At 30.1% G+C, this 47230-nt stretch carries 36 protein-coding genes, 2 tRNA genes, 1 rRNA gene and 1 pseudogene; 10 read left to right on the plus strand and 30 right to left on the minus strand.

The genetic code is table 11. From position 1 onward, the window contains the following. The 14 genes and pseudogenes from BR82_RS15270 to BR82_RS0106160 all read right to left on the minus strand — a co-directional run. A pseudogene (locus BR82_RS15270) lies at positions 1-249 on the minus strand (hypothetical protein); the annotation flags it as partial. Positions 250-1079: 830 nt separating this feature from the next. Continuing rightward, positions 1080-3224 (minus strand): ATP-dependent helicase, encoded by a 2145-nt coding sequence (locus tag BR82_RS0106100; RefSeq protein ID WP_027089464.1) that lies wholly within the window; start codon positions 3222-3224, stop codon positions 1080-1082. Between the two features lie 554 nt (positions 3225-3778). Continuing rightward, complete coding sequence (locus tag BR82_RS0106105) at positions 3779-8683, minus strand: GDSL-type esterase/lipase family protein (RefSeq protein ID WP_027089465.1); 4905 nt, start codon at positions 8681-8683, stop codon at positions 3779-3781. A 219-nt stretch (positions 8684-8902) separates the two neighbouring features. Continuing rightward, complete coding sequence (locus BR82_RS0106110) at positions 8903-9820, minus strand: dihydroorotate dehydrogenase (RefSeq protein ID WP_027089466.1); 918 nt, start codon at positions 9818-9820, stop codon at positions 8903-8905. Next, positions 9813-10568, minus strand: a complete 756-nt coding sequence (locus BR82_RS0106115; RefSeq protein WP_027089467.1) for a dihydroorotate dehydrogenase electron transfer subunit — start codon at positions 10566-10568, stop codon at positions 9813-9815. Before BR82_RS0106115 ends, BR82_RS0106110 begins: the two co-directional genes overlap by 8 nt. Positions 10569-10576: 8 nt before the next feature. Further along, a complete protein-coding gene (locus tag BR82_RS0106120; protein WP_027089468.1) occupies positions 10577-11845 on the minus strand; it encodes a dihydroorotase in 1269 nt (422 codons plus the stop codon). Beyond that, the gene (locus BR82_RS0106125) at positions 11838-12710 is read right to left on the minus strand and encodes an aspartate carbamoyltransferase catalytic subunit (protein WP_027089469.1); all 873 of its coding nucleotides are present in this window, start codon (positions 12708-12710) and stop codon (positions 11838-11840) included. Before BR82_RS0106125 ends, BR82_RS0106120 begins: the two co-directional genes overlap by 8 nt. A gap of 144 nt (positions 12711-12854) precedes the next feature. Further along, positions 12855-13340 (minus strand): pantetheine-phosphate adenylyltransferase, encoded by a 486-nt coding sequence (gene coaD, locus BR82_RS0106130; protein ID WP_027089470.1) that lies wholly within the window; start codon positions 13338-13340, stop codon positions 12855-12857. A 4-nt stretch (positions 13341-13344) separates the two neighbouring features. Continuing rightward, positions 13345-13893: a 16S rRNA (guanine(966)-N(2))-methyltransferase RsmD gene (gene rsmD, locus BR82_RS0106135; RefSeq protein ID WP_027089471.1), complete on the minus strand. Its 549-nt coding sequence runs from the start codon at positions 13891-13893 to the stop codon at positions 13345-13347. An 8-nt stretch (positions 13894-13901) separates the two neighbouring features. Further along, the gene (locus tag BR82_RS0106140; RefSeq protein WP_027089472.1) at positions 13902-14249 is read right to left on the minus strand and encodes a YlbF/YmcA family competence regulator; all 348 of its coding nucleotides are present in this window, start codon (positions 14247-14249) and stop codon (positions 13902-13904) included. 6 nt (positions 14250-14255) lie between these two features. Beyond that, positions 14256-14435 carry a YlbE-like family protein gene (locus BR82_RS0106145; protein ID WP_227053662.1) on the minus strand — a complete coding sequence of 60 codons (180 nt, stop codon included), beginning with the start codon at positions 14433-14435 and terminating at the stop codon, positions 14256-14258. Beyond that, positions 14428-14730, minus strand: a complete 303-nt coding sequence (ylbD, locus tag BR82_RS0106150; protein WP_027089473.1) for a spore coat protein YlbD — start codon at positions 14728-14730, stop codon at positions 14428-14430. Before ylbD ends, BR82_RS0106145 begins: the two co-directional genes overlap by 8 nt. 32 nt (positions 14731-14762) lie before the next feature. Further along, complete coding sequence (locus BR82_RS0106155) at positions 14763-16025, minus strand: FtsW/RodA/SpoVE family cell cycle protein (protein ID WP_240474520.1); 1263 nt, start codon at positions 16023-16025, stop codon at positions 14763-14765. Beyond that, entirely contained in the window at positions 16018-16284 is a 267-nt protein-coding gene (locus tag BR82_RS0106160; protein WP_024722554.1) for a UPF0223 family protein, read from the minus strand. The genes BR82_RS0106155 and BR82_RS0106160 overlap by 8 nt, the downstream gene beginning before the upstream one ends. A gap of 112 nt (positions 16285-16396) precedes the next feature. Here BR82_RS0106160 and BR82_RS16710 point away from each other — a divergent pair, with 112 nt between their 5' ends. Both BR82_RS16710 and def read left to right on the plus strand, forming a co-directional pair. Next, complete coding sequence (locus BR82_RS16710; RefSeq protein WP_084300728.1) at positions 16397-16633, plus strand: hypothetical protein; 237 nt, start codon at positions 16397-16399, stop codon at positions 16631-16633. A 60-nt stretch (positions 16634-16693) separates the two neighbouring features. Further along, on the plus strand, positions 16694-17263 hold the full coding sequence (def, locus tag BR82_RS0106170) for a peptide deformylase (RefSeq protein ID WP_024722555.1): 570 nt from the start codon (positions 16694-16696) through the stop codon (positions 17261-17263). A gap of 36 nt (positions 17264-17299) precedes the next feature. On the opposite strand, the gene BR82_RS0106175 is transcribed toward def, so the two are convergent. Continuing rightward, positions 17300-17752, minus strand: a complete 453-nt coding sequence (locus BR82_RS0106175; protein ID WP_027089475.1) for a hypothetical protein — start codon at positions 17750-17752, stop codon at positions 17300-17302. Between the two features lie 703 nt (positions 17753-18455). Here BR82_RS0106175 and BR82_RS0106185 point away from each other — a divergent pair. Further along, on the plus strand, positions 18456-19736 hold the full coding sequence (locus tag BR82_RS0106185; protein ID WP_027089476.1) for an O-acetylhomoserine aminocarboxypropyltransferase/cysteine synthase family protein: 1281 nt from the start codon (positions 18456-18458) through the stop codon (positions 19734-19736). A gap of 46 nt (positions 19737-19782) precedes the next feature. On the opposite strand, the gene BR82_RS0106190 is transcribed toward BR82_RS0106185, so the two are convergent. The 4 genes from BR82_RS0106190 to BR82_RS0106205 form a co-directional block, all read right to left on the minus strand. Further along, a complete protein-coding gene (locus BR82_RS0106190; protein ID WP_027089477.1) occupies positions 19783-21351 on the minus strand; it encodes an AAA family ATPase in 1569 nt (522 codons plus the stop codon). A gap of 1443 nt (positions 21352-22794) precedes the next feature. After that, entirely contained in the window at positions 22795-24036 is a 1242-nt protein-coding gene (locus BR82_RS0106195) for an ammonium transporter (protein ID WP_027089478.1), read from the minus strand. 18 nt (positions 24037-24054) lie between these two features. Beyond that, positions 24055-24393: a P-II family nitrogen regulator gene (locus BR82_RS0106200; protein ID WP_027089479.1), complete on the minus strand. Its 339-nt coding sequence runs from the start codon at positions 24391-24393 to the stop codon at positions 24055-24057. A 179-nt stretch (positions 24394-24572) separates the two neighbouring features. Then, on the minus strand, positions 24573-24995 hold the full coding sequence (locus BR82_RS0106205) for a hypothetical protein (protein ID WP_027089480.1): 423 nt from the start codon (positions 24993-24995) through the stop codon (positions 24573-24575). Positions 24996-25112: 117 nt separating this feature from the next. On the opposite strand from BR82_RS0106205, the gene BR82_RS0106210 reads away from it, so the two are divergent. Continuing rightward, the gene (locus BR82_RS0106210; protein ID WP_034864290.1) at positions 25113-25778 is read left to right on the plus strand and encodes a hypothetical protein; all 666 of its coding nucleotides are present in this window, start codon (positions 25113-25115) and stop codon (positions 25776-25778) included. A gap of 56 nt (positions 25779-25834) precedes the next feature. After that, positions 25835-27073: a 6-phosphofructokinase gene (locus BR82_RS0106215; protein WP_027089482.1), complete on the plus strand. Its 1239-nt coding sequence runs from the start codon at positions 25835-25837 to the stop codon at positions 27071-27073. 28 nt (positions 27074-27101) lie between these two features. Here the strand turns inward: BR82_RS0106215 and pdxR are convergent, their stop codons facing one another. Further along, positions 27102-28418, minus strand: a complete 1317-nt coding sequence (pdxR, locus tag BR82_RS0106220) for a MocR-like pyridoxine biosynthesis transcription factor PdxR (protein WP_027089483.1) — start codon at positions 28416-28418, stop codon at positions 27102-27104. Between the two features lie 120 nt (positions 28419-28538). Between pdxR and cysK (BR82_RS0106225) the strand changes: the two genes are divergently transcribed. Continuing rightward, on the plus strand, positions 28539-29453 hold the full coding sequence (cysK, locus tag BR82_RS0106225; protein ID WP_027089484.1) for a cysteine synthase A: 915 nt from the start codon (positions 28539-28541) through the stop codon (positions 29451-29453). A gap of 37 nt (positions 29454-29490) precedes the next feature. On the opposite strand, the gene cysK (BR82_RS0106230) is transcribed toward cysK (BR82_RS0106225), so the two are convergent. From cysK (BR82_RS0106230) to BR82_RS0106255, 6 genes are all read right to left on the minus strand, one after another. Further along, positions 29491-30423: a cysteine synthase A gene (gene cysK, locus BR82_RS0106230; protein WP_027089485.1), complete on the minus strand. Its 933-nt coding sequence runs from the start codon at positions 30421-30423 to the stop codon at positions 29491-29493. Positions 30424-30549: 126 nt separating this feature from the next. After that, entirely contained in the window at positions 30550-30984 is a 435-nt protein-coding gene (locus BR82_RS0106235) for an RrF2 family transcriptional regulator (protein ID WP_027089486.1), read from the minus strand. Positions 30985-31038: 54 nt separating this feature from the next. Next, positions 31039-31776 carry a YiiX/YebB-like N1pC/P60 family cysteine hydrolase gene (locus BR82_RS0106240; RefSeq protein WP_027089487.1) on the minus strand — a complete coding sequence of 246 codons (738 nt, stop codon included), beginning with the start codon at positions 31774-31776 and terminating at the stop codon, positions 31039-31041. Positions 31777-31787: 11 nt separating this feature from the next. Then, on the minus strand, positions 31788-33932 hold the full coding sequence (locus tag BR82_RS0106245) for a Tex family protein (RefSeq protein ID WP_027089488.1): 2145 nt from the start codon (positions 33930-33932) through the stop codon (positions 31788-31790). 115 nt (positions 33933-34047) lie between these two features. Further along, entirely contained in the window at positions 34048-38658 is a 4611-nt protein-coding gene (locus tag BR82_RS0106250) for a discoidin domain-containing protein (protein WP_027089489.1), read from the minus strand. A 430-nt stretch (positions 38659-39088) separates the two neighbouring features. Further along, entirely contained in the window at positions 39089-39523 is a 435-nt protein-coding gene (locus BR82_RS0106255) for an NUDIX hydrolase (protein WP_027089490.1), read from the minus strand. A gap of 101 nt (positions 39524-39624) precedes the next feature. Between BR82_RS0106255 and pepV the strand changes: the two genes are divergently transcribed. The 3 genes from pepV to BR82_RS0106270 all read left to right on the plus strand — a co-directional run bounded on the left by pepV (position 39625) and on the right by BR82_RS0106270 (position 41213). Beyond that, positions 39625-40992, plus strand: coding sequence for a dipeptidase PepV (gene pepV / locus BR82_RS0106260; RefSeq protein WP_027089491.1), 1368 nt, complete (start codon positions 39625-39627; stop codon positions 40990-40992). A 48-nt stretch (positions 40993-41040) separates the two neighbouring features. Continuing rightward, positions 41041-41127, plus strand: a tRNA-Leu gene (locus tag BR82_RS0106265). A 12-nt stretch (positions 41128-41139) separates the two neighbouring features. Continuing rightward, positions 41140-41213 (plus strand) — tRNA-Thr (locus BR82_RS0106270). A 32-nt stretch (positions 41214-41245) separates the two neighbouring features. Here the strand turns inward: BR82_RS0106270 and metA are convergent. The 3 genes from metA to nagB form a co-directional block, all read right to left on the minus strand. After that, positions 41246-42190, minus strand: a complete 945-nt coding sequence (gene metA / locus BR82_RS0106275; protein WP_027089492.1) for a homoserine O-acetyltransferase MetA — start codon at positions 42188-42190, stop codon at positions 41246-41248. 60 nt (positions 42191-42250) lie between these two features. Next, entirely contained in the window at positions 42251-43495 is a 1245-nt protein-coding gene (locus BR82_RS0106280; protein WP_027089493.1) for a deoxyguanosinetriphosphate triphosphohydrolase family protein, read from the minus strand. Positions 43496-43772: 277 nt separating this feature from the next. Continuing rightward, positions 43773-44504: a glucosamine-6-phosphate deaminase gene (nagB, locus tag BR82_RS0106285; protein ID WP_027089494.1), complete on the minus strand. Its 732-nt coding sequence runs from the start codon at positions 44502-44504 to the stop codon at positions 43773-43775. Positions 44505-44701: 197 nt separating this feature from the next. On the opposite strand from nagB, the gene ptsP reads away from it, so the two are divergent. After that, complete coding sequence (gene ptsP, locus BR82_RS0106290; RefSeq protein WP_027089495.1) at positions 44702-46411, plus strand: phosphoenolpyruvate--protein phosphotransferase; 1710 nt, start codon at positions 44702-44704, stop codon at positions 46409-46411. A gap of 584 nt (positions 46412-46995) precedes the next feature. Here the strand turns inward: ptsP and rrf are convergent. Then, positions 46996-47104, minus strand: a 5S ribosomal RNA gene (gene rrf / locus BR82_RS0106295). Between the last annotated feature and the right edge of the window lie 126 nt (positions 47105-47230).

The following is a 47230-nucleotide window of genomic DNA, read 5'->3' on the forward strand; positions in this document are numbered from 1 at the left end:
GATATCAATGATTCGACCTTTTTCATCAACCGCACAGATATCGAGGATGATGTTTTTAGCGAGGACCGTATTTTGATTGATTTCGGGATTTTTAACGATCATCTGCTGACAGTCAAGACCAGTGACAGATTTAACGATAAACTTTCTTATTTTTTGGGATTCAAAAGTATCTCTAGAGAGCAGATATTTAAAGAACAGGTCATTACTAAAGCTGACATTATTTTGGATAATATTTTTTTCATGAATCATATTTTTTTCCTCCTCATTATCTTTTACAATCTAAAAAGGAAAATTACTTCTTTTTAATTATGATTTCATTCTCATTATTTTTTTGAAATCCATTTTTATATAAACTAATAGCTTTTTTATTTTCATTTTTATGTAGTCTAAGGAAAAAAGTACCCATCATTTATTTTATATTTTTAAATAATATTCTATTAATAACTAGTAATGCTTTATTACCAAACTTTCATCAGTATATTTATTTAGAAATAGGGACATTTTTAATTACTTTGAAATCGTTGTTTCATGATGATTATCAATAATAATATCTACTCTCCTGTTTTTACCAAAGCAGTGTAAATCAGTTAAATAAACTTTATCATAATAATTTAGTTTTTATTAATCGTTTCTTAAATCTGCTTTGATAGAACTCATAGAAAATTATGGTTCTCTCATCCATTTTATATGTTGGATATCCTTGCGTCATCCCTTTATAAATAAAATTAGTTGTACAAATATTTCCAATCCTATTATTTTTTCACAATTAGAATCAATTACATATCCATTAGTATCATTAATGATTACAGTTAACCCTAAATCTTTTACAAAATTATATAATTCTGGTAAATACTAGTCTGTGTTAGCTAATATAACCTTTTCTAACTACTGTTCATTCATTTTTTAGTTTTAATAAAATATTGAAATACAGATGGTAAATCATCATGATTTATTATAAACAAATAATTCATCATTACTATTTAATAACTTGTTCATGGTAATATCCTTAAATACTTTCATATCTATAATATAACTTTACTGTACATTCTCATTAAAAATAAAAAAGCACCCTAAGAGTGCTAATTTGCCAGCTTCTTTAAAGCCTTATGTCCTGCCATCAAAGTTTTTAACCCCGCTGGTAATTCAAACGCAATATCAAGAGTGTTTCCATTAACTTTAACTACAACTCCTTTACCAAAAGTATCATGCATAACAAAATCACCAACAGTCCAATCTTTAACTTGATTATTGCCAATTAAATCAGCTTTATTAAGTGATGTATTTATATAGTTAGCTGTTTTAAAACGAGGCTTTGCTCCAATATGTTTGATTCCTTCTTTACCAACTTCATCAATAAAACGACTTGCTATTTTAGGGGAATCAGTAACAAAACTAAATCCTTCACTATCAGTTAAAAACAACTGCTTCTTCGCTCTAGTAAAAGCAACATAGGCTAATCTTCTCTCTTCTTCCAAGCCTTCATCCGATTCACTGATCGATCTAAAACTTGGGAAAATTCCTTCCGATAAACCTAAAACAAAAACATAATCAAATTCCAGACCTTTGGCCATATGAATTGTCATTAAACTTACATATTGTTTTTCATCAATATCATCATTGTCAGTATATAACGAAATTTCTTGTAAATAATTTTCAATTGTTGCCAAATCAGGATTTTGATTCTCAAATTCGTAAATTGAACGCTGTAACTCATGAATGTTATCAATTCTATTTTCTTCAAGATCCTTTTTCAGCATTTCAATATAACCAGTATTATTCATCAACTCTTCAAACATTTGATGCATCGGTAAACTTGAATGTTTTGCTGTTTCGATTGCCTCAACTAAGATCTTAACTTCTTTTTTAGCCTTCGTAGACAATCTAATTTGATCACTAAATAAAGTTAATGCTTCATACAAACTAACTTGATTATTCAAAGCAACCTGTTGAATATTTTCTAATGTCTTTTTCCCAATTCCTCGACTAGGAACATTAATAATTCGTTCAAAAGCTAAATCTTCATTATTACAAACCAGCTGTAAATAACTTAAAGCATCTTTTACTTCTTTACGACTAAAGAATTTAAGTCCCCCAAAAATTCGATAATCGATTCCATGAGAAATTAAGCTTTGTTCAATTACTCGTGATAAATAATTAGCACGATATAATATAGCAAAATTCCGATAATTGACACCCTCCACATCATTAATGATTTTTTCTATTTGACCACAAATATAATCGGCTTCTTCTTGTTCACTTTTACCAGTAAAATGAATGACTTCAGCACCTCCAGTGGCTTCAGTATATAAATTTTTTTCTAAACGATTTTGATTCTTACGAATCAAACAATTGGAAATATTTAAAATATTACCAGTTGAACGATAGTTTTGATCTAAAATAATTGTCTTACATGGTTTAAAGTCTTTATCAAAATCTAAAATATAATTAACATCAGCACCTCTAAATGAATAAATTGTCTGATCAGGGTCGCCAACTACACAAGTAATCGCTTTTTTTGCCATTAACTTTACTAAACGATATTCAATATTACCTACATCTTGAAACTCATCAACATGAATATATTGAAAACGGTACTGCCATTTTTCTAGTACATCAGGATAATTTTCAAAAATATAAACTGCTTTTAATAATAAATCATCAAAATCAAGCATAAAGTGATTTTCCTGATATTCTAAATATTCTTTATAAACCATGGCTTTTTTTATTTCACCTTGAAATTGTCCAGCTAATTCTAAAGCTCGTTGAGGTGTAATATTAGCCATTTTATAATTTGAAATAGAAGCAATCATGCTTTTGATACTGATTGTTTTTGCATCAATATCTAAATTGTTATAAATTTTTTTAATCAATGCTTTTTGATCTTCTTCATCCATGATCATAAAAGTACTAGGATAATTAATAACGTTGATATGCTGTCTTAAAATTCTTACACATAATGAATGAATTGTACAAATTAAAGAACCCATACCATATGGTCCTAATATATTAGTAACTCTTTCTTTCATTTCATTTGCAGCTTTATTCGTAAAGGTAATCGCAAGAATCTTACGAGGATCAACACCAACTTCATCAATTAAATAGGCAATTCGATATGTAACAACTCTCGTCTTTCCAGAACCAGCACCAGCAATTATTCTTAAATGACTATCAAGATAAGTAGCTGCTTCTTTTTGATTTTTATTTAATAATTTATCTAAATCCATCTCATCACCACCACCGCTTTATTATAGCTTATATCTTTTATAAAAGATACTTATTTCTAAGTATTTTTAAATATTAGATATAAAATCATTAAAATTTAAATTCTCATCATACACTTTATATTAATAATCATTTATGGTCTCAACTTTAGGGAGATAAATTTACAAAACAGCCATAAAAAACACCAGCTAGAATTAACCGTTATTGTTTCTTTTTTTCATTCTTTTACCATTGATATTGTTTTAATACTATAAAAAGAACTATATGAATATATGATATCATGATTTTTTAACATTGAAGATAAAGATATAATGATTACCAAAGTTTTAGCTGATGGGAACATTAAAGAGATTCAAAAGTAAAAAAGTATCTGGTCAAAACAAAAGGAATAACTTAAATTTTTAGTTATTCCTTTAGATTTATCTATACATTTTCTTTAATTACCCTAAATTTCATCGGTTTTTTAAACCTCTTAAAGTTGATTTTAAATAATTTAGCTTTTCTCTAAATTATTTATTTACCTAAAACTTTGATAATTATCTCAATTTTTGACTTATTAATTTATATGCTTTCTTTTTTTATTTTCATATAACACAGTTAAAGAAAGCATTAAACTAGCAAATAGATTTAATAGATCAGTAGTATCTCCAGTATTTACTGTAACAGTTTCATCTTCTGATTTAACCATCTCCAATCCTTTGATACCTGCCATTAAATTTTCATACACTATTTCTACACCTGCATCATCGATATTTTCATTGACTAATGCTGCTTGGGCTTTATTTAAAGCACTTTGCATTACATTCCATGATTTAATGGTATAATTTGTTACATTTAATCCGTTTGCTTTATTGATCAATTCTTGTAATAAACTTTTATCAGGAATTAATCTTAAATCCACATATACTTTTACCAAAGCATTATATGCATTATCAACTTCTTCTTGAGTTACACTTCCATTAGCTAATACATCTTGTGCCTCTTGAAATACTGGTACTAGGTTATTCCATGTTTCACTTGTATATTTGCTTCCATCTAATCTTAATACTTTGTTTACCATTGCTTCTAAGATTGTTTTATCTACTTCTTTTACTTCGACTAAATTATTAATAGCTGCTTGTAGATTACTATATGCCTTATCTACATCCTCCTGCATTGCATTTTCATCATTCATGACTTCAGTTGCTGCTTCGATTGCCTCTTGTAATGCTGTCCATGAATCAGCTGTATAATTTTCTTCTTGTAATTCATTTGTTGAAGTGATCAATGTTTCTAATTCGGTTTTATCTCCTTTATAGAACTCTAACATTTGCATAGCACTTGCTAATCTTGCAAATGATGTATCTACTTGTTCTTGAGTTGCCTTATCATTAGCTAAGATATCTTGAGCCTCAATTAATGCTGTACTGAATTCAGTAACAACAGCTAGTACTACTTTATCTAATTGTTCTTGAGTTATATTATTTGCCATAGATATGGCAATTGATAAACCTAATTTATTTACATTAATTTTAACTAGATCTTTAATTGCTGTATCAATAAATTTTACTGCTTCATCTAATTCATTTTGGCTTTGAGCTGTCTCCAATAATTGTTCTGCATTTTTAATTGCTAGTGAAAGATTATTATAACTCTCAAATGTATACTCTTCTTTTGTAAAGTTTTTAGCTTGATTTATTTTATCAATCAACGAATCTTTATTAAGGTTATTTAAAATTTCTTGATTCTTAAAAGTTATTTCTTTATTAGTAGTATCAAGTGAAGCTTTTACCAAAATATTGATCGTACCACCTTTAGGTATATTAGTTAGTATTAATTCCTTGATTGGTTCTAAAGAATCTTTATAAACTGTTTTACTATATACAGTTCCATTAATGCTTGCCTCAATAGTAACACTGCCAAATGATTGATTATACTCTGTAGCCAATTTTTCTATATCTACAACTAAATTAGTATCATTCAAAGTTATTTTAGGAGCAATTTCACTTATTTCTTTTATTGTATTTGTTTCATAATCTAAATTACAAATTATACTTTCACTATTCCATAAACCTATTTCTGTAATCAGCTTTTGTGTCATTTTTAATTGACCCAGATGATTAGGATGAATATAATCTGTATTCATCCAATCCCCATTAGCTTTTCCGATACTATCATTTATATAAGAGGCATCTTCCCATTGGTTATAATGATCAACTATAATACAGTTTTCTTCTTTAGCTACTTCTCTAATAACTGAGACATATTTAGATAGTCTATTTCCTCTATTATCATTACTAAATAGTTTATTTGGAGTCCTAAGTACTGGAATGGAATTATTTTCTTTAATTTCTGAAATCATCGCTTTTAAATTTTCACGGTAAGATGTAGTATCATCGCTATAATTGGCATCATTTGTACCAAACATCAAAACAACTACATCAGCATCTTTATATCTTTCATAGCGTGCTTCTTTATTATTCATTAATTCTTGAAGCGTAGCACTTGATACACCTGTATTAATTACTACATCATCTTCTCGATTTAATTCGTTTCTTAGATATTTTTCAAAAAGTTGTGGCAATGAATCATATCCATTAGTATGTAAAGCTCCATGGGTAATACTATCACCTAAAAATAACCATTTCATTTTCTTACTTTGTTGTACTTTCGTATATATTTCTTTTTGTAAATCTGATAAATTACTACTATCTGTTTTAACTGATACTTCACTATCTTTATTAGTTGTTCCAATTAATGTTTTTAACTGAATCATGCCGTTATTTCCCTGCACAATCAAGTTAAAATTTTTATTTGCTGGAAGATTTTTTATCTCTGCTTTATTACCAATAAAATTACCACTGATTGTAATACCATCAATATCTAATTTATAACTATAATTATAAACATTAGCATTATCAGGTACTTCAATATTCAACTGATTATTAGAAACTAATACAGTCGGTACATCAGAAATAAAGGTAGGAATTTGTTTTATATTTTTAGAAATATTATTTTCTGTTATTGTTGTTGTACGATTTACAGTTTTCAATGATAATTGATTAGCAATCGCCAAATGTCCTTTAGCATTCAATGAACCATCAGAATTAAACTTATCGCTTAAAATCTCATTATCCTTTTTAAATAACTCATCATGATTTATAACTAATATATTTTTTAATAACAAACTATCAACTTTTGATAAAGCACTGTTTACAATATCATTAAGTCTTATTGAAGAATCATCTTGAACAGGCGGAATTTGAACAACACTATATATATCATTATTATTATTTTTATCAATAATTGATAATAAATGTTCTTCAATCTCGCTATCAGACAATGTATCATTATTATCAAGCATTAGTGCTAAAGCCTTAGGTTGATATGCTTTTATCAAGCTATCATAATTAGTATCAATATCCTTGATATTTTGATTTCTTTTGGCAGTATTGATTACAAAGCGCTGCCTTTTTTGCATTGAGGCAGTAGCAAGATTCCAACGAATAACTTCTTCAAACAATCCCGTATAATTTCTAACCCCGCCTATGTCTTGTAAACTTCCTTGAGCTAATGAACCCCCAGTGAAAACCCAAGTATTAAATGCACCCTCATCAAATAAATCATCTATTTTATTTTTTGTTTCACTTGTAAGATCGATAGCCTCTTGATCAGAAATAACCTCATCTAAAATTGCAAAATAACTAATCTCACCATCTAGACCATATAAAACTGAACCATCATTTTCTAATATGCCACCTAGAGTCATTTGATTGATTGTTGGTGTTTTATCAAATAAACCAACATTAGCACTATTACCATGGAATTCTAATATTTCTTTTCCATCAATTGTTACTCTTAACTGTTTACCATTTACACTATCTTTAGAATTAGAAAAAACAAGTGTATGCCAATTTTCATCACTCAAAGCATGCCCCATTGCAGTTGCTCTTGTTTGTTTTAAATCAGATCTTAATTCATTATTTTCTTTTAAATACAAGGTAATCAAATCTTTACCACTATTTGATCCATTACTTGCATAATTTGGAGTTTCAAGAATTTTGTTCTTTGCAGAAAATAAAACTTTTGGTGTATTAGAATCATTAAAACGAAATTTCATTACAATGCTTCCTTCACTCATAGTTTTTATTTTATTCAATAATTCTTGATTGCCATTTAAAATATCAATACAGCTATTGCCATCAAGGATTCCTTCATTATCATTAAAAGTTTTATAAATAATTCCACTTTGAAGACCATTTTTTGCTGTTAAAATTTCACTTTCCTGGCTACCTGCAACTATTTTATATTCACGATTATTTGTTGTTAAAGAATTATCAACATATTTTAATCCACCAGTAATTGTTAAAAAATTAAAATCATCAGCTGGATCATCTCTTACTAAAATAGTATAAGCGTCAGCTCCTTTTACAGCGTTCCATGTTAATATATTACTACTATATTTAGAAACTATAGAAGCTGTTAATGTATCACTTGCTTCAATATTCATAGCAGGTGCATCACTTGAAATAGCATTGATTTCATTTTGTGAAAGCACCTCATCTGTAACAATGATATAGTCAATTGTTCCATACCAGGGATTAGTAATGTTCCCATTTTCATCTCTGTTTCCGCCAATTGATAAAGTCTTAATTTCACTAAATCTTGTAAAAAATCCTTTTAAAGCATCATTATTATCAAACGATACTGTAGTATTTCCATCAAATGAAGCAATTATTTTACCACTATTATTACTAGCGGGATTACTATAAACAGCCATATGTGTGGTATTTAAAAAATTAGTATTAGCATAGGTTGCTCTTAATCCACCTGAAAGGTCAATTCCAAATGATTCAATAGACTGATTATTGTTATTTGGATGTCTAACACCAAAAATACCACTATTATTAATTCCTAACATTGACGCATTTTGTTTCCAGCCATCAGTACTATCAAAGCTCCCTTTTACAATAACAGTACCTCCTGTTAACGTATTAATTTTACTAATTTGATCATCTAAATCAATAATATTAGTTCCATCAAAAATATGGCGTTGCTTTAAATCATCACTCCATGTTAACTTAGCCTGATCAACAATAGTCCTAAATCCAGTATATTCATCATTACTAAAAACCGCTGTCATATTACCTGTAGTTTGATCTATAATATGATAATATTTCTTCTGTCCAATTCCTACATTTTCATGAATATATTCTGATGAATTTAAATTTTCTGCAATTAATGTAAACGGACCATCTAATGAATCACCTGCTTCAATCTTATATACATGATCTTCTTCTCCATGCCAACTGATTCTGATTGAATTATAACGAGCTATACATTTTTCATCTAAAGAAATATTTTCTGCGCGCTCAATTACAGATGCACTTAATTCGTTTGCCCTTACAGGAAAAATATTAAAAGCATTTTGAAAAAGCACTGTTGAAAGTATCACTATTAAAATTTTACTCTTTTTTTTCATAATCTCTTTTCCCTTCTTTAAATTTTAACTATTTTTCATTTATTAGTTTCATCCCCCTTTTTTACAAATATTATCTATTTATATTTTATATTAATAATTCAAAGTCGTATTTACAATTTTAAACACTCATTATGTAATTTTCTATTATCTATTTTCTTATTAAAAATAAAAAAACAATGCTTAAGTAAAGAATTTTACTAATACATTGTTTTTATTATCTTAAAATTTATGTGAGCGCCCAACTAAATTATTTATATCATCAATTCTTAATTGAGTAAGTAAAGAATCTAAATCTTCAATGATTTTTTTACACGCATATGGATCAATTAAATTTTGACATCCAATTGCCACTGCACTGGCACCTGCTGACATCATCTCAATAACATCACGGGCACTTTGAATCCCCCCCATACCAATTACGGGAATATCAACAGCCTGACTTACTTGGTAAACCATTCTAAGCGCGACAGGAAAAATTGCTGGACCTGAATATCCTCCTGTTTTATTAGCAATGATCGGCTTCCCTGTTTTCAAGTCAAAACGCATTCCTACAAGCGTATTGATCATTGTAATACCATCAGCTCCAGCATCCTCTACAGCTTTTGCCATTTCAACAATATCAGTTACATTTGGTGATAATTTTACATATACAGGTACTTTAGAAACGGCTTTAACACGACGCGTTAGATCTGCTGCCATTTGCGGATTAGTTCCAAATTGAATGCCACCACTATGAACATTTGGACAAGAAATATTTAATTCTAAAGCTCCCACCATATCATGAGTTGATAAACGCTTAGCTGTTTCGACATAGTCTTCTGGCGCACTACCACCGATATTAGCAATAACTTTATCAGTATATAATGGTCTTAGTTTCTCCAGCTCCTCATTCATTACCGCTTCAACTCCAGGATTTTGAAGTCCAATGGCGTTAAGCATCCCGCTTGGTCCTTCAGCAATTCGGGGTAAAGGATTTCCATAACGTGGTTCTAATGTTGTGCCCTTTAACATCATTGAGCCTAAAATATTTAAATCATAAAATTTTGCAAATTCATATCCAAATCCAAATGTTCCACTAGCAGGAATAATGGGATTTTTCATTTCCAGCCCAGGTAATGATACTTTTAAATTAGCCATTTACGATCACCTCATTACTTTCTAATATCGGTCCTTCAACACAAATTCTTTTATATGGCTTAGTTTTAACTTTGCATGAACATCCCATACAAGCCCCAAAACCACATCCCATACGAGCTTCAAATGATAATTGCCCGTTTTCAGGATAATTTAGCGCTAAAGCATCTAACATTGGTTCTGGTCCACAAGTATAGTAATTATCAAAAATTAAACCTTCATTTTTAATTACATCTATAACCGTTCCTTTAGTCCCTACACTCCCATCCATAGTTGCAACATAGACTTTAGAAAATTCGGCAAACTTTTCTTGATAAAAAACATCTTTAGCACTATTGAAACCTAGAACTGTTGTAACTTCAATTCCCTGAGCTTTTAATTTTTTACCTAAATTATATAAAGGTGGTGTTCCTAATCCGCCACCAATGAGTAATGCTTTACCATTTTTGATCGTAAAGCCATTTCCTAAACCAATCAAACAATCTAAATAACTACCGATTTCTTTATTCTTTAAAAGTTCAGTACCTTCACCAACAACTTTAAAAACGATGACAATATGATTTTCATCATAATCACTAATTGACATCGGTCTTCTTAAATAAGGCTGTAAACTATTATTGATCTTGATATTAATAAACTGCCCACTAGCACTAATATATTTAGCTCCTGCACCTTCTAAAACCATTTCGTATACTTCATCAGCAATATTTTCAATACTAACGATTTTCATCATCCCTTGTAAATTAGCCATAATACCTCCTATATTCTAGTAATTACACCATCTAAAACATGATATTTTAATACACCATAACATTTTGTATCCAAAAATGGGGTATTAATTGATTTAGATTTAATATTATCTTTAGTTATTGTATATTCTTCTTCAAGATCGAAAACAGCTAAATTTGCTTTATAGCCAATTTCTAAATCATGATCGATCTCAATTACTTTGGCGGGATTTAATGACATACAAGTCAATACTTTTTCTAGAGGAATAAGCCCTTTTTTTACAATATATGTATACATTAAACTAAAGGCATGCTGATTCCCAATTATTCCAAATGGGGCTTTATCGATCGGTTTATTCTTTTCAGCAATTGCATGTGGTGCATGATCAGTTGAGATTACTGTTACAGTACCATCATTGATGCCAGCAATCAAAGCCTCTAGGTCCTCTTTACTTCTTAATGGCGGATTCATTTTATAATTAGGATTAAGATTTTTAATATTATCATCCGTTAAAATCAGATGATGCGGACATGCTTCACCACTAACAAGGCTATTTGTCTTACGCGCTTCTTTTAAAGCCGCCACAGTTTCTTTAGTAGAAATATGACAAATATGATAGCGATTTCCTATTTCATCAGCAAGTTTTAGATCACGGACTACATGATTATATTCAGAAGCATTATTAATTCCTACTAAATCATGATCTTTAGCATAATTTCCCTCATTGATACATGCTCCCGGCTTTAATTCACCTTCATCCTCACAATGGGCTACAATAATTGAATCATTTGTCTTGGCAGCTTTCATTGCTGCTTCCATCATATCTTTTGACTGAACTCCTTTACCATCATCCGAAAAACCGACAACGATCGTTTCTTTACTATTTGCATCGAAATCCACTAGTTCCTGTCCTTTTAGCTCTTTAGTAATTGCGCTATATGTATAAGTATGTACTTTCGCATCTTTTTCAACCCGTCTTTTAAAATCTCTGATCGTCTCGACATCATCCATGCAGGGAATCGTATTAGCCATTGCTACTAAATGCGTATAGCCACCATATTTTGCTGAATTAGTCCCTGTTGCAATTGTTTCTTTATGCTCAAAACCAGGTTCTCTTAAATGTACATGGATATCGACAAATCCAGGAGTTAACAATTTATCAGCAATATCAATTATTTCATCAGCTTGATCAATATTTTGTTTAATATCAATGATTTTATCATTTTCAATCAGAACATCTAACTTCTGGATTTTACCATGATAAAAAACATTACCATTTTTAAATAATACTTTAGTCATCACTTAACACCCGATTCAATAATGCCATTCTCACAAAAACTCCATTAGCCATCTGTTTAAAAATTCGACTTTGTTTACATTCAACGATTTCATCAGCAATTTCAACATTACGGTTAAATGGAGCTGGATGCATTATGATTGCCCTTTCTTTCATTTTATTAACTCTTTCACGATTTAATCCGTATAATTCATGATATTGATCAGTAGTTAATTTCATTAAACTATGATGTCGTTCATGTTGAACTCTAAGCAGCATAACAATATCAACCTCTGGTAAAATCGTATCAAAGTCAACATAATTATACCCTGGTTCTTCAAATTCACGCGGACCGCTAGTATAAACTTCCATTCCTAAACGTTTCATAATTTCATAGTTACTATGAGCTACTCTTGAATGAACGATATCTCCAACAATTACTATTTTTAAACCCTCAAAATGTCCAAATTCTTCACGAATCGTCATTAAATCCAATAAAGATTGGCTAGGATGATTTCCTGTTCCATCACCACCACTAACGATAGGAATCGTAATTCGATCAACCAGATCTTCATAATAATTTTCTTTAGGATGTCTGATAACGACTGCATCACAACCGATCGACTCAAAAAATTTTACAGTATCATATAGAGTTTCTCCTTTTTGAACACTTGAGTTAGCTGTTTCAAAATTTTGTGTTCGACAGCCTAAATTATAAGCCGCTTTATCAAAGCTATAATGCGTTCTTGTTGATGGTTCAAAAAATAAATTTGCGACAACTTTTTTGCCATTATAATCTACTTTTTTCCCTTTTTTAAATTCTTCTGCCTCATCTAAAATCAAATTAATATCAGTTGTTGAAAAATCTTTTAATGTAAATATATTCATCGTTTTCCTCCATAAAAAATACCTCTAACGAGGTATAATTGGGAAATAATATTCATTATACCCAGTTGATGTATCTTTTTTCTTTATTCATCATATCAAATATCATTGATTTTGACAATTATTTTAAACAAAACCACTTTGATTTCATCCATTTAATTTCTTTTGTAAAGCTTCTTCTACACAAGCTGGTACTAAGCCAGCAACATGCCGCTTATGACTAACCATTTCTTTTACTGCTGAAGAAGAAATAAATGAGTGTGATGGTTTAGTCATTAAAAATACCATATCTACATCTTTGTCCAAATACTGATTAGAAAAAGCTAACTGTAATTCATATTCAAAATCCATCGTTGCTCTAATTCCGCGTACTAAGATTTTTGATCCAACATCTTTAGCATACTCTACTGAAAGTTTATCCGATGAATCAACGATTACATTATCAAATTGTTGGCATACTTTTTTTAATAATTCTTTTCTTTCAGCAACTGTAAAAAGCCCCTGTTTATTAGGATTAATACAAATCGTCACATACAAAATATCAAACATTCTGCTGGCCCGTTCAATAATATCCAAATGTCCATTAGTTACAGGATCAAATGTTCCTGCATATACTGCAATATTTTTCTTCATACTCTTACCCCTGATATTTAAATACATTCAATGCTGTAATACCATAGTCATTTTTTTTAAGCAAATTTATTTGCTCAAAAGTTTTAAAAACAACTTCTTTTAATTCTTCTACCATAATAATACAGCCCTCATTCAACATTTCATTCTCGATTAAAAATTCTAATATTCCATCAACCAATCCTCTGCCATAAGGCGGATCTAATAAAACCAAATCAAACTTAATTCCTTCTTCACTAAATTTTTTTAATGCTTTTCGATAATCAAGTTTATACACTTTAGCATTTTCAATCTTTAAAGATCTAATATTTTCTCTAATTATTTGAAAAGCAGCGTATTGATGATCAACACTATAAAGAAAATCACAGCCCCTCGATAAAGCTTCTATTCCTAATCCACCGCTGCCTGCAAATAGATCTAATACATTTCCCCCTTGAAAATAAGGTCCGATAATATTAAACATATTTTCTTTATTGCGATCTGTTGTGGGACGAGTTAGATTTGATTTTACCGTTTTTAACTGTCTACTTTTATATTTACCTGCTATTACTCTCATAAACCCTCTTATAACTTATATGGAGATAAATCCAGTTCTTTTGATATATTTCCAAACACGATTTTAGTTATTTCTTCCAAAAAATCATTCAAACGATGATATTTTTGATAATAATCAATAATATCCTCATTACAACTAATCTGACGTTTTAAATCTTTGATTTCTTCTTTAATTTGCGTATTATCAATATACGGTTCATATTTTCTTATTTCTTCATATTGATCAAGTTTATTTTGATAATCCCGCAATAACTCTTCGATATCTTTTGTATGAAGCTTTTTTTCAGCTTCAAGATAATCAAGATAACGTTGATCCTTTTTTATTTCATTTATTAATTTATCTAATATTTCTTGCATATTCACCTACATCATCATTTCCAACATATTTATCAGCATTGAAACTTGATCTATTTTATCAATAAATTGTTGATTTTTTTCATCCTTATATTCTTGTACTAAACGACCATATTCTTGAGGATACCTAGATAAAACAATATACCAATGGGGATGATAACGAAGATAATATCTTATTTCTTCATTCATCATACCATTTTCTTTCTCTTTCTGGTTCTTTTTTATCTAAAAAAGAACTAACAACATTCAAAACTTTTTCAATTGAACTCAAACTATTTGATAATGCATTCAAATCAATATTTTTAATAATTTCAATTATTGCATTTAAATCAACATTACTATTAGTCTTATATGGCTGCCAAAATTTATCATCTTTACCATACATTACATAAATCTCATACAATTGCTGCCAAGTATAACGACCATTTAAAACATCCTGCTTTACACTAGGGACAGTTTTCAAAAACTCTTTAAATTCGTCCATAATATCACCTAGTATATTATATGTTTTGATCTTTAATCGGTGTCAAATTTTTGCCGATTATGCTTAGCAATTATTGCCTGAGCGATTCCAATAGCTACAAAGGCACTAACAGTTGACGAACCACCAGCCGAAATAAGCAGCAACGGTACTCCGGTCATCGGAATTAATCCCGAAACTCCTCCTAGATTAATTATTAAATGTAAAAAGAAATATGATGACACTCCGAGCAAAATAATTCTTGACTTATTTTCTTTTACTTCATTTGAATATTTTAATAATTTAAAAATAATAACACACGTCGGTATAATTACTAACCCTAAGCCAATTATTCCCAGCTCTTCATAAATTATAGCCCCAATGAAATCATTGTGAGCTTCTGGTATATAGCCATATTTTTGGGTAGAATTTCCAAACCCTAAGCCAAATAATCCTCCATCACTAAAAGCAATTAGTGCATTTACCAACTGGTAACTGTTATTATAAGGATCTGACATCGGATCGAGCCATGAATAGATCCGACCTAATTGATAAGGCTGTAAGACAGTGGTTCCAATAATTGTCAATATCACTGCACACCCCCCTATAAAGATCCACACCATTTTTTTATACTTCTTAAAATACTGTCTTGGGGTTCCAATAAAACAAACAAAACAAATTCCTACCAGAATCACAGTAGTCCCAAAATCCTTTTGAATAAACACTCCAACAACAGCAGCAATAAAAACCAAGAGCATTGGTAAAAATACGCATTTTAAAAACTTTTCTTTATAAAATGCCGCTTTCAATGCCGCTGTTTTAAATCGTCCCTTAACAACAAAAGCTTTATCACTTTCGGTTAAAAAATAACTCATGATCAAAATCATTGCAATTTTCATAAATTCAGCCGGCTGAATACTAAATGCTCCACCAAATTTGATCCAGGCATGAGAACCATGAGAATCAGACCAAAATCTACATATCGTCATCAAAATAATTCCTAATAAATATAACTTCATTGACGTTGTATAATCAATATAGCGTGTTTTAAAAACTCTAGCGATAAAAATCATTACAACCGCTCCAGCGATAACATAAACTGTTTGCGTACTCATATTTTTTATCGCTAAAGTAACTGTTTTCTCTGATGAAGTTACACTTCCAATTGAAGCTGAACCAATCATAATAATTCCAAAAACAGCAAGAATAAAAACACTTATATAGATTCCTTTATCTACACCTCGACTTGTAAAAAGCTGTTTTAGTCGATCAATTATTCTTTTTATCTTCGTAAACCTTTTTTTTACCAAATTACTCACCTACTTGAATCCAGTCATTTTCTTTAGCTGCTTTTACTACCTGATAAATTGAATAGTGGGAAATCTCATAAAATTGTTTATCTAACTGTTTTTCCGCACTTTTACTATCAACAATAACTTTAAACTTGCGATAAGCATTCATAAACTCCTCTTTACTAATACCTTTTTCATATGCCTTTTCTACGGCATTATATAAAGCAATTACATCAATTATCTCTTCTGTTGACCAATTATAGTCTAACGGATAATTATAATCCATATTTAATCACTCCTTAATTTTTTTCTATTATAACGTAAAATTTAATTATTATCTACAATAACCCAGGCAAAAGATAAATATTAGAATAGGATATACTAAAGGAGGTGATAATATGAACTGTGGATTTAACTATTCTGGATGTGGATGCAATTCATACAGTCCTTTCATCACAAATCCATTTGGATGCTGTGGATGCAATAGTGGTTTTTCAATGTCCAACTGTGGTTGTGGATGCAGCAACAGCTGTGGATGTAACAACGGTTTTGGATCAACAAACTGGTTTGCAATCGTTTTAGTAGTATTCTTATTATTGATCATTTGTGGAAATTCAAGAATTAGAGTCGGATAAAGTCTTTATTTCACCTCATTTTATGATATAATACTATCAGAATTTAAATGAGGTGAAACTATGTTAACAATGAAAGATATAATCGATGACCATAACAAAAAAATTCGTGAAGTTTCAAAAGAAGTATCACTGCCTCTAAATGAGGAAGATCGTAATCTCTTATTAAAAATGCATGAATTTCTTGTCAACTCTCAAGACCCAGAAATTTCTGAAAAATATGATTTACGTCCTGCTGTTGGGATTGCTGCGATTCAACTAGGGATTCCTAAAAGAATGTGTGCTATTCATGTTTTAGATTATGATAAAGACGGAAATATTACTAAGAGTAATGACTATGCTTTAGTTAATCCTAAAATCATTTCTTATACTGAAAAGAAATCTTATTTAAAAGATGGTGAAGGATGTTTATCAGTAAATGAAGAAGTTCAAGGTTATGTACCACGCTACGCTAAAGTGACAGTTAAGGGATATGATATATTGACTGATCAAGAAGTGAAAATTGTTGCTCGAGGTTTTTTATCAATTTGTTTACAGCATGAATTAGATCATTTTGAAGGAACACTTTTCTATGATCGAATCAATAAAGATAATCCTTTTGCACCGATAGAAAATGCTATGATTATTGAATAAAAGTTTAAAGACTGCAAGTTTTGCAGTCTTTTAAAATTATTTAATTCTTCTGCTTTTTACAAACTTTGATCCTACTAATATTATTACTGCTATTATAGCACAACCGCCATATAGTCTTAAATGAAGTAATTCATCTAGCATATAACAATGACAAACAAAATATTTAGCAAATACTACCACTGCAAATATCAATGCAAGTAAACCAATATTTATAAGACTATATTTTAAATCCTCATCTTTCCAATAATTAATAATTAAAATCAATAAATAAGCTATTACCAATATTAATATTACATAATATAATTTATTGATTACGTTAGAAATAGTATCTACTCTAAGCTTTTCACTTTCAGTATATCCATTTGGAAATACTTCTTCATAAACAAGTGCGCTTAAATAATTATTTAAAGTAACGAACTCATAAAAGCTCCAAAAAGCCAAAATCAAGTATCTAATTACTACAATTATAATATTCTTTAACCTAAACATAATTATTCCCCATGAATCGTTTGTGTATAATAAGGTGATCTATACGTAGAAGTGCCAGCTTTGATTCTTTTATAGCCATATTTATAAATAAAATCAATAAGCAGATGATTCCCATGCATATGAAGTTCGTATAAACGTTCACTAACAACTCCTCCAGCAAAATCTTTTAATGATACTTTTAGTCCGCTAAAAGATCTAATTACTGCAATATTTTCATTTATCCTTATTATATACTATCGTTTTTTTTAATTGTTATTAATACATACTAAAACTATTATTTTGAAAACTTATATTTTTAAATATAATTTATTAATCATACAACTTACTTTTCCTCCTCTCCCTGTCAAATTAATTAATAAAATATATTTTAAAGCTTTTCTTATTTTTACTATAACACAAAAAAAAGAAAATTTTCAATTTCACAATTTAACGGTTAAAAATACCATTAAACGGTAAAGATCAATTCATTTGATACAACAATTTATATTTTTAAATTCAAATTATTATCAAACAGCCTTTAAAATAGACTATTTAATTTTATAATCTTTTTTAATTCAGCTGCTATAGATACATCTAACATACAAAATAAATAAAATTAAATCCTGCTTTAAAATAATAGATAAAGGTGGCTATTTACAGCATTTATTATAGAAATATTATTATAGTTGTGATACAATTTTATCAATTTGAGGAGGAGATATTAATGGATAATAAAAATTATGGTTTTGAAACATTACAAATACATGCCGGTCAAAAACCTGACCCTGTAACCAAAGCAACCGGTATGCCGTTATATTTATCAAATGCTTTTACCTTTGAAGATGCCGACCAGGCCGCAAGAATTTTCGCATTAGAAGAAGGTGGTTATTTTTATTCGCGTTTATCTAACCCTACTGTTGATGCTTTACAAACAAGAATGGCAGCTCTTGATGGCGGGTTTGGAGCTGTTGCCTTTGCTTCAGGAACAGCAGCTATTATGGGATTGATAATGACAGTTTGTCAAAGTGGTGATGAAATCGTAGCGGCTAATAATCTTTATGGTGGAACGATTGGTTCTTTATCAGGAACGATGGAAACAATGGGATTTAAATCTCATTTTGTTGATCCTAAAGATTTAAAAGCTTTAGAAGCTGCAATAACTGATAAAACAAAATTAATTTTTGTAGAATCTGTAGGAAATCCTAATGGTGATATGCTGGATTTTGATGCTATAAATAAAATTGCTAAAAAATACGGTATTTTATTTGTTGTTGATAATACGACCCCAACACCATATTTATTTAAACCAATTGAACATGGTGCTGATTTAGTAGTTTATTCAACGACTAAATATTTAGCTGGACATGGTAATGTCATGGGTGGAATCATTGTCGATAGTGGTAACTTTAATTGGAAAGACAATCCTCGTTATCCTTTATTTAATACCCCTGATAAAGCCTATCATGATATTATTTATGCAAATTTAGGTCAAGCTGCATTTTGTACAAAAGCTGTTGCCAAAACATTACGTGATTTAGGTGGTTGTATGGCACCATTTAATGCCTATATGACTCTACTTGGATTAGAAACACTATCTCTAAGAATGAAAAAACATGTTGAAAATGCTCGGATATTAGCTAAGTTTTTAAATGAATGTGAAGATGTTGAATGGGTAAGTTATGCCGAACTACCAGATAATCCTAATTATGACTTAGCAAAAAAATATTTCCCTAATGGTTTTGGCGGTCTTTATACATTTGGTGTAAAAGGCGGTGTCGCTGGTGGTAAAACAGTCATCGATAACATCAAATTATTTATTCATGTTACTAATTTTGCTGATTCTCGTTCTTTATTAACACATCCAGCCAGCACTACTCATGCTCAAATGTCAGAAGAAGAACGTTTAGCAGGAGGAGTAAAACAAGAAACAATTAGAATGTCTGTTGGTTTAGAAGATGTCGAAGATTTGATTGCCGATTTAAAACAAGCTTTTAAAAAAATTTAAAATTATTAGCATCTCAAATTGAGATGCTATTTTATTACTATCTTATTTAATTATCATGAATTGCCTTTTCTATCTTACAACTATGTTTCTTTGTCTTCTTATCATAACTGATTCCTACTATCAGTAAATTATCTCTATACTTTTCTAATCCAAAATAATATTTCTTCGCTTTGATCTGATCTATCGCTGTCTCTACTTCCTGATCCCATTTTAATTCTACTATCATTGCTGGTTTATCATCTTTAGGTATAAACACCATATCTGCATATCCTTTACCACTTGGCATCTCTCTTATTATCGTATAATGATTTCTGGCATATATATACGCGATCGAAATCGTATAGGATAACGCATTTTCATTATTATATGTTAGTATCGCTGTATCCAAATGCGCTTCTTCGATATACTTGGCTACTAATTCTTCTTCTTTATTCCATGTCGCTTCTAATAAGGCACGGCTGTTTAATAATGCTTTCGTCGTTTCATTCCATGATGAATCTTCAATCGATGCTACAAACGAACTTGTTACTTCCTTATTTGGGATATAACATGTCTGATCAGAACTGTTATATCCTAGATATCCTAAATGAATCAGCAGTGTTAAAACATCATCTTTTGATTTAAACGTCGTCATATCATTTTGAAACTTGTCTGTATTCAAATATACCTCTTCTCCAGCCAATAACTTGACAACATCATCTTTCAAGCCATCATAATTCATATCGATATAGACTCTTAAGGCTTCATACGTCTCGGTTGCACTCCAGTAGTTTTCGTATTTTCTGTCCATCAAAGCATAAACAACAGAACGATGGTTATAAACTGATAAATCATCTGTCATCCTGTATCCATCATACCAGTCCTTCATTTTTTCATAATCCATATCATATTTTAAACATAAATCTTCAACTTCTTTTTCTGTAAAACCCATAAACTCTTCCAGTGGTGTTGGATTGAGTATCGATATTTCCTTGAACATATTCAAGGCACTATGAGTTCCGTATTTTTTGATTGGCAGGATTCCCGTCATATAGGCAAGCTCTACATAGGGCTTATCTTTTAATAAGTTTCTTAAAAAATCCAAATACTGACTCTGGGCTTCTTTATTATTTTTGTATTCTCTAAAGATACAGTCCCATTCATCGATAACAAAAATAAATCGTTCATTTACCTCAGCATAAACATCTTCTAAAACTTGTATAAGATCATTAATATCAAAATATTCTATATTTTGATAAACTTTTTTTATATCTCTAAAAATTAATTTCGTTAGAAGAATAAGCATTTTATCAATATCATGTGTTTTACTTAAAAAATCCTGCATATTGAGATGGATCACATTATGCTGATTTAAATGCTTTTGATATAACTCTGTTTGACTGATTTTTAAACGATTGAATATCTGTGATGAATCACAGCCTTTGGAATAATAAGCTACTAACATATTGGCATCGGTACTCTTTCCAAATCTTCTTGGTCGTGATATACAAAGATATTTATTCACTTTTTCTTTCAAATGCTCAATTCTTTCAATCAATAAAGATTTGTCAACATATATTTCTTTATTAACCGCTTCATAAAAATTCTGATTTGTTGGATTTAAATAAATGCCCATACTTATCATTCCTTTCGTAGAATTATTGTAACATTTTTTTGTTGATTATTCATCACATTTTGATACTAATCATAGCTCGACTTCATTACTTAAACAAATTACATAAATATTAGTTTTAATCTATGATTTCCATGTTTTCTAAATAAAAAAGATGTTAACTCTAAACCCTAAGTTTCAAAGCAATATTTACAAGCTTATGTCTATACTTTGAACTCTATGCCTAATATTTCTCAACTCTTGATTTAAAACCATATCACTTCTAATCCTTTTTCAATTAAATATATTTTAAACATTCTCCTTTATTAACATATAATAGTTTAAGTGTTATAACTCTAATTTATTTCCTCTATCTTACATATATGTTTTTATCATAACTTTGAAAGACGCTGAAAATCACTCACTAATACATGTATTTTCATTGCTGATAATGTATCTATTCCTTTGAAACATGAAGTTTTAGATACAAAATTCCTGTATTCTTCCCCCTATGAAAATTCTTCTATTCTTTCATTGAATCTTTCAATTCGTTCATTTAAATTTAAATAATCATCCCCTTTTAGAAATTCATTCAATCTTTCTCTTACGATTTCAGGCAGTTCTATCGTTTCAAGCTATTTGATATGGGCAACTATTCTACTGCTTTTCCCCTGATGTCTTAATCCTCTTCTTAATACAAGTGCACTGATTGGTTGTTTGATTCTCTTTTTTGACTAAATGACATCTTCTCTTAAGACTATATATTCCTTAATTTCATTGTCATGTCCGTTGGCACATGAATTGCTTTATATGAACCATGTGTTGATAATGCCAGTGTTGCCAGTATGACACATAAAATATCATGATATGCAAGTTCGTGATACAAATAAAATCCTAGCCAGCCTGATACATATCCTGTTAAAATATCTGTCTCATTTTCATCACATGCTTTTCTTTTAGCTGACTTAATAAATTTAAGAACATTTTTTACCTCTTATCTTTATATTATAATTGTACTAAAATACTGCATGTTAGTCCATTTCTAACTATATTTATACTCGTCATCTTCAAAATAATGGTTTTTTCAAGAATTGATCAAATATGGATATAAAACCTATAAATGACAAAATCATTCAATATCCCATACTTAAAAAATGAAAATGATAGTATCTTGAAAAACTCTTTATAACATTACTGTTACCAATTATATGGATTTTATTGTTTGTTTTCTTGACGTCATTCATTTCAACAATAAATTTGATTTACTAAAGATCTTTTTAAAAATTATCATATTTCACTTCATATATTTCTCTATTTTCGTCTATCTTTATTAATTTGATTAAAATTGAAATTTAATATTATTATAAGTAATTCCTACAATAGTTTTGTTTACACACTTATAATTTTTACTCATCAGTGCTAATATTCTTTCCATAATAAAAGACTGGAATCCCAGTCTTTTAATTATTATTTTTTTAAGAAATCTGGATATGCTTCTGAACCATGTTCTCCAATATCAAGTCCTTCTAATTCTTCTTTTGGAGTAACCCGTAATCCAATTGTCTTTTTAATAATTGTAAACATCAAGAAAGAAGTAATACAAACCCAAAGAGCAACTACTACAACTCCAGTTAACTGTGTGATCAATAAATCGAAACCACCACCATAGAATAATCCTAAAATGCCTTCACTTGCCGGTGTATTGCAGGCAAATAAACCGACAGCAATGGTACCCCAAACACCATTTAAGCAATGTACACCTACTGCACCAACTGGATCATCAATATGGAATTTTTGATCTAAGATCTCACATCCATATACAACTAACACACCACCTATTGCTCCAATTATAAGTGCACCATATGCAGAAACGATATGACAACCAGCTGTAATGCCTACTAAGCCAGCTAAAATACCATTTAAAGTCATTGAAATATCAGGTTTCCCATATTTTTTCCAAGTTAAAAACATTGCTACCAATGCACCTGCGCAAGCTGATAAATTAGTAGTTAAAGCAATATGTCCTACATATCCTGCTGCTTCCAATGATGATCCGGGATTAAATCCAAACCAGCAGAACCATAAAATAAATACCCCTAAAGTAGCCATCATGATACTATGACCAGGAATAGCTTTTGCCTTTCCATCTTTATCATATTTACCAATTCTTGGTCCAAGAGTAATCGCACCCATCAAAGCAGCCCAGCCACCTACTGAATGAACTGCGGTAGATCCGGCATAATCAATAAATCCTAACTTAGATAGAAATCCACCACCCCAGATCCAATGACCAGAAATTGGATAAATAACTAAACTAATTACGAATGTATAAACTAGATAAGATACAAACTTTGTTCTTTCTGCCATAGCTCCCGAAACGATCGTTGCTGCAGTTGCACAGAAAACCGTTTGAAAGAAAATAAATACTGATGGCGATAAAGCTTCAAATTGTGGCAAATCAAGCTTAGTTGGATCAAAAAATCCACTGCTTCCAATAAATCCCCCAATCGAATCACCAAACATTAATCCGAATCCAATCATAAAAAAGATAATTGAACCAATCGCAAAATCCATAATATTTTTCATTAATACATTATTACAATTCTTTTGTCTAGTAAGACCTGCCTCTAAAATTGCAAATCCAGCCTGCATCAGCATAACCATTACAGCAGCCAAAAATACCCAAACGATATTAATTAATTGTTCCATAAAACTACCCCCTAAATTTTATAATGCTTTTTCACCAGTTTCACCAGTACGAATTCTAACCGCCTCTTCTACAGGATATACAAACACTTTACCATCCCCAACATTTCCTGAAGAAAGTCTTTCAGTAACTTTATCAATTACTTTTTTTACGACATCATCTTTTACTACTGTTTCAACTCTTAGTTTGGAAACTAAGTTTACAGCATATTTGGTTCCCCGATATTGCTGAGTATAACCCATCTGATTACCAAACCCCATAATATTGGAAACCATCATACCAGTAATATCACATTCAGTTAAAATATCTTTTAAATCTTCTAACTTTTCTGGTCTAATAATGATCTCTAATTTTTTCATCTTTTATTAACCCCCTTTATTTTTTTAGATTTTAAGCTCATGCGCTTGAAATCTTGATAAAATAATATCAAGATAATAATTTATTGTCAATAATAAATTTTATTTTTATCTTTAACAATAAAAAAAGTGGCTTAATAACCACTAAAAATTTAATAAAACTTATTACCAAAATAATCTTATTAATAATAATCTCTTACCAAATTTACCATATCTTCAACATACAAGCGGGCGCCATCAATTACATTTTGATCAATTTCTTTTAGTTGTTTAAAAGTTAATTTAAATGAATACTGCTCTCTCATTAATGGTAAATCGGTTTCTTGGCATAATTTAATCATTTCTTTCATTTTATGATCATTTATATAAAAAGCATTGAACAAAGCGACATTACGAACTTTTTGGCGATTTAAATTTTTTATAAAAGATTCAAGCTGATAATCTTTCCAGGATGAATCATCAAAGCCAATTATCATTAAATCGACACAACCACAATAATCAAAATCGTCTATTGTTTTAGCGGATGTCTTGACCCATCTTGCCATAGCTTCGGCTACAGGCTTAATATGTCTTGACTTATTTGTGTACAAAACTTCTACTTTCATTAGTATCACCTATTGTAATTCTAAATCGTTTTTGTGAACTGTATATAAACTGAATAAAATATATTTTTTAATATTAGAAATTTAAGATTGTGGCACACTAAATATGGAGGTGAATTGATGAAATTTATAAAATCTACTAGTTTAATTACATGTTTACTTATTTTACTAACTGGTTGTGTTAAGGGGGATGTAAATATTGCTTTTAAAGATAACACAGATGCTAATATTGAAATTAAATTATTTTTTCCCGAAAGCCTTTTAAATGAATATAATACATCAATTGATGAGTTAACGAATAAATTAAAAGAAAATGGTTTACAAGACTGGACTAGTGAAAAATCTAAGGAATCAATCAACGGTGTAACATATTTGGTTTTAAATTTAAAAGCTCCTGAAAACATTAATAAGGGTTTAATGTCTTTTTTTGAATATCATGAAAAAGATAAAAGCTATCAAGTTAAGATAGATTTAAATTTAATTAATGATATTTATAATATTAGTGAATTAAAAGATATAGATAATTATTCTCTATCTAATTTAAAAACGATGGGTTTAGAATTTAATTTAAATATTGAAATGCCTGGTACAATCAAAGAAACTAATGTTGGTAAGATCGTCAATAATCAAGTGCAAATAGATCTTGTTGATTTATTGACTCAAGATGAAATTACTACGATTTCTATTAATTCCATAACTACCCATAAAAACAATTTTCCTATTAATCTTTTAATTATTGCTGGTTTATCGATCATTCTCTATTTGATCATAAGAAAAAGTAAATAACTACTTTTTTTTACTATCTAAAAATGTTAGAATTAGGCCGTAAAAAGGAGAATAAGATGAAAAAAAGAAATTGTATTATTGGACAGTCTGGAGGACCCACAATCGCCATCAATGCAAGTCTTGCAGGAATCATTCATAAAGCTAAATATAGTAATGAATATCAAAATGTTTATGGGATGATCAATGGTATAAAGGGTCTGTTGGAAGGTCGCTATATGGATCTTCTTAAAGAATTTGATACTGGTGAAAAGATCAATGCCTTAAAACAAACACCAGCTATGTATTTAGGCTCTTGTCGTTTTAAATTACCAACTCATATAGAAAATGTTGATACCTATGTTAAATTGTTTGAAATCTTAACAAAATTAGAAATCACTGATTTTTATTACATCGGTGGTAATGATTCAATGGATACAGTAATGAAATTAGACGATTATGCTAAAAGTATTAATAGCCCAATTAAGTTTATTGGTATACCTAAAACCATTGATAATGATTTAATGGGGACTGATCATACACCAGGATTTGGCTCAGCTGCAAAATATGTAGCTTCATCGATTTTAGAAGTAGTGCATGATAGTTTGATTTATCAATTGCAATCAGTAACAATTATTGAAATCATGGGTAGAAATGCCGGCTGGTTAACCGCTGCTGCTGCTTTAGCTCGTAATGAATACAACGAAGCTCCCGATCTAATTTATTTACCTGAGGTTATTTTTGATACAGAACGTTTTCTAAATGATATTCGTGAGATTTTCAAAAGAAAACGCTGTGTCGTTATTGCCGTCAGTGAGGGAATCAAGGATAAAAATGGTAATTTCTTAGATGATAATTCCAAATATGTTCAACGCGATGCTTTTGGTCATGTTTTACATTCTGGTACTGGAAAAATGTTAGAATCATTGGTATTTGAGGAATTTCAATGTAAAGTTAGAAGTATTGAACTAAATGTTTTACAACGTTGTGCAATGCATATTGGTAGTAAAACTGATTTAAATGAATCTTTTGTAATTGGTCAAAAGGCTGTTGAAACTGCTATTGCTGGTAAATCTGGTCAAGTAATGGGATTTAAGCGTGTTTCTAATAATCCTTATACAATTGAATATATTTCTACTGATGTGCATGAAGTTGCAAATTTAGAACAAAAAATACCTATTGAATGGATCAATGAGGCTGGTAATGATATTTCTCAAAAATTATATGAATATTTGTTTCCGTTAATTCAAGGAGAAGTCCATATCAACTATCAAAATGGTATTCCTGCTTATTATAGCTGTAAACATCTTAATAAATAAGGATTAGATGATTTATCTAATCCTTTTATTATTGCCATATATCTTTTAGAATATTTGTGGCTTGATCAATATCTTGATCAAGAATTCCTGAAAATGATAAAGTTATTTGATTATTTCTATTTTTATTTACTAAAATATCATTTTTTTTAGCTATCTCAATAAATTTATCAATTAAATCAATTTCAACAGACATAGTGATTTTTAATGCTGTTTCATATAAATCAAAAGTATAATCAGGAAAAGCTTGTTGTAAATTTTTTAAAAGATGTTCGCTTTTATCACGATAATGCTTTCTTAATCTTCTTAAATGTCTAGATAACTGCCCATCTTCAATATACATTGCTAAAGCCAATTGTTCTAATTTTGAGGCAGTTTGATGATATCCATCTGATTTTTGTTTGAATAATGATAATAATTGATCAGGTAAAGCCATATAACTAATTCTAATTGATGGTAATAGTAATTTAGAAAAAGAACCAATATAAATAATATGATCATTATCTAATTTTGCCATTGCATCAATTGGTTTAGTATTGAATTTTAGTTCGCCATTATGATCATCTTCAATTATATAAACACCATTTTCCCGAGCATATTCGATTATTTCCAAACGTCGCTGCTGTTTAAGTGGATGCCCATGATAACCTCCAGATGAACTATTTAAATAAAGTAATTTCAAATTTGCTTTTTTTAATCCTTCAATTGTAATTCCTTTATCATCAACCGGTAATTTTACAACCTGCATATGACAATCATGGAACACTGCTTCAGCCTGCTTAAACCCGCCTTCTTCAATTCCCACAATATTATCCCTTTCAAACAAACTACAGACATAATAAAGTAAGATTTGAAATCCGGCTCCAATTACATAATTATTGACAGGCCTTCTTACCCCACGGTATTCATGACTGTATTTTTGTAATGCTTTTTTTAATACTAATTCCCCTTGTGGTTCTCCATAACTCATTAAATCATCACTTTGATTGAGAGCTTTTTTAATATATTTTTTCCAGATATCTAAATTAAAACTCTCACTGTCAACTAATCTTCCACTAAAATCATAACGATATTTATGATTATCAAATTGTTCATTAATTTGATTGAGATTTTCATTTATTGCATGTTTATTGTATTGTACATCTACAAAATAACCCACCTTCTCTTTTGTATAAACATATCCCTCTACTAATAACTGCAAATATGCACTTTCAACAGTAGTCTTACTAACATCTAATTGTTTGGCCATTTTTCTGATTGACGGTATTTTATCATTATACTTTAAATACCCTTTTTCAATATCATCAACAATTGTTTCATATACTTCTAAATACTTATATTCTTTCATAAACAGTCCCCTTTAAAACTATTATAAATCATCATCTTGATAATGACAATTAAATATAATTAAATTTTTTATACCATAATCATCCATTTTATGATATAACAAAAAAGAGGGAGTGAAGATATGAGCGTAAAAAAAAGTGTTTTAGAGGTAATCGGTAAAACACCTCTTATTCAAATTAATCGTTTCAAAGAAGCAAAAAACATAACTAATAATTTATATGCAAAAGTAGAATTTTTTAATCCTGGGGGAAGTGTTAAAGATCGAGTTGGATTAAAATTAATCAAACAGGCATATCAGGAAAAACTAATCAATGAAAAAACTACTATTATTGAACCAACTAGCGGTAACACAGGAATCGGATTAGCTATTGCCTGTGCCATCTATAAAAATGAATTGATCTTGACCATGCCAGAAACAATGTCCATAGAAAGACAAAAGTTATTAAAAGCCTATGGTGCTAAAATTGTTTTAACAGCTGGTGAAAAAGGTATGCAGGGTGCAGTTGATAAAGCAAATGAATTAGCACGTAAAATTGAAAATAGCTTTATCCCTGGGCAATTTACCAATCCTAATAATCCATTAGCTCATGAAGAAACTACTGCTCTTGAAATAATTGATGATTTTGATGATACGATCGATTATTTTGTTGCTGGAATTGGTACAGGTGGTACTATTACTGGCATCGCTAGAGAGCTAAAAAAGAAATATCCTGAAATAAAAATAATTGGTGTTGAACCTAGTGACTCTCCTTTAATTACAAAAGGAAAAGCCGGCAGTCATGGTCTTCAGGGGATTGGGGCAAATTTTATTCCTGAAATTCTTGATTTAGATCTTATCGACGAAGTAATAACTGTTTCAACTGATGAAGCTTATAATGCAGCTAGATTATTAGCAAAAAAAGAAGGTCTATTAGTTGGTATCTCGGCTGGAGCTGCCCTACATGGTGCCTCTATATTATCAGGTGAAAATAAAAATGTTATCGTTCTACTTCCAGATACTGGGGAACGTTATTTATCAACAGCTTTATTTGAATAATTAAAAAGCTATCGTTAATGATAGCTTTTTAATATATTTAATCTGATGATACTAATGCTGTTGAAAGATATCTTTCACCGGTATCCGGTAAAAGAACAACAATGTTTTTTCCCTTATTTTCTTCACGTTTTGCTAAAACAGCTGCTCCATACATTGCTGCTCCAGATGAAATTCCTACTAACGCTCCTTCCGTTTTAGCAATTTCTCGACTTGTTGCAAAAGCATCTTCATTAGATACCGCAATAATTTCATCGTAAATACTTGTATCTAATGTATTAGGTACAAAACCAGCACCAATTCCTTGAATTGTGTGTGGCCCCGCTACCCCTTTTGAAAGAACAGGTGAAGCAGCTGGTTCAATGGCAACAACTTTAATATCAGGATTTTTTTCTTTTAAATATTTTCCAACTCCACTAATTGTTCCTCCAGTACCTACGCCAGCTACAAAAATATCAATATTTCCTTCTAACTGCTGATATATTTCTGGCCCTGTTGTTAAATAATGAATATTGGGATTTGCGGGATTATCAAATTGACTTGGAATAAAAGCGTTTGGTATTTCTTTTGCTAATTCATTAGCCTTATTAATAGCACCTTTCATTCCTAAACTTCCTGGTGTAAGTATTACCTTAGCACCATATGCTTTCAACAGATTCCGACGTTCAATCGACATTGTTTCCGGCATTGTCAAAATAACCTGATATCCTAAAGAAGCTCCTATAGCGGCCAACCCAATTCCGGTATTACCACTAGTTGGTTCGATGATAACAGAATCCGGCTTCAAGACACCTTCTTCAATAGCTTTGCTCAACATTGCATTAGCAATTCTGTCTTTGACACTACCAGCGGGATTAAAATATTCTAGCTTTGCAAAAATATTAGCATTTAAGCTGTGTTTAGATAAATAATTATTTAATTTTAAAATTGGTGTATTTCCTATCAATTCACTAATATGATTATTGTAAGTCATTTTTTTACCTCCGTTATATTATATTATTAACAATTAATAATATGTTTATAATTCCTATATTCCCTACTGTTTTAATATGATTATATCATTGATTCATATTTTGTCAACAAAAAAAGCCCGAAGGCTTTATATAGAATAATTATTGACTTGATTGCTAGCTTGGTCAATTAGATCTTGTAGTGTAACACTATCAACATATTCTTTGATCACCTTATCCAATCCCTGCCAAAAAGGTAACGTAATACATTCATTACTTCGTGAACAATGATTATTATGATCTTTTAAACAAGCTACAGGTGCAAGATCACCTTCCGTAATTCTTAAAATATCTCCGATAATATACTGATCAGGGCGTTTTGTTAAGCGATAACCTCCACTATTACCTCTTAAACTCTGTAAATATCCCGCCTTGTTTAATAATGATATAATTTGCTCAAGATACTTGACTGTTAATTCCTGCCTCATGGCGATATCTTTCAGGGGTATAAATTTACCATCATCATGCATAGCAATATCCAACATAACTCTCAAAGCATAACGTCCTTTGGTTGAAATCTTCATTTGTCTTCACCTCGATATAATAATACTGATATTATTCGATAAATACAAGCAAAATTAATCATTTATCTTATCAATTATGCAATTATCATGCTTTTCCAACAAGAAACAATGTTCAGCATTACCTAATGTTTCTAGAAAATCCCCTAAATCAGTAGGTGTAATGACTACATGATCTAAAATATTACTCGTCTTAGTTACCTCGATGCCAACTGCCTGCAAAGCATAGTATACAAGTTCACTGCAATATAGAGTCGTATCATCATAAGTAATCATGCTGTAGTCATAAGGGGTTCCTAAATAATCTAGAGCACGATCAATATAATATTTGATAAACTCATTGTCTTCGTTAAATCGATAGCCTGAAAGAGCCTTGAGATAAGACTCTTCTTTTAAATTTGCCATCTGATCAAAAGTTCTGATTTTAACTCCTGATGAATTACTATCTAAAACTAAAACTTCATTTTGATTTTGATAATGTTTGATTATATCTTGATAATATTTATCATTCGGTTGATAAAACTCTGTAAACTGCTGATATGTACCAAGATAAAAAACTGTATGTTTCCATCTTCCAGGAATAGCATATGAACTTAAGTAATTTGTATTTTCAATATTTATAATATCGCCAACTTTAAAAATATTTGTATAATTTAACAGCTCATCATATTCAATAACTTCATCTTTTGCTATAGATGTACTTTCGACAACTTCAATATGATCGGCTGTTTCATTTTTAAAAGAGCAGCCACTTATCATTAATATTAATACTATTACCAAAAGAAATTTTTTCATCAACTCATCCTTTAATCTTTAATCATACTTAAACCAACACGATGTTTATTAACATCAACATCAATAACATATACTTCAACAATGTCTCCTATACTTAGTTTATCCAAAGGATGCTTAATTCTTTCATGTGAAATTTTAGAAATGTGTACTAAACCGTCATTTTTTAAACCGATATCAATAAAAGCTCCAAAATCCACAACATTTCTAACTGTACCTTCTAAAGCCATTCCTGGCTTTAAATCCTCAATTTTTAAAATATCTTTCTTTAAAAGCGGGGTCGCATAATTATCTCTTGGTGAACGATTCGGTTTAATAAAACTATCAATTATATCATCCAATGTATAATTATCGATTTGTAATTCCTTCATTGCTTTTTCTTTATTAAGATTCGTAAGTTTATCAGCAATCTCTTTTGTTCCCAATTCTTTTTCATCTGCACCTATTAATTTTAATAATTCTTTAGCCTGAGCATAATTTTCAGGATGGATCGCAGTTGCATCGAATGGATCATTGGCACCAGGAATTCGTAAAAATCCAATTGATTGTTGATAAGTTTTAGCTCCTAATTTATTAACATTCTTTATTTCTTCACGGTTAGTAAATTTACCATGTTCATCACGATATTTAATAATATTTTTAGCTACGCCGCTGTTCAATCCAGAAACATATTGTAACAAAGAAGCAGACGCTGTATTAATATCAACGCCAACACTATTAACAGCTTTTTCAACAACAAAATCTAACTGTTCTTCAAGTTGTTTTTGAGCTATATCATGCTGATATTGGCCAACACTGATTGCTTTAGGTTCAATTTTTACTAGTTCAGCTAAAGGATCTTGTAATCTTCGAGCTATTGATACTGCAGAACGCTCTTCTACTTGATAATCTGGAAATTCTTCTTTAGCAAGTTTACTAGCTGAATAAACCGATGCCCCAGCTTCAGAAATAATCGCATAATCAACATCAAGATTATTTTCTTTGATTAATTGTGAAATAAAAGCTTCACTCTCTCTGCTGGCAGTTCCATTACCAATTGCGATGATTTCAATTTTATATTTCTTAATAATATCTAATAACGTTTTTTTCTCTTTATCATAATTATTTTTAGGTATCGTAATGAATACTTTATCGATCTTTAATACTTTTCCTGTTTGATCAACAACTGCTAATTTACAACCAGTACGATAAGCAGGATCAACACCTAATACCATTTTATCTTTTAATGGCGCCTGCATAAGTAATTTTTCTAAATTAATTGAAAATACTTTTAATGCTTGTTCACTAGCTTTTTCTGTTAATTCATTACGTACTTCACGTTCAATTGAAGGTAATAATAAACGATTTAAGCTATCTTCAACAACTTTTAATAAATAATCGTTGACACTACTATTTCTTTTTTTAGTTATACCACGATATATATATTGGATCAAAAAATCCTTATCCATAATAATATTCACTGTAATTACTTTTTCATTTTCAGCACGATTAACAGCTAAAATACGGTGTGAAACGATTCGATTAACGCGTTCATGATAATCGTAATACATTTCATATACTTTTGTTTCATCAGGATTTTTCTTTTTGACTTTTGTTTCAATCGTACCTGATTTATACATGATATCTTTAACAAACTTACGGTATTTGATATCGTCACTAATAACTTCGGCAATAATATCTAAAGCACCTTGAATCGCCTCTTCAATAGTCGTTACTTTATCATTTAAATATTTTTTTGCTTCTTCATTAATATCTCCTTTAGGTAAAGACAATATCCATTTACTTAATGGCTCTAAACCTTTAGCTTTGGCTTCAGTTGCTTTAGTCTTTCTTTTCTCCTTATAAGGTCGATACAAATCTTCTACTTCATTTAATTTAGCAGCTTTTAAAATATCTGCTCTTAACTGCTCCGTTAACATTCCTTTTTCATCTATTAATCTAATAACATCTTCTTTACGTTTCAATAAACCGATTTGATATTGATAATATTTATCAATATTTCTGATCTGGTCCTCATCTAAGCCACCTGTTGCCTCTTTACGATACCGGGCAATAAAGGGAACTGTATTCCCCTGCTCTAATAATGATAAAACTGCAACTACTTGTTTTTCAGCTACTCCTAATTCTTTTGCTGCTATTTTAATAATTTCCTCGTTCATAATAACTCCTCTTATAATTAAACTTTAACTATATTATTTTATCCAAAATTAATAAAATATCAACTCTTATTTAAAAAAAGGAAGCTATCATTATCAAGCTTCCTTTAAAATATCATTATTTCTTTTTCTTTTTAGATAAATATGCAAGCATACTTAACGAAGCAGCAGCTCCTAATGCAACAGTCAAATTAGTAGTATCACCAGTAGCTACACTTGCTGTTGTATCACCAGTTTTGACTGAATTACTCGTTTTAACTTCTTCTAATCCTGCCATTGCTTTAGCTAACACATCTTTAGCATTATCTACCTGTTCTTGACTCGCTTCTGGATCATTTAAGATTGCTTTAGCTTCATTTAAAGCATCTGCCACTACTGCCCATGACTCAGCACTATAATTAGCAGCATTTAAACCATTGGCCTTATTGATTAAATCATTTAATAAATCTTTATTTGGTTTTAATCTTAAGTTCAAGAACGCTTTTACCAATTCTGTGTATACTTCATTAACTTCATCCTGCATTGCATTTTCGTCAGCTAAAACTGAATTTGCTTTATCCAATACTGGTAACATTGCCTGCCATGATGTTTCGATATATTTACTTTCATCTAAGGCATTGATATCATCTACTTGTTTTTGTAATGCTGTTTTGTCACCTTTGTAGAATTCTAACATATGCATTGCATTCGCTAGTCGATCAAAAGCACTATTTACTTCACTTTGAGCGGCATTAGTTTTTGCATATACTTCTTTAGCGTTTGTTAAAGCTTCATTAAATTCAGTTACTACGGCTGGTACGACATTTTCTAAGCTTGCTTTTTCAGCCATTTCAATGGCAATAGCTAATAATAATTTATCAGCATCATCAACTTCAACTTTATCTAATTGAGCTTCAAGATAATTAGCTTTAACAACTATATCTAATACTTCTCTATTTGATGTTACAGAATCTATTTGTGTTTTTAAAACAGCTAATTCAGAAACAAAACTTTCCCATGATTCAGCAGTATAATCTTCTTCTTTCAATACCTCTAATCTTGCAATTGTATTTTTTGCATCACTTATATCAATCAAAGCATTTTTAGCACTTGATATTTTTGCATAAGCATTATTCAACATTGTTTGAGAAACTAATTCAGCATCTAATAAAGCCTGAGCTTCATTTACACTAGCTAAAAGTTCATCAACTGTTGTTTTAGAATATCTATCAGTATCTAATTCATTAACTTCATTTATTAAATTTGTTAATGCTGTTTTATCACCAGGTTCAATGACACCATCACTATATTCAAATAAGTTTATTTCAGCAACAGCACAACTTTGTTTAGCTCCTGTACCATATGCTTCAAGTACCGTTAATTTAACATATAGAGCATCTGTAGGAATAAATTCTGCATATTGAACATTTTTACTATCTTGCCAAGTACCTGTAGCCACCACATTGAATTCTTCACCGTCATTACTTACAGAAACTTCATATTGTTTAACTCTACCATTACTACTATTTTGACGTGGCGTATAAGCTAATTTATATAATTTCTTTGTTTCCTCTAATTTTAGTGTTACTGATTGTGGTAAATTAATATTTGCATTTCCCCATGTTGAATGCCAATAAGTATTTGGATTATTATCAATAACATTACTTGCTGCACCATCTGCATTTTCAGCTGTACTTGAAGAATGTTGTGAAGTATAACTATTTAAAGTTATGCCACTATTGATTTGTGTAAAATCATGAATATTAGTATTTAATGTACCAACTTTTCCATTTCTAATGTTTTCAATAATACCATCAGTTTCTACAATTTCAACAGCTTTCATTACACCATTAACCTGTTCAGGTAATGCAGCTTCAAATGTAATTGTATCGCTTCCAGAACCTGCTTGATAATCAGCCAAAATAACTTTATCATTAATAGTTAACTTTAATTGTGGGTTATTTATTGCAATCAACTCTTGATCAAATGTTAATGTAACATTAATTTTTCCATTTTCAACATCTGTAGAATAGCTAATAAGCTTTGGATCTTTCATTTGTTCAGCAACAGTTCCTGCTGTGATGAAATCATCATTAAATTCTGTATATTTAATATCAAATGTTCCATCAGTATCATCTTCGTAAAGTAATCCAAATAAAACATCATTTTCATCATTTTGTAATATACTTAAACAAGAATATTGGAATTTACCAGTATTTAAAATCTGACTATCAGTCCATGTAATATCCCCAGTTTCTTGATCAACTTCTCCAATATGAACCATACCTTGTGTTCTAGGATAATGATCAGGATTAGTCATTACAACATATTCTTTACCATCTTGAGTATAATTTACTACTGAAAGCTGACAATAAGTATCATTGATTTCAGTCTTTTCAACTTTATCCCAAGTCATTCCACCATCACTACTTGTTGCAACATAAACCTTACCATAGTAAACACTATCATAAGTATTTCGCATAAATAATTTAACTTGTCCGTTATTTAATTGGATAGCTTGAGACTCAGTAAACATCTGACCACCATTATTCATTGTTTCACGGTCATTACCCTTTAATACTTGTGGCGATTCACCTAAAGTCCATGTTTCACCACCATCTTTACTAATGATCATTGCTGAAGATTGGCTTCCACTAACATTAGCACTAGCAGTATAAACTGGTACTGCTAAACTTCCATCATGCAATTGAATTCCATTTCCAGGACCTGTTCCAATAAACATCATCCAATCTTCTTTAACTTGTGGTGTTATATCAACCGGATTTGCCCAAGTTTTACCATCATCATCAGAATAAGTCAACCATAGATATTGGGTATTTAAAATATGTAATTCACCTTTATCAGGTCCATTTTTCAACATATAAATATTACCTTTATATTCTCCATTCAAATAAAGGCTTCCACGTTCATGATATGGCGCATTACCTTTTAAAACAACCGTATATCCTGTCTTATTATTTTGCTCATCATATACATAACCTGTATCACCATCAGGACGAATCGTATACTCGTTTCCTTCACTATCGAATAATTGTTGATAATTAACCCCATCAATTTCTTTATATCCATTACCAGTTGTCAATTGACTAGTATCCATTAATCCAGATGTTTCTGGGAACATATCGACCATCAAGAAAATACGTCCTGTTTCTTTATCTTCAAACATACTGCTGTCAATCAAGAAAGATGATGATGAAGGACTATTTTGATTTGAAATTAGGTCTGTAACAATAATTGGATCACCAAAATCATCTTGCCCTGCTTCTCTTCTTCTAACAGAAATATCAATATTTCCACAGTCCTGAGATCCAGAATTACGTTTATCGATAGCAGCTAAAACTGTTCCTTTAGAAGTTTTCAATAATGATGGAATACGATATGAACTAGATCCATCATATCCAGTATAGAATAAATCTTCTGTATCTGTCTTTACTGCATTAGTCATATCAACTTCTTGACCTGGCTGCCAATTAGTTAAATCATGTTCCTGATTAATTGCACTAGTATCTAATATCTCACTATATGTTTTGATATAATCAATTGCACCAGAGAAAATTTCTAAATCATTATTTGCAGTATCAACAAAACCTAAGTTAACAGCATTAGCATTACTCAATAAGCTAAAGAATCCTTCAGCTACAGCATTAGTATATTGATCAACAAATACACCATCTAAATAACACTTAAAACCTTTACCACTACCATTTTCTTTAGTAATAGTGATAGTATGCCATGCTGTATCACTTACTGTTCTATTTGCTCTTGTAATTGAAGATGCTGGCATAACAAAATCCTTAGTTCCTTGAACATTGATTCCAAATGTATTATTGCTAGGATTTACATAAACATCAATGTATTCATTTGCAGCTGCACTATTTGAAATGGAGAATAATGACATTCTTTCAGCACTTGCATCATTTACACGATATCTGATTGAAATACTTCCCGTTTTCATTGATACTATTTGTGATAATTTATCATTATCCTGAACTCTTTGTATATCACTATCTTTATAATAAACATTTCCATGTTCATAAACAACACTTTCAAGAGCCCCCAAATGATAAGACATAATATCACTTTCATCTAATGCACTAGTGTATAGTTCTAAATTCTTTAAATTCCCAGTCATTGGATAATTATTAGCTCCACCTGCTCTACTTCCAATTCCAAATCCCATATAATTAGGATTAGTGATAACTCCTTGAGTAAATCCAGATGACGTTGTTCCTTCTAATACCTTTTTACCATCCAAATAAATACGATAATAACCATTGGCAGTCATAGTAAATGTCACTTTATGTTCAGCCGTAAAATCAACATCACTAAGAGTAACTTTAGAATTGCTTAACATCTGTCCACCTGTCGCATTTCTTAATTCTGCTCCTAACGTTTTACTACTTGGAATAGCATATAATGTAAAGTAATTATTGGCAACAGTATTATCACCAATAAAGAAAATAGCATTAACACCACTATTACTATTGCTTGCAAAACTAAATGTTCCATTAATAGTAAAATCATTTAGATTCGCATAAGCGCTAACATTACTGCTTGCATCAATAGCTCCTGTACCATTATTTACTGTAGTAACCGTATCCGTAGAATACTGATTAGTTGGGGCGACTGTGCTTTCGGCATAAATCGGTATTGTCATCAATGGTGTCATTACAGATGTTGTTCCTAATAATGAAGCCATCAAAACCGAACAAACAATCCCTTTTTTCATATCTTTATCTCCTCCTTTGGCCTATTTTTTAATTTTACTTATATTAAGTAATCATATATAGGCATTTACATAAATATGCTATCACTATAATTTAATAAAGTATTTATAATATTTAATGATTTATTTATAAATTTTTTATTGTTTTATTACCTTTTACATATCTATAATTTCATTGATAATATCAGTGTTTTTCTTGAAAAATTAAAATTTTAAAAATAATTATAATAATAAAATTTATTTGTTTTTTAGTAAAAATAATATCTTTTTAATAAAAACGATAAATATTTATCGTTTTTAATCAAAAATATCAAAGAATTTATTATAATTATCTTTTAAACACTTATTTTTATTGACCTATTAGGAAATAAAAAAGTCTTAATATATTCTTTTTATAAATATCAAAAGCAATCTACTTATAGCTTTTACTATTTCATTTATAACTTTTATTATGTAAAAGAGTATTATAATACTCTTCAATTGTATAAATAATATCATTGAAAATCTCATTATCTAGTAATTCTTTCGCCTCTTCGATAGATGCAAACAAATAATCAGTATGCTCATCAGAAAGAAGGACATGATCATTTTTAGGAATACATAAATAACCAATTCCTACCGTTTGATAATCCTTTCTAACCTTAGTAAATGTATATGCTGGTTTTAAAATAATGATATCTAGTCCCGTTTCTTCTTTTAATTCACGAACTAAAGCTTGATTAGGTGTCTCACCATATTCTAGACCACCCCCCGGCAGTTCCCAATACCCTAAACCATCACTTGATGGTTTAATTCGTTTTAATAATAAAATCTGATTATTTAATACGACAATGCCTTTTACAGTTATATGAAATCTTACATTTTTCATCTTCTACCTCCGTTTACCAACTATATCATAACATTATTATTAATAAAATTGTTTAATTTTTATCATCATTAGTGTTATAATTATTCCGAGGTGATATTTTTATGATAGATTTTAAATCTGAAGTTTTAAAAATAAAAGACCAAATGATTGAAGATATAAAAATGTTATGTGCAATTCCTTCAATGCAGGATGATACTACTATTAGCGAATTTGCACCTTTTGGCAAAGCTAATCGTGAAGCTTTAGATGCAATGTTAGAAATTGGAAAGCGTGATGGCTTTGAAGTTGAAGACGTTGATGGTTATGCTGGTCATATCGATATCGGTGAAGGTGATGAAACATTTGGAATTCTTGGACATTTGGATGTCGTTCCTGTAAATGAAGCCGGTTGGAATAGTGATCCATTTAATGTCATTATTAAAGATGATAAATTATATGGACGTGGTGTTGCTGATGATAAAGGTCCTCTTTTAGCTGGATATTATGCTGCTAAAATTATTAATTCATTAAACATTCCTACAAAGATGAAAATCAGGGTCATTTTTGGATGTAATGAAGAATTAGGCAGCAGCTGTGTTAGACACTATTTTACAAAAAAGCCTTATCCTAAAATGGGATTCACCCCTGATGCTGCTTTTCCTGTAGTTTATGGAGAAAAAGCTGGATGTGGGTTTAAGATCGAAGGTCATGTAGAAAAAGGTGGTCTAATTTATTTATGTGCTGGTAGTAGACCTAATATTGTCCCTGAAACTTGTGAAGCTGTAATTACTGGTAATTATAAGCAGTATGTTGATTCATATCGTAAATTTTTAAGTGCTAATAACTTAACTGGTGAAATTGAAGAAGAAGGAAATCACACCAAACTTGTTTTAAAAGGAAAATCTGCTCATGCTAGTACTCCTGATGAAGGAATAAACGCAGTTGTCTTGCTTTGCAAGTTTTTAGCAACTGTAGTTGATAATAAACTAGTTGATTTTATTTTAGAATATCTTGATGATTGTAATGGTAAAAAACTAGGAATTGATCATGTTGGTCTTATGGGGCCTTTAACTTTAAATCTTGGTGTCATATCTTATTGTAAAGAAGAATTTAAAATCACACTTGATTTACGTTGTCCTCATGATATGGATTTTGAAGGAATGGTTAATAAATTTCAAACAGCATGTACAAATTATGGATTTAAGGAATCACATGATTTAGGTAAAGCATTATACATTGATCCAGATTCTGATTTAATTACTAATTTACATAATGCCTATGTAAATGTTAGTGGTGATAATGTTAATAAACCACAAGCTATTGGTGGTGGAACTTATGCTAAATCAATGCCTAATTGTGTTGCCTTTGGTGCTGAATTCCCTAATGAAGATAATTTGATTCATGGTAATAATGAAAATATTAAAATCGAGTCTTTATTAAAAGCTACAGAAATTTATTGTTATGCTTTGTATAATTCAATTAAAGTCTAGGGTATGCCCTAGACTTTTTATTAATAATCTGATAAACTAATTATACTTGCAGACATGGCGAAATTGGTATACGCGCTATCTTGAGGGGGTAGTGGGCAACTGCTCGTGCGAGTTCAAATCTCGCTGTCTGCACCAATCTTTTTATTTGCCGGTGTAGTTCAATGGCAGAACGCATGAATGGTAATCATGAAATTCAAGTTCGATTCTTGGCTCCGGCACCAGTAAAAAATAAAAAACGGCAATGCCGTTTTTTTTATTTTTGTTTCTTCTTAATTTCTTCTAATTCACTTAAATCATAAGGTGTTAGCTGATACACATAATAATTTAACCAGTTACTAAAAAGCAAATATGCATGCGAACGCCACTTCACTAAAATTCCATTATGCATATTATCATCCTTATAATAATTTTTAGGCATGGTTGCCTGATTAGATATTACAAGATCACGATTATATTCTTTATCTAAAGTGTCTGGATCATATTCAGGATGTCCTGTTACAAAAAAACGTGAACCGTCCTTTTCAGCTATTAAATATACTCCTGCTTCATCACTACTAGCAAGAATATCTAGATTATCAATTTTTGCAATATCTTTTGCAGCAACCGTAGTATAACGCGAATGCGGTGCATAAAACTGATAATCAAAACCTCGTAAGATTTTTCTTTTCATCTTGTCCACATTAGTATGATGAAAATACACACCTGTTAATTTCTCTTTTAATTCATATTTTTCAATACCATAAAAATAATGAAGTGCCGCTTGAGAAGCCCAGCAAATAAAAAACGAACTAAACACATGCGTTTTTGACCATTCTAAAATTTTTTCCATCTCCGGCCAATAATCAACATCTTCAAATCTTAACCTTTCAACTGGAGCACCAGTTATAATCAAACCATCATATTTATTTTCTTTAATGTCATCAAAAGTTTTATAAAAAGCTAACAGATGCTCTTGAGAAGTATTTTTAGAATCATGACTAGCCATATGTATCCAATCAACTTCTATTTGTAACGGTGTATTTGATAACATTCTTAATAACTGTGTTTCTGTAACGATCTTAGTAGGCATAATATTTAAAATCAAAAGCTGCAGAGGTCTTATCTGCTGTGCTAATGCTCTATTTTCATCCATAACAAAAATATTTTCTTCTCTTAGAATCTTACTTGCTGGTAAATCATTTGGTATTTTAATAGGCATAATATGCACCTCCTAATATTGATTAGTTTATCACATTTAAACTTAGATTTTAAGTAAATATTAAAATGAAATCAATTCATTAAAAATCTGAATGATATATTCATCAGACATTCCAGATAAATAATCAATTATACTTTTAACAAAAGCTTTATCATCTTCTAAAAAATTATACACGATCTTATTTTCATATACATCTAATCGTTTTAATCCGTTCATACAGCTATATTTTTCTAACCAGTGAACATACCCATTAATTGCATGAGGAAATTGATTTTTATCTTTAATTAATTCATCAATTACATTAGTATCACTATCTCTGATCAATAATTCATATTTCATAAAAAAATCAAAAATAGAATTCAAAATTAACTTTACATAATTAGCATGAATCTGTACTCGATCAATCAAATAAATATTCTGATAATTAAATTTCATAATCGTTTTCATAATTTCAAAAGCTTCATTTGATAAAGAAATTCCATTTTCTGGACTACTGTTTTTACAAACATCCTGAATAAAATAATTCACTACTGTTCCATTATTAATAGCACTAAACTCATAACTGCTACTAATATTATTTAACGATGCTCTTAAAACCTCAACTTTATTTTCTTTTAAAACTTTTAATCTTAAAGCATCTTCGATATCACGTGCTAAATATGCAATTTTATCAGACATTTTAACCACACAGCCTTCCCACGTAAAAGGGTTATACAATCCAGCACTAGTAAAATCGTTTAAATCAATATATTCATTTCGTTTAATAATATTTTTTTGATTCATTTCTCCACAATGAGAAATTATCCCATCACGTACTGCATATGTTAAATTAAGATTATGACGATGATGTAAATTATCTTCTAATGTTTCAATATCATCAATAAAATGTAAACTATTACGTTCATGCCAAAAAGATTCTAAACCATTATTTTTAGCAAGTTCATTAATTATCTGCTCGCCACCATGACCAAATGGAGCATGACCTAAATCATGTCCAACAGAAATTGCTTTCGTAAGTTCTGTATTTAACCCTAAGTAATTTGCAATCGTATAACTGATTGATTCAACTAAATTAACATGCTCACTTCGTGTACAAACATGATCGTCTTTTACTGCAAAAAAAACTTGAGTTTTATGTTTTAACCGCCGATAAGCCTGACTAAAAATAATTCTCGTATAATCTCGTCCAAATTCGTTTCTTAAATCATTTTTTCTTTGGTATAATGGTTTATTACGTGCTATTGCCTTTTGAAAATCTGGATGTTTTTCATTCAAAGCATAGTCTTTAAATAAATTTTTTTTCATTGCAATCCCCCTATGCAATACATTATATGCTAGATTTTACATTTTAACAAACTGAAAACATTCAAACTTTTATGATTTTTATTAATAACTATATCTATACCATTAGATAATAAAAAAGACTGAACTGGATCAAGTTCTTACCATTATAAGGTTACTAAAAAATAAGAGATTTCAAAAAATAAATAACTATTTTTATTAATTATTTAAGAAATCTCTTTTTAACATTTACCCTAAAGTAAGAAAGAATCCTATATCAGACAACTTTCTATAAAACAAATTATTTAGTTAAAAGAGATGCAGCCTCTTTATCCAAAATAACTGTAACATCTTGATGCTGCTGTAAAATACTTGCAGGTAATTCTTCTGTAACAGGACCTTCGATCATCTTTTTAACCGCATCAGCTTTTCCTTTACCACAAGCTAATAATAAAACACTTTTTGCCTTCATGATATTGCTAATTCCCATGCTTATTGCTTGCTTTGGTACATCTTCAATCTTACCATCGAAGAATAATCGAGCATTATCTTCAATTGTACTTTGTTTTAAATCAACAACATGAGTAACTGCATCAAAAGATGTTCCAGGTTCATTAAAACCAATATGACCATTTGATCCAATTCCTAATAATTGAATATCAATTACATTTTCTGCCAAAAGTTTATTATATTCATCACAACTTGCTTGAATATCACCTGATCCTTTTGGTACGTGCACATTTTCAGGTTTAATATCAACTTTTGAAAATAAATGTTTTTGCATAAAATAATAATAACTTTGCGGATGAGTATGTTCTAAACCATAATATTCATCCAAATTATAGGATTTAATATCTTTATAAGAAGTCCCGTTCTTCTCATGATCTTCAACCATTAATTCATACATTTTAACTGGTGTAGATCCCGTAGCCAATCCTAAATTAGCATTTGGCTTATTTTTAATAATTTCTAACATTACTTTTGCAGCTTCAGCGCTTGCTTCTTCATAATTTTCACAAATAATTAATTTCATTTTTCCGTCCCTCCAATATTATGATACTATTTTTACCTTTAAACTTCAAGTTACAAATTTACCAATTCTTTTTAAATAATACAATAAGTGTCTAATATTACTCATAGGGCTGAGAAAAAAGATTAACCTAGCGACGATATTTCTTTATTTTTCATATAAAATAAGGTAAAATAAGGTTGTATGGAGGTGTTTTTATAATGATAAAAGGTATTGGGGCATCTAATGGTATCGCAATTGCTAAAGCTTACAAATTAGTTATGCCCGATTTAACTGTAACTAAAGTTACAGTAGAGGATGCAGAGGCTGAAATCAAAAAATTTGACGAAGCTATGGTTCAAACTGCAAAAGAATTAGAAGCAATTAAAGAAGCTGCTGCTAAAAATTTATCAGCAGAAGAAGCAGCTGTCTTTGATGCACATGCATTAGTTTTACAAGATCCTGAGTTAAAAACTCAAGTTGAAGACAAAATTAAAAATGAAAAAATTAATGCTGATGCTGCATTAGATGAAGTTGCTAATATGTTTATTGCAATGTTCGAAAGTATGGACGATAACTATTTTAAAGAAAGAGCTGCTGATATTAAAGATGTATCTCGTCGTCTTTTAGCAAATTTACTTGGGAAATCATTACCAAATCCTGCTTTGATCGATGAAGAAGTTGTTATTATTGCTGATGATTTAACTCCTTCTGATACTGCTCAATTAAATAAAAACTTAGTTAAAGGATTTGCAACTAATATTGGTGGTAGAACTTCTCATTCAGCTATTATGGCACGTTCATTAGAAATCCCTGCTGTTGTTTCTTGTAAAACAATTACAGAAGAAGTTAATGAAAATGATATGATCATTTTAGATGGTGAAGCTGGAATTGTTATTTTAAATCCTAGCGAAGAAGAAATCAAAGAATATCAAGTTAAACGTGAAGCATTCATTGCTTATAAAGAAGAATTGAAAAAATTAAAGAATGAAAAATCTGTAACTTTAGATGATCATCATGTTGAATTAGTTGCAAATATCGGATCTCCAAAAGATATTCAAGCTGTTTTAGACAACGGTGGTGAAGGTGTTGGTTTATTTAGAACTGAATTCTTATATATGGAATCTGCTGAATTGCCAACTGAAGAACAGCAATTTGCTGTTTATAAAGAAGTATTAGAAGGTATGAATGGAAAACCTGTCGTTGTTCGTACATTAGATATTGGTGGAGACAAAAAAATTGAAGCTCTTCCTTTACCTGAAGAAATGAATCCATTTTTAGGGGTTAGAGCTGTTCGTTTATGTTTCCAAAGAGAAGATATTTTTAGAGTGCAATTAAGAGCATTACTTAGAGCATCTGTTTATGGTGATTTGAGAATCATGTTCCCTATGATTGCTACATTAGATGAATTTAGAAAAGCTAAAGGAATTCTATTAGAAGAAAAAGAAAAATTAGTTAATGAAGGTATTTCAGTATCTGATAATTTCCAAGTTGGTATCATGATCGAAATTCCAGCTGCAGCTGTATTAGCTGATCAGTTAGCTAAAGAAGTTGATTTCTTCTCAATTGGTACAAACGACTTAGTGCAATATACATTTGCTGCTGATAGAATGTCTTCTGGTGTTTCTTATTTATATCAACCTTTCCACCCATCAATCTTACGTTTAGTTAAACATGTAATTGAATCTGCACATAATGAAGGTAAATGGGCTGGTATGTGCGGTGAAATGGCTGGTGAAGCTACTGCTGCACCATTATTGATTGGTTTAGGTCTAGATGAGTTTTCAATGTCAGCTACATCAATCCTTTCACAAAGAAAATTAATTAGATCAATGAAAAAATCAGAGATGAATGAATTAGCTGCTAAAGCTATCAATTGCTCAACAATGGAAGAAGTAGTTGCTTTAGTTAAAGAATACGTAGAATTATAAGTAAATATATTAAAATATGACTCTATTTTAAGAGTGAATAAATGAACTGGTTTCGATGTCAAGAACAAAATATTGACAGTTATGAATCAGTTATAGAATGTGATTAAAAATGTGTTATAGCCTGAGCCATAACACATTTTTTTGTGCTTTAATGATATTTCATTCTTAAGCATTTTTACTTATAAATAAATATTATAAATTTTCGCAAAACTTACAATTTTAAAATCTTTTATTTTTAATTAAAATAACACGCCGATTTTGCAATTTCTATCCAACTTCATGATTCCTTGATGATGACATCTAAAAAGTCCTTATTTAGTATTTCAACATTATCAATATGAATTTTATAAGATACAGCATTTTCTTTTTAAATATTAAAATAGAAATTTTCACTTTTTAAATTTTGAATATAACCTGCCATTCAAAGTTATATTTAAGATTTATATACCACGACACTCGCAAAGAATTCAGTAGCAAGACATTTTACAATATTTATATCTGCTTATCTCTTTCTGAAAAGATTACATATCCTTCTAATTATAACAAAAAAGGGACACCAAAGAGGTATCCAAAACAAAAAAAAGAACCGGCAGCTTGCTATTTTCGCACCGCAGTACTATCTTCGCCGTTATGATGCTTAACTTCTGTGTTCGGTATGGGTACAGGTGTGTCCATCATGCTATCGCTACCAGATCTCTTCTCTTTAAGCAATTCCTTTCGAGAATCACTCAAAACCGGATAATAGTTCCTTCCATTTGCTCGTCTCCAACCTTCTCTTTAGGTTAAGTCCTCGACCTATTAGTATCAGTCCGCTTAACA

The organism is Thomasclavelia saccharogumia DSM 17460, assembly GCF_000686665.1.
GTDB classification, from domain to species: Bacteria; Bacillota_I; Bacilli_A; order Erysipelotrichales; family Coprobacillaceae; genus Thomasclavelia; species Thomasclavelia saccharogumia.

Excerpts from the sequence above, each read along its gene's own strand:
- BR82_RS0106140 (WP_027089472.1), bottom strand. The coding sequence starts at position 14,249 with ATGCAAGAAATATTAGATAAATTAATAAATGAAATAAAAAAGGATCAA.
- BR82_RS0106145 (WP_227053662.1), bottom strand. The coding sequence starts at position 14,435 with ATGAATGAAGAAATAAGATATTATCTTCGTTATCATCCCCATTGGTAT.
- pdxR (WP_027089483.1), bottom strand. The coding sequence starts at position 28,418 with ATGAAAGAATATAAGTATTTAGAAGTATATGAAACAATTGTTGATGAT.
- BR82_RS0106100 (WP_027089464.1), bottom strand. The coding sequence starts at position 3,224 with ATGGATTTAGATAAATTATTAAATAAAAATCAAAAAGAAGCAGCTACT.
- ylbD (WP_027089473.1), bottom strand. The coding sequence starts at position 14,730 with ATGGACGAATTTAAAGAGTTTTTGAAAACTGTCCCTAGTGTAAAGCAG.
- pepV (WP_027089491.1), top strand. The coding sequence starts at position 39,625 with ATGATAGATTTTAAATCTGAAGTTTTAAAAATAAAAGACCAAATGATT.
- nagB (WP_027089494.1), bottom strand. The coding sequence starts at position 44,504 with ATGAAATTAATTATTTGTGAAAATTATGAAGAAGCAAGCGCTGAAGCT.
- metA (WP_027089492.1), bottom strand. The coding sequence starts at position 42,190 with ATGCCTATTAAAATACCAAATGATTTACCAGCAAGTAAGATTCTAAGA.
- BR82_RS0106210 (WP_034864290.1), top strand. The coding sequence starts at position 25,113 with ATGAAATTTATAAAATCTACTAGTTTAATTACATGTTTACTTATTTTA.
- BR82_RS0106200 (WP_027089479.1), bottom strand. The coding sequence starts at position 24,393 with ATGAAAAAATTAGAGATCATTATTAGACCAGAAAAGTTAGAAGATTTA.
- BR82_RS0106185 (WP_027089476.1), top strand. The coding sequence starts at position 18,456 with ATGGATAATAAAAATTATGGTTTTGAAACATTACAAATACATGCCGGT.
- BR82_RS0106175 (WP_027089475.1), bottom strand. The coding sequence starts at position 17,752 with ATGTTTAGGTTAAAGAATATTATAATTGTAGTAATTAGATACTTGATT.
- BR82_RS0106235 (WP_027089486.1), bottom strand. The coding sequence starts at position 30,984 with ATGAAGATTTCAACCAAAGGACGTTATGCTTTGAGAGTTATGTTGGAT.
- coaD (WP_027089470.1), bottom strand. The coding sequence starts at position 13,340 with ATGAAGAAAAATATTGCAGTATATGCAGGAACATTTGATCCTGTAACT.
- BR82_RS0106255 (WP_027089490.1), bottom strand. The coding sequence starts at position 39,523 with ATGAAAAATGTAAGATTTCATATAACTGTAAAAGGCATTGTCGTATTA.
- BR82_RS0106190 (WP_027089477.1), bottom strand. The coding sequence starts at position 21,351 with ATGGGCATTTATTTAAATCCAACAAATCAGAATTTTTATGAAGCGGTT.
- rsmD (WP_027089471.1), bottom strand. The coding sequence starts at position 13,893 with ATGAGAGTAATAGCAGGTAAATATAAAAGTAGACAGTTAAAAACGGTA.
- BR82_RS0106120 (WP_027089468.1), bottom strand. The coding sequence starts at position 11,845 with ATGACTAAAGTATTATTTAAAAATGGTAATGTTTTTTATCATGGTAAA.
- ptsP (WP_027089495.1), top strand. The coding sequence starts at position 44,702 with ATGATAAAAGGTATTGGGGCATCTAATGGTATCGCAATTGCTAAAGCT.
- BR82_RS0106160 (WP_024722554.1), bottom strand. The coding sequence starts at position 16,284 with ATGGATTATAATTATCCGTTAGACTATAATTGGTCAACAGAAGAGATA.
- BR82_RS0106250 (WP_027089489.1), bottom strand. The coding sequence starts at position 38,658 with ATGAAAAAAGGGATTGTTTGTTCGGTTTTGATGGCTTCATTATTAGGA.
- BR82_RS0106205 (WP_027089480.1), bottom strand. The coding sequence starts at position 24,995 with ATGAAAGTAGAAGTTTTGTACACAAATAAGTCAAGACATATTAAGCCT.
- BR82_RS0106110 (WP_027089466.1), bottom strand. The coding sequence starts at position 9,820 with ATGGCTAATTTAAAAGTATCATTACCTGGGCTGGAAATGAAAAATCCC.
- BR82_RS0106105 (WP_027089465.1), bottom strand. The coding sequence starts at position 8,683 with ATGAAAAAAAAGAGTAAAATTTTAATAGTGATACTTTCAACAGTGCTT.
- BR82_RS0106115 (WP_027089467.1), bottom strand. The coding sequence starts at position 10,568 with ATGGCTAATTTACAAGGGATGATGAAAATCGTTAGTATTGAAAATATT.
- BR82_RS0106195 (WP_027089478.1), bottom strand. The coding sequence starts at position 24,036 with ATGGAACAATTAATTAATATCGTTTGGGTATTTTTGGCTGCTGTAATG.
- BR82_RS0106245 (WP_027089488.1), bottom strand. The coding sequence starts at position 33,932 with ATGAACGAGGAAATTATTAAAATAGCAGCAAAAGAATTAGGAGTAGCT.
- cysK (WP_027089484.1), top strand. The coding sequence starts at position 28,539 with ATGAGCGTAAAAAAAAGTGTTTTAGAGGTAATCGGTAAAACACCTCTT.
- BR82_RS0106215 (WP_027089482.1), top strand. The coding sequence starts at position 25,835 with ATGAAAAAAAGAAATTGTATTATTGGACAGTCTGGAGGACCCACAATC.
- BR82_RS0106280 (WP_027089493.1), bottom strand. The coding sequence starts at position 43,495 with ATGAAAAAAAATTTATTTAAAGACTATGCTTTGAATGAAAAACATCCA.
- cysK (WP_027089485.1), bottom strand. The coding sequence starts at position 30,423 with ATGACTTACAATAATCATATTAGTGAATTGATAGGAAATACACCAATT.
- BR82_RS0106125 (WP_027089469.1), bottom strand. The coding sequence starts at position 12,710 with ATGAATATATTTACATTAAAAGATTTTTCAACAACTGATATTAATTTG.
- def (WP_024722555.1), top strand. The coding sequence starts at position 16,694 with ATGTTAACAATGAAAGATATAATCGATGACCATAACAAAAAAATTCGT.
- BR82_RS16710 (WP_084300728.1), top strand. The coding sequence starts at position 16,397 with ATGAACTGTGGATTTAACTATTCTGGATGTGGATGCAATTCATACAGT.
- BR82_RS0106240 (WP_027089487.1), bottom strand. The coding sequence starts at position 31,776 with ATGAAAAAATTTCTTTTGGTAATAGTATTAATATTAATGATAAGTGGC.